At 69.3% G+C, this 57,671-nt stretch carries 39 protein-coding genes, 1 tRNA gene and 2 pseudogenes (1 of these 42 running past the window's edge); 22 read left to right on the forward strand and 20 right to left on the reverse strand.

The features are described 5' to 3' along the window. Both NVS83_RS21395 and pyc read right to left on the reverse strand, forming a co-directional pair. Positions 1-180: pseudogene (locus NVS83_RS21395) on the reverse strand (NAD(P)(+) transhydrogenase (Re/Si-specific) subunit alpha); the annotation flags it as partial. A gap of 56 nt (positions 181-236) precedes the next feature. Next, positions 237-3,704, reverse strand: coding sequence for a pyruvate carboxylase (gene pyc / locus NVS83_RS21400; RefSeq protein WP_258741188.1), 3,468 nt, complete (start codon positions 3,702-3,704; stop codon positions 237-239). 492 nt (positions 3,705-4,196) lie between these two features. On the opposite strand from pyc, the gene pyk reads away from it, so the two are divergent. Beyond that, the gene (gene pyk / locus NVS83_RS21405; RefSeq protein ID WP_258741402.1) at positions 4,197-5,735 is read left to right on the forward strand and encodes a pyruvate kinase; all 1,539 of its coding nucleotides are present in this window, start codon (positions 4,197-4,199) and stop codon (positions 5,733-5,735) included. 116 nt (positions 5,736-5,851) lie between these two features. Here pyk and NVS83_RS21410 read toward each other — a convergent pair whose 3' ends face one another. Both NVS83_RS21410 and NVS83_RS21415 read right to left on the reverse strand, forming a co-directional pair. Then, positions 5,852-6,397: a GNAT family N-acetyltransferase gene (locus NVS83_RS21410; protein ID WP_258741189.1), complete on the reverse strand. Its 546-nt coding sequence runs from the start codon at positions 6,395-6,397 to the stop codon at positions 5,852-5,854. A 100-nt stretch (positions 6,398-6,497) separates the two neighbouring features. Then, positions 6,498-7,523, reverse strand: coding sequence for a L,D-transpeptidase family protein (locus NVS83_RS21415; RefSeq protein ID WP_258741190.1), 1,026 nt, complete (start codon positions 7,521-7,523; stop codon positions 6,498-6,500). A 235-nt stretch (positions 7,524-7,758) separates the two neighbouring features. Between NVS83_RS21415 and NVS83_RS21420 the strand changes: the two genes are divergently transcribed. Continuing rightward, a complete protein-coding gene (locus NVS83_RS21420; RefSeq protein ID WP_258741191.1) occupies positions 7,759-8,925 on the forward strand; it encodes an acyltransferase family protein in 1,167 nt (388 codons plus the stop codon). Between the two features lie 37 nt (positions 8,926-8,962). On the opposite strand, the gene NVS83_RS21425 is transcribed toward NVS83_RS21420, so the two are convergent. Both NVS83_RS21425 and bcsN read right to left on the reverse strand, forming a co-directional pair. After that, entirely contained in the window at positions 8,963-11,443 is a 2,481-nt protein-coding gene (locus NVS83_RS21425; RefSeq protein ID WP_258741192.1) for a thiamine pyrophosphate-binding protein, read from the reverse strand. Positions 11,444-11,523: 80 nt separating this feature from the next. Beyond that, entirely contained in the window at positions 11,524-12,684 is a 1,161-nt protein-coding gene (bcsN, locus tag NVS83_RS21430) for a cellulose biosynthesis protein BcsN (protein WP_258741193.1), read from the reverse strand. A gap of 300 nt (positions 12,685-12,984) precedes the next feature. Between bcsN and bcsA the strand changes: the two genes are divergently transcribed. The 4 genes from bcsA to NVS83_RS21450 are packed head-to-tail and all read left to right on the forward strand — an operon-like array spanning position 12,985 to position 21,258. Continuing rightward, a complete protein-coding gene (gene bcsA / locus NVS83_RS21435; RefSeq protein WP_258741194.1) occupies positions 12,985-15,195 on the forward strand; it encodes a UDP-forming cellulose synthase catalytic subunit in 2,211 nt (736 codons plus the stop codon). Positions 15,196-15,200: 5 nt separating this feature from the next. Beyond that, positions 15,201-18,005, forward strand: coding sequence for a cellulose biosynthesis cyclic di-GMP-binding regulatory protein BcsB (locus NVS83_RS21440; RefSeq protein WP_258741195.1), 2,805 nt, complete (start codon positions 15,201-15,203; stop codon positions 18,003-18,005). Then, positions 18,002-19,054, forward strand: coding sequence for a family 8 glycosyl hydrolase (locus NVS83_RS21445; RefSeq protein WP_374115101.1), 1,053 nt, complete (start codon positions 18,002-18,004; stop codon positions 19,052-19,054). The genes NVS83_RS21440 and NVS83_RS21445 overlap by 4 nt, the downstream gene beginning before the upstream one ends. Positions 19,055-19,074: 20 nt before the next feature. Continuing rightward, positions 19,075-21,258: a tetratricopeptide repeat protein gene (locus NVS83_RS21450; RefSeq protein WP_258741404.1), complete on the forward strand. Its 2,184-nt coding sequence runs from the start codon at positions 19,075-19,077 to the stop codon at positions 21,256-21,258. Between the two features lie 57 nt (positions 21,259-21,315). On the opposite strand, the gene NVS83_RS21455 is transcribed toward NVS83_RS21450, so the two are convergent. The 7 genes and pseudogenes from NVS83_RS21455 to fdnG form a co-directional block, all read right to left on the reverse strand. After that, positions 21,316-21,411 (reverse strand) — tRNA-Sec (locus tag NVS83_RS21455). Between the two features lie 117 nt (positions 21,412-21,528). Beyond that, positions 21,529-23,373 (reverse strand): annotated as a pseudogene (gene selB / locus NVS83_RS21460) (selenocysteine-specific translation elongation factor); the annotation flags it as partial. Then, positions 23,370-24,797, reverse strand: coding sequence for an L-seryl-tRNA(Sec) selenium transferase (selA, locus tag NVS83_RS21465; RefSeq protein WP_258741196.1), 1,428 nt, complete (start codon positions 24,795-24,797; stop codon positions 23,370-23,372). The gene selA and the pseudogene selB, both read right to left, overlap by 4 nt. A gap of 11 nt (positions 24,798-24,808) precedes the next feature. After that, on the reverse strand, positions 24,809-25,720 hold the full coding sequence (gene fdhE / locus NVS83_RS21470) for a formate dehydrogenase accessory protein FdhE (RefSeq protein ID WP_258741197.1): 912 nt from the start codon (positions 25,718-25,720) through the stop codon (positions 24,809-24,811). Positions 25,721-25,927: 207 nt separating this feature from the next. Further along, entirely contained in the window at positions 25,928-26,647 is a 720-nt protein-coding gene (locus NVS83_RS21475) for a formate dehydrogenase subunit gamma (RefSeq protein ID WP_258741198.1), read from the reverse strand. Continuing rightward, the gene (gene fdxH / locus NVS83_RS21480) at positions 26,644-27,639 is read right to left on the reverse strand and encodes a formate dehydrogenase subunit beta (RefSeq protein WP_309486237.1); all 996 of its coding nucleotides are present in this window, start codon (positions 27,637-27,639) and stop codon (positions 26,644-26,646) included. The genes NVS83_RS21475 and fdxH overlap by 4 nt, the downstream gene beginning before the upstream one ends. Positions 27,640-27,652: 13 nt before the next feature. Beyond that, entirely contained in the window at positions 27,653-30,739 is a 3,087-nt protein-coding gene (fdnG, locus tag NVS83_RS21485; protein WP_258741200.1) for a formate dehydrogenase-N subunit alpha, read from the reverse strand. Between the two features lie 320 nt (positions 30,740-31,059). On the opposite strand from fdnG, the gene NVS83_RS21490 reads away from it, so the two are divergent. From NVS83_RS21490 to selD, 3 genes are all read left to right on the forward strand, one after another. Next, a complete protein-coding gene (locus NVS83_RS21490) occupies positions 31,060-31,611 on the forward strand; it encodes a TlpA family protein disulfide reductase (protein ID WP_258741201.1) in 552 nt (183 codons plus the stop codon). Beyond that, positions 31,608-32,738, forward strand: coding sequence for a transglutaminase-like domain-containing protein (locus tag NVS83_RS21495; RefSeq protein WP_258741202.1), 1,131 nt, complete (start codon positions 31,608-31,610; stop codon positions 32,736-32,738). The genes NVS83_RS21490 and NVS83_RS21495 overlap by 4 nt, the downstream gene beginning before the upstream one ends. A gap of 88 nt (positions 32,739-32,826) precedes the next feature. Beyond that, entirely contained in the window at positions 32,827-33,903 is a 1,077-nt protein-coding gene (selD, locus tag NVS83_RS21500) for a selenide, water dikinase SelD (RefSeq protein WP_258741203.1), read from the forward strand. Here selD and NVS83_RS21505 read toward each other — a convergent pair. Continuing rightward, the gene (locus NVS83_RS21505) at positions 33,837-34,244 is read right to left on the reverse strand and encodes a winged helix-turn-helix transcriptional regulator (protein ID WP_258741204.1); all 408 of its coding nucleotides are present in this window, start codon (positions 34,242-34,244) and stop codon (positions 33,837-33,839) included. The two genes, selD and NVS83_RS21505, sit on opposite strands and share 67 nt — an antisense overlap. A gap of 158 nt (positions 34,245-34,402) precedes the next feature. Here NVS83_RS21505 and NVS83_RS21510 point away from each other — a divergent pair, with 158 nt between their 5' ends. The 4 genes from NVS83_RS21510 (at position 34,403) to NVS83_RS21525 (ending at position 38,235) form a co-directional block, all read left to right on the forward strand. Further along, positions 34,403-35,254, forward strand: a complete 852-nt coding sequence (locus NVS83_RS21510; RefSeq protein ID WP_258741205.1) for an SDR family oxidoreductase — start codon at positions 34,403-34,405, stop codon at positions 35,252-35,254. A gap of 382 nt (positions 35,255-35,636) precedes the next feature. Beyond that, a complete protein-coding gene (locus tag NVS83_RS21515; RefSeq protein WP_258741206.1) occupies positions 35,637-36,203 on the forward strand; it encodes a TetR family transcriptional regulator in 567 nt (188 codons plus the stop codon). A 113-nt stretch (positions 36,204-36,316) separates the two neighbouring features. After that, on the forward strand, positions 36,317-36,922 hold the full coding sequence (locus NVS83_RS21520) for an ANTAR domain-containing response regulator (RefSeq protein ID WP_258741207.1): 606 nt from the start codon (positions 36,317-36,319) through the stop codon (positions 36,920-36,922). 275 nt (positions 36,923-37,197) lie between these two features. Continuing rightward, entirely contained in the window at positions 37,198-38,235 is a 1,038-nt protein-coding gene (locus NVS83_RS21525) for an aliphatic amidase (RefSeq protein ID WP_258741208.1), read from the forward strand. Positions 38,236-38,311: 76 nt separating this feature from the next. Here the strand turns inward: NVS83_RS21525 and NVS83_RS21530 are convergent, their stop codons facing one another. From NVS83_RS21530 to adhP, 3 genes are all read right to left on the reverse strand, one after another. Continuing rightward, positions 38,312-40,609, reverse strand: a complete 2,298-nt coding sequence (locus tag NVS83_RS21530; protein WP_258741210.1) for a nitric oxide reductase activation protein NorD — start codon at positions 40,607-40,609, stop codon at positions 38,312-38,314. Further along, on the reverse strand, positions 40,606-41,418 hold the full coding sequence (locus NVS83_RS21535) for a CbbQ/NirQ/NorQ/GpvN family protein (protein ID WP_258741211.1): 813 nt from the start codon (positions 41,416-41,418) through the stop codon (positions 40,606-40,608). Before NVS83_RS21535 ends, NVS83_RS21530 begins: the two co-directional genes overlap by 4 nt. Before the next feature lie 171 nt (positions 41,419-41,589). After that, positions 41,590-42,618, reverse strand: a complete 1,029-nt coding sequence (adhP, locus tag NVS83_RS21540; protein ID WP_258741212.1) for an alcohol dehydrogenase AdhP — start codon at positions 42,616-42,618, stop codon at positions 41,590-41,592. A gap of 228 nt (positions 42,619-42,846) precedes the next feature. Between adhP and NVS83_RS21545 the strand changes: the two genes are divergently transcribed. The 6 genes from NVS83_RS21545 (at position 42,847) to NVS83_RS21570 (ending at position 49,335) form a co-directional block, all read left to right on the forward strand. Then, entirely contained in the window at positions 42,847-43,830 is a 984-nt protein-coding gene (locus NVS83_RS21545; RefSeq protein WP_258741213.1) for a zinc-dependent alcohol dehydrogenase family protein, read from the forward strand. Between the two features lie 57 nt (positions 43,831-43,887). Next, positions 43,888-46,272, forward strand: coding sequence for a phosphoketolase family protein (locus NVS83_RS21550; protein ID WP_258741214.1), 2,385 nt, complete (start codon positions 43,888-43,890; stop codon positions 46,270-46,272). Between the two features lie 136 nt (positions 46,273-46,408). After that, positions 46,409-46,696, forward strand: coding sequence for a PepSY domain-containing protein (locus NVS83_RS21555; RefSeq protein WP_258734304.1), 288 nt, complete (start codon positions 46,409-46,411; stop codon positions 46,694-46,696). Next, positions 46,696-47,259, forward strand: a complete 564-nt coding sequence (locus tag NVS83_RS21560; protein ID WP_258741215.1) for a cytochrome b/b6 domain-containing protein — start codon at positions 46,696-46,698, stop codon at positions 47,257-47,259. The genes NVS83_RS21555 and NVS83_RS21560 overlap by 1 nt, the downstream gene beginning before the upstream one ends. 7 nt (positions 47,260-47,266) lie before the next feature. After that, positions 47,267-47,944, forward strand: a complete 678-nt coding sequence (locus NVS83_RS21565) for a response regulator (RefSeq protein WP_258741216.1) — start codon at positions 47,267-47,269, stop codon at positions 47,942-47,944. After that, positions 47,941-49,335, forward strand: coding sequence for a sensor histidine kinase (locus NVS83_RS21570; RefSeq protein WP_258741217.1), 1,395 nt, complete (start codon positions 47,941-47,943; stop codon positions 49,333-49,335). Before NVS83_RS21565 ends, NVS83_RS21570 begins: the two co-directional genes overlap by 4 nt. On the opposite strand, the gene NVS83_RS21575 is transcribed toward NVS83_RS21570, so the two are convergent. After that, on the reverse strand, positions 49,319-50,122 hold the full coding sequence (locus NVS83_RS21575; RefSeq protein ID WP_258741409.1) for a DUF72 domain-containing protein: 804 nt from the start codon (positions 50,120-50,122) through the stop codon (positions 49,319-49,321). The two genes, NVS83_RS21570 and NVS83_RS21575, sit on opposite strands and share 17 nt — an antisense overlap. 293 nt (positions 50,123-50,415) lie before the next feature. On the opposite strand from NVS83_RS21575, the gene NVS83_RS21580 reads away from it, so the two are divergent. Genes NVS83_RS21580 through NVS83_RS21590 form a run of 3 tightly spaced genes read left to right on the forward strand, consistent with a single transcriptional unit; the run spans position 50,416 to position 55,390 of the window. Continuing rightward, positions 50,416-51,486, forward strand: coding sequence for an HlyD family secretion protein (locus NVS83_RS21580; RefSeq protein WP_258741218.1), 1,071 nt, complete (start codon positions 50,416-50,418; stop codon positions 51,484-51,486). Then, on the forward strand, positions 51,483-54,275 hold the full coding sequence (rbbA, locus tag NVS83_RS21585) for a ribosome-associated ATPase/putative transporter RbbA (protein WP_258741219.1): 2,793 nt from the start codon (positions 51,483-51,485) through the stop codon (positions 54,273-54,275). Before NVS83_RS21580 ends, rbbA begins: the two co-directional genes overlap by 4 nt. Before the next feature lie 2 nt (positions 54,276-54,277). Further along, positions 54,278-55,390, forward strand: coding sequence for an ABC transporter permease (locus NVS83_RS21590; protein WP_258734310.1), 1,113 nt, complete (start codon positions 54,278-54,280; stop codon positions 55,388-55,390). Here NVS83_RS21590 and NVS83_RS21595 read toward each other — a convergent pair. Beyond that, positions 55,387-56,787: an FGGY family carbohydrate kinase gene (locus NVS83_RS21595; RefSeq protein WP_258741220.1), complete on the reverse strand. Its 1,401-nt coding sequence runs from the start codon at positions 56,785-56,787 to the stop codon at positions 55,387-55,389. The two genes, NVS83_RS21590 and NVS83_RS21595, sit on opposite strands and share 4 nt — an antisense overlap. Further along, positions 56,787-57,671: the 3' portion of an NAD(P)/FAD-dependent oxidoreductase gene (locus tag NVS83_RS21600; protein WP_258741221.1), read on the reverse strand. The gene runs 345 nt beyond the window's last position; 885 of the gene's 1,230 nt are visible here — the last part of the coding sequence; its start codon lies beyond the right edge, outside the window; it ends in the stop codon at positions 56,787-56,789. The genes NVS83_RS21595 and NVS83_RS21600 overlap by 1 nt, the downstream gene beginning before the upstream one ends.

Raw genomic sequence — 57,671 nt, forward strand, 5'->3', positions numbered from 1 at the left:
GTCCGCCACCACCGACGCCCCCGCGCCCTCATACTCCCCGTCGCCCACGCCCGACGCCGAACCCGCACCCGACGAAACAACAACGTCGGCCCCAAGGCCCACATAGCGCTTCACCGTGTCCGGGGACCCCGCCACGCGGGGGTCGACCGATGGGTCTTCCTTCACTATCGCCAGCCGCATTCCCTTCCTCCCTTCAGTCGTTTCGTTAGCCGGTTATTGTTCGATCGTTCCGAAGCTCACTCTTCCAGCACCACCAGCAGGTCCTTGGCGTCGATGGCGTTGCCCGGCGCCACCAGGATCTCCTGCACCGTGCCCCCGCGCGGGGCATGGATCGCGGTCTCCATCTTCATCGCCTCGATGGTGAGCAGCACGTCGCCCGCGCCCACCACCTGCCCGCTATGCACGCCGAGCGAGGAGATGGTGCCGGGCATGGGCGCGGCGACGTGGAGGTCGTTGCCCTCCTCCGCCTTGCGCCGCCCGGCGACCTTCGGCACCGCGTCGCGGTCGACGACGACCACCATGCGCGGCTGGCCGTTGAGCTCGAAGAACACCTCGACGAGGCCGTCGTCGCGCGTCTCGCCCACCGCGGTGAGCCGCACCATCAGCGTCTTGCCGCGCTCGATCTCGACCGTCGCCTCCTCGCCCGGCTTCATGCCGTAGAAGAAGACAGGGGTGGGCAGCGCGGAGACCGGCCCGAACTTGGCGACCACCGGCGCGAAGTCGGCGAACACCTTGGGGTACATCAGATAGGAGGCGAGCTCGCGGTCGTCGGCCTCGTGGCCGACCAGCTTCGAGGCTTCCGCGCGCTCGGCGTCGAGATCGGCGTCCTCCAGCAGCGAGCCGTAGCGCACCGTGATCGGCGGCTCGCCCTTCAGCGCCTTGGCCTGCAGCGCCTGCGGCCACCCGCCGAGCGGCTGCCCGTATTCGCCGTGCAGCATCGCCACCGCCGAAGCCGGGAAGGCGACGTCGCGTTTGGGATCGAGCACGTCGGCGGCGGACAGCCCCTGGCTCACCATCATCAGCGCGAGGTCGCCCACTACCTTGGAGGAGGGCGTGACCTTGATGATGTCGCCGAACAGGTCGTTGGCGTCGCGATAGGCTTTCGCCACCTCGTGCCAGCGGCTCTCCAGCCCCATGGAGCGCGCCTGCTCCTTGAGGTTGGTGAACTGCCCGCCGGGCATCTCGTGCAGGTAGACCTCGGAGGCCGGCCCCTTCAGGTCGCTCTCGAAGGCGGCGTACTGGGCGCGCACGCCCTCCCAGTAGAAGCTGATGCGCCGGATCGCCTCCGGGTCGAGCCCGGTGTCGCGCGCCGAGCCGCGCAGCGCCTCGACGATCGAGCCGAGGCAGGGCTGCGAGGTCATGCCCGACATCGCGTCCATGGCGAGGTCGACCGCGTCGACCCCGGCCTCGACCGCGGCCAGCACCGAGGCGCCGGCGATGCCCGACGTGTCGTGGGTGTGGAAGTGGATCGGCAGACCCACCTCCTCCTTCAGCGCCTTGAACAGCACGCGCGCCGCCGCCGGCTTGACGAGGCCGCCCATGTCCTTGAGGCCGAGGATGTGGATGCCGGTCTTCTCCAGCTCCCTGGCCATGGAGACGTAGTATTTCAGGTCGTATTTCGACCGCGCCGGGTCGAGCATGTCGCCGGCATAGCAGATGGCGCCCTCGACCAGCTTGCCGGTCTTCAGCGCCTCGTCGATCGAGACCCGCATGTTCTCGATCCAGTTGAGGCAGTCGAAGACGCGGAAGATGTCCATGCCCGCATCCGCCGCCTGGCGGATGAAGAAGCGCACCACATTGTCGGGGTAGTTGGCGTAGCCGACGCCGTTCGCCCCGCGCACCAGGGTCTGGGTGAGGATGTTGGGCACGCTCTCGCGGATCTTCGCCAGCGTCTCCCACGGGTCCTCGGACAGGAAGCGCATGGCGACGTCGAACGCCGCCCCGCCCCAGCACTCCAGCGAGAGCAGCTCCGGCAGGCCGCGCGCATAGGAATCGGCGACCTGCGCGAGGTCGTAGGAGCGCATGCGGGTGGCGAGCAGCGACTGATGCGCGTCGCGCATCGTGGTGTCGGTGACGAGCACGCGCTCCTGCGCCAGCATCCAGTCGGCGAAACCCTTCGGGCCGAGCCGGTCGAGAAGCTGGCGGGTGCCCGGCGCGGGCTCGTTGAGGAAGGACGGCGCCTCCGGCACACGCGCGGTGGCGGCAGGCTTCGCGCGACCCTTCACCTCCGGGTGCCCGTTCACCGTGACGTCGGCGATCCAGGCGAGCAGTTTGGTCGCACGGTCGCGCCGGCCGCCGAAGTCGAACAGCTCGGGCGTGGTGTCGATGAAGCGCGTGGTGTAGCGGCAGCCGGTGAAGTCGGGATGGGTGAGCACGTTCTCGAGGAACGGCAGGTTGGTCGCCACGCCGCGGATGCGGTACTCGCGCAGCGCCCGGTACATGCGCGCGATCACCTCGTCGCTGGAGGGCGCCCAGGCGGTCACCTTCTCCAGCATCGGGTCGTAGAAGCGCGTGACCACCGCGCCCGAATAGGCGGTGCCGCCGTCGACGCGGATGCCGAAGCCCATGGCGCCGCGATAGGCGGTGATGCGCCCGTAATCGGGAACGAAATTGTTCTCCGGGTCCTCGGTGGTGATGCGGCACTGCATGGCGTGGCCGTTGAGCCGGATCTCTTCCTGCTCGGGAATGCCGGTCTGCGCGACATTGCCGATATGCCCGCCTTCGAGGATGCGGATCTGCGCCTTGATGAGGTCGAGGCCGGTGACGACCTCGGTCACCGTATGCTCGACCTGGATGCGCGGATTGACCTCGATGAAGTAGAAGGCGCCGGTGTCGGCATCCATCAGGAACTCGACCGTGCCGGCGCCGACATAGTCGGTCGCCCGGCCGATGGCGAGCGCGGCGTCGTTCAGGCCCTTGCGGGTCGCCGCGTCGACATAGGGAGCCGGGGCGCGCTCGATCACCTTCTGGTTGCGGCGCTGGATCGAGCAGTCGCGCTCGAACACATGGACGAGGTTGCCATGGGTGTCGCCAAGGATCTGCACCTCGACATGGCGCGCGCGGCGCACCAGCTTTTCGAGATAGACCTCGTCCTTGCCGAAGGCGGCCTTGGCTTCGCGCTTGGCGGTCATCACCGCGTCGAGCAGCTTGTCCTCGCTCTCGATCGGGCGCATGCCGCGCCCGCCGCCACCCCAGCTCGCCTTGAGCATGACCGGGTAGCCGACCTTGCGCGCCGCCTCCAGCACCTGGGCGTCGTCGTCCGGCAGCGGCTCGGTCGCCGGCATCACCGGCACGTCGACCGAGATGGCGAGGTTGCGCGCCGCCACCTTGTTGCCGAGCGTGCGCATGGTCTGCGGCGAGGGGCCGATGAAGATGATGCCCGCGGCCGCGCAGGCCTCGGCGAATTCCGGGCTCTCGGACAGGAATCCGTAGCCGGGATGGATGGCGTCGACCTTCGCTTCCTTCGCGACCCGGATCACCTCGTCGATCGAGAGATAGGCGTCGATCGGCCCGAGCGGCCGCTCCAGCCACGGGCCCCGGCCGACGAGATAGGCCTCGTCCGCCTTGAAGCGGTGCAGCGAAAGCTTGTCTTCCTCGGCATAGATGGCGACGGTCGAGATGCCGAGTTCGGTCGCGGCCCGGAAAACGCGGATCGCGATCTCTGATCTGTTGGCGACGAGCAGCTTCTTGATCGTGCGGGTCATGGCGGGACCGGGCCTGTGGTTGCGGTCGGGGAACGACGTTTCGGGACCTACATCCTGGCTTCGGACAATGATGAACGTGACGCCGCCGCCCTGCCGGTCCGTCCCTCCGGCGATGCATGAGCCATGCCGGAGAATTATCGCACCGACCCGCTTGCGCGGACTTCCTATTGGTATACAGAATTACGGATACCATCAAGTTGATTTCGCGTCCCGGCGGTCGACCTGCTGTCCATTCCCGGCGAAATGCCATGCCGAGAGCCGGCAAGCCGGCCTGACGGCACTGAATTGCTGCAATGCGAAAGGAATTGCGCGGCACAACATCGATTCAAGTCGCGTCCCCGCGAGCGAGCGCGAAGTTGTGAACGGTGTCGTCGCCAAACCGACACGCTGCAGTGCAAGATAACAACTAAGCGACAACTGTCCCGTTTTGGTTCATAGCTGAGATGCTGGCTGCGCGCCGGCACGCTTCACGACGGAGGATTACCCATGGTTATGCGGCGGGAACGCGCGACGAAGATCGTGGCGACGCTCGGGCCGGCATCGTCGAGCCCGGAAATGATCAAGGCGCTGTTCGAGGCCGGGGTCGATGTATTCCGGCTCAACTTCAGCCATGGCACGCAGGAGAACCATGGCCGCGTGCTGGGCGCCGTGCGGGCGCTCGAGAAGGAGGTCGGACGCCCCATAGGCGTGCTCGCCGACCTGCAGGGCCCGAAGCTTCGCCTCGGCAAGTTCGTCGACGGCTTCATCAACATCACCGCCGGCTCGACGCTGCGCTTCGACACCGACCCGGCGCCCGGCGACGAGAAGCGGGTGCCTATCCCGCACCCGGAGATCATCGAGGCCCTGCACGAGGGCTCGACCGTGCTGCTCGACGACGGCAAGGTACGCGTGCGCGTGGTCCGCAAGGGCTCCGGCTACATCGACGCCGAGGTCATCGCCGGCAACAAGCTCTCGAACAACAAGGGCTTCAACGTCCCCGACGTGCTGCTGCCGGTCTCGGCGCTCACCGACAAGGACCGCTCCGACCTGTTCTTCGCCCTCGACCTCGGCGTGGAGTGGATCGCGCTCTCCTTCGTGCAGAGCCCGCAGGACGTGATCGACGCCAAGGAGCTCATCCAGGGCCGCGCCCAGGTGAACCTGAAGCTGGAGAAGCCGCTCGCGGTCGAGCACCTCACCCGCCTGACCGAGCTGTCGGACAGCATCATGGTCGCGCGCGGCGATCTCGGCGTCGAGCTGTCGCTGCCGGAAATCCCGGCGCTGCAGAAGCGCGTCATCCGCGAATCGCGCCGACTCGGCAAGCCGGTGATCGTCGCCACCCAGATGCTGGAATCGATGATCAGCGCCCCGGTGCCGACCCGCGCCGAAGTGTCCGACGTCGCCACCGCGGTCTATGACGGCGCCGACGCGGTCATGCTCTCCGCCGAGAGCGCGGCCGGCCAGTACCCGGTCGAGGCCGTGGCGATGATGGACCGCATCATCAAGCAGGTGGAGCAGGACCCGGGCTACCGCGCGATCATCGAATCGCAGCGCCCCGATTCCGGCCACTCGGTCGCCGATGCGGTGACGCAGGCCGCCTACCAGGCGGCCAACTCGGTCAATGCCGCGGCCATCGTCACCTACACGCTCTCCGGCACCACGACGTTGCACGCCGCGCGCGAGCGCCCGCGCATCCCGATCATCGGCATCGCCAGCCAGCTCTCCACCGCGCGGCGGCTGGTCATGTCCTACGGCGTGCACGTCGTCCACGCTCCGGAGGAGATCCACACCTTCGGCGAGATGGCGACCAAGGCGACCCAGGTGACGCTGGAGCACGGCTTCGCCAAGGAAGGCAACTGCATCGCCATCACCGCGGGCGTGCCCTTCGCCACCCCCGGCACCACCAACGTGCTGCGCCTCATCACCCTCGACAAGGCGATGATGGCGCAGCTTCCGAGCGGCTCGAAGCCGGTCGAGGTCCCGCGCCGCGCCGCGGCGAAGGCCGACGACGCTTCGGTGCTCCGCTCCGCGCCCGTCGCGAACGAGGCCGAGTAAGGCCTGCTGCCACGACGAACGGCTGGACGGAAAGGCCCTCCTTCGGGAGGGCTTTTCTCGTTTCGGGGTCAGGCGCGGAATAGCGATACGCTGGCGAGGATTACGCGGGCGGGGGATCAGGCCGGTGGGGTCGTGTCGCCCGCGCCCAGCGCGCGCTGCATCAGCACCGTGTCCACCCAGCGCCCGTGCTTGAAGCCGATCGAGCGGAACGTGCCGACATCGGCGAAGCCGTGCCGGCGGTGCAGCGCGATCGAGCCCTCATTGGCGCTGTTGCCGATCACCGCGATCATCTGCCGCCACGGCCCCTCTTCGCAGCGCGCGATCAGCGCGCCGAGCAGCCGGCCGCCGATGCCGCGCCCGCCCTGCCCCTCGGCGACATAGACCGAATCCTCCACCGTGAAGCGATAGGCCCGCCGCGGCCGGTAGGCGGTGGCATAGGCATAGCCGGCAATATCCCCGGTCGAGACGGCGACGAGATAGGGCAGCCCGGCCTCGATCACGGCGGCGCGCCGGCGCAGCATCTCCGCGAGCGGGGGCGGCTCCTCCTCGAAGCTCGCCAGCCCGTGGCGCACGTGATGGGCATAGATCGACTGCACACCCGCCATGTCGGCCTCGCACGCGCCGCGCACCACGAGGCCCTCACCGCGAAGACATTCGCTCATCATCCGATCCCGCAGCTGCGGCGCGGGACACTCCCCGCCCGCACGGGCTATAGCCGAGCCGTACGCCGCTGTCCTTCCTTGCGGATTGTGAGCCGCCGGCTCACTGGCTGGCGGTGACGATCTCGCCGCTATAGGGATCGGCCAGCGCCGCGTCGGGGCGGCTGACGGGGATCTTGCTCGAGGTCATCGCGGACAGCTTCTCCGGCCCGGAGCGTCGCAGCACCTCGCGGAAGCTCTCATGCATGCCGCCATCGACATAGGGCGGGGCGATCGCCGGATTGGCGGCGGCGACGGCGACCATCTGCGCCGTCTCGGCGAGCTGGCGCTGCTCGAGCTGCTGCGCGATCTGCTGGCTGCTAGGATCGGCCGGGCAGGCGCCGAGCGGGTCGAGCGCCGCATCCTCCGGCGAGGGCTGGGCGGTGAAGCGGTAGCGCCCGGCGCAGGCGGTGACGACCGGCGGGCGGCGCGTCATGTCGAAATAGTCGACGCCCTCCTCCAGATTACGCCAGAACGGCACGTTCGGGTCGTTGCGGTGGGCAGCGAAATTGGCCGGCGTCATGCGGAACGGCAGCGCCTGCACCTGGAATTCCTCCTGCCCGCCCTTCAGCGCCTCGCGCGCCAGCGCGTAGATCTCCGCCACGCCGCCGTCGGTCATGGCGTAGCAGCCGGCCGAGGTGCAGGCCCCGTGCACCATGAGCGCGCTGCCGGTGTAGCCGAGCGCGCTCTCCAGCTCGTTCGGGTAGCCGAGATTGAACGACAGGTAGAATTGCGAGCGCGGATTAAGCTGGGCGCGGGTGATGGTGTAGAAGCCTTCCGGCGCCTGCCGGTCGCCCTCACTGGTCTTCGGCCCGAGCTTTCCCGACCAGCGGCACATCGGATAGGTCTTGAGCAGGGCGTAGGTGTTGCGATTGGTGCGCTTCCACACCTCGAGCTCGCTCTCCTGCTTGTAGATGCGGATCATGATCGGGTCTTCGGGCGTCATGCCCTTCTCCGACATCTCCGACAGGATCTTGCCGTTCAGCGGCACCGCGCCGCGATCGTCGCTATCGATGGAGGCGCAACCGGCGAGCGCCAGCGACGCCAGCAGAAGCGCGCATATTCCAAATCTGGCCAGCAGCTTACTCACGACCCGGAGCTCCCGACGCCTCACATGGATCGCCCCTCAATGCCGCCCCAACACGGCGGATCGATGGACGGCGAAGGCTTCGGCTCCATAAAGCGCTGAATATGGTTTGCCCTTTATGAACGACGCGCGTGGCAGGGTGGATCGTCGGCGCCGGACGGCGGCTGGAGCATTGATGCGTGCGATGAGGCGATATTAGATCGCCACCCGCTCCCTTCCGCCCGCCAAGGCCCGCACCATGCCCGCCTCGATGCCCGCCACCCTCGCCGGCGCCCCCGCGAAGACGGAGCGCGTGACCTGCCTCGACGGGCTGCGCGGCGTCGCCGCGTGCTCGGTGGTGGCATTCCACTTCTTCTACGCCTTCGCTCCCGGCCGGTTCTCCGACAGGGCGCGCACTGGCTTCACCGCCTTCGACACGCCGCTCGCCGTGCTGTGGAACGGGCATTTCGCGGTCGCCGTGTTCTTCGTGCTGTCCGGTTTCGTGCTCGCCGCCTCGAGCCCGAAAAGCGCGCGCGAGGCGCCGCTGATGATCTTCCTGCGCTATCTGCGCCTCGGCCTGCCCGCCCTCGCCTCATCGGCGCTGGCCTGGGCGTGGCTCAACGGTTTCCCGGACGCCGCGCGCGAGGCGCAGGCGATCAGCACCAGCTCATGGTTCCGCTGGACCTACCAGCCGCCCATCCCGCCGCTGTCGCAGGCGATCTGGGAGGGCGGCGTCGGCGTGTTCCTGAACGGCACGACCCGCTTCAACAACCCGCTCTGGACCATGCAGGCCGAGCTCTTGGGCTCGATCCTGATCTACGGCTCCTACGCGGTGCTGCGCGGGCGGTGGCGGCCGCTCGCCATGGCGCTCGGCATCGTCGGCTTCGGCGCGGCGGGCTTGTTCTATCTCGCCGCCTTCTGCGCGGGGGCGCTGGTGTTCGAGATGCGCGGCCGCCTGCGCGAGTTTCCCGTCGCCGGGCTTCTCATCGGCCTCGTCGGCCTGGTGATCGGCGCGACCTATCCCTACCACGCCGGCGGACCGGGCCTCGTCTCCACCCTCCAGTCGCACCTCGGCATGGACGGGTTCCGGGAGGCCGGCGCGGCGCTGGTGCTGGTCTCGGTGCTGACCACGCCGGCGCTGCGGCGCTTCTTCGAGAGCGGGCCGCTGCAGCGGCTCGGCGAGCTCTCCTTCCCGATCTACCTCGTGCACGTGCCGCTCATCGTCGCGCCGGCGGCGTGGCTGTTCGTCGCCTTCGCCCCGCTCGGCCCGGCGGGGCTGGCCGCGCTGTTTGCCGCGGTGTGCCTCGGCACGCTGGCGCTCGGCACGCTCTTCCTCGTCGCGGTGGAACGGCCCGGGCTGGCGGCGCTCAAGGCGATCCGCACCCGCGCACGTGGGCAGGCGCGCCCGGCAGGGGCGGCGCCCTGAGGAGGCTCCGCCCGATCGACGCCCATCCGCGAGGGTCTTAGGCTTCCAATGCCCGCAGGTGCCGGATCGGCCGGCCGGGCGAGATCGACTGCGCCGCCGCGACGATGGCGTTGGCGTCGATGCCGTAGTGCCGGTAGAGGTCGGCGATGGTGCCGGTCTGGCCGAAATGCTCGACGCCGAGCGCGCGCGTGCGATGGCCCGCCACCGAGCCGAGCCAGCCCAGCGTCGCCGGATGGCCGTCCAGCACCGTCACCAGCCCGCACTGGCGCGGCACCGCGTCGAGCAGCCGCTCGACATGGCTGCGCGCGTTCACGAGGCCGCGCTCGCGCGCCCGGGCGCCGGCGGTCCAGCCGGCATTGAGACGGTCGGCCGAGGTCACGGCCAGCAGGCCGACATCCTTGCGGTCCTCGGCCATCAGCCCGACCGCCTCGATCGCCTCGGGCGCCACCACGCCGGTATAGACCACGACGATCTCGGCGTTCGGTCCCGGCCGGCGCACCCAGTAGCCGCCCTCGATGATGTCGCGCTCCAGCGCCGGGTCGATCACCCGCCCCGGCTGCTCAAGCGTACGGGTGGACAGGCGCAGATAGACCGAGCCGCCAGTCTCGTCGCGCAGCCAGTTCTGCTCCTCGGGCTCGCTCTCGAAATCCGGCGTGCCCTCGCGCTGGAGATGCTCGAACGCCCAGCGCAGCACCACCGCCAGCTCGTCCACATAGGCCGGCTCGAAGGCGGCGAGGCCATCCTGCGCCATGCCGATCAGCGGCGTGGCGATGGACTGGTGCGCCCCGCCTTCCGGCGCCAGCGTCAGGCCGGAAGGGGTGGCGACGAGGATGAAGCGCGCTTCCTGGTAGCAGGCATAGTTCAGCGCATCGAGCCCACGCTCGATGAACGGGTCGTAGAGCGTGCCGACCGGGATCAGCCGCGCGCCGAACAGCGAATGCGACAGGCCGAGCGCCGACAGCAGGCTGAACAGGTTCATCTCGGCGATGCCGAGTTCCATGTGCTGGCCCTTCGGCGAGAAGGTCCAGTCGAATGTGGAGGGAATGCGCTCCTGCCGGAACAGGTCCGCCACCGCCTCTCGCGCGAACAGCCCGCGCCGGTTGACCCAGCCGCCGAGATTGGTCGAGACGGTGACGTCCGGCGAGGTGGTGACGATGCGGTCGGCGAGCGGGCCGCCCATCCGCGCGATCTCCGCCATGATCAGGCCGAAGCCCTGCTGGGTGGAGAGCGCGGTCTGCTTCGGCACCGCGAGCGCGCCCGGCACCTCCAGCTTCGCGTCGGCGAAGCGGCGCGCGCCCAGCGCGTTGAACGGCACCCGGCCGAGGAACGCCTCGACCTCCGCCGGGGCGATGTCGAGCCCCTCGAACCGGTCCCACTCGTGGCCCGGGCGCACCTCCATCGCGGCGCGCAGCGTCTCCATCTGCGCGGGCGTCATCAGCCCGGCATGGTTGTCCTTGTGCCCGGCGAGCGGCAGGCCGTAGCCCTTGATGGTGTAGGTGATGAACAGCACCGGCCGGTCGTGGTCGATGCGCTCGAAGGTGTCGACCAGCGAGGCGAGGTCATGGCCGCCGAGATTGGTCATCAGCGCCGAGAGCTCGTCGTCGGAGCGCCGCTCGATCAGCGCCGTCACGTCGCCCTGGTCGCCGAGATCGTCGAGCAGCCGCTTTCGCCACGCCGCGCCGCCCTGGAAGGTCAGCGCCGAGTAGAGCTGGTTGGGCGCGCGGTCGATCCATTCGCGCAGCCGCTCCCCGCCCGGCTCGGCGAAGGCCTCCATCAGCTTGCGGCCGTATTTCAGCGTCACGACCTCCCAGCCGAAGGCGCGGAACAGCGCCTCCAACCGCGCGGGGAGTCCCTCGCGGATCACCGCGTCGAGGCTCTGGCGGTTGTAGTCGAGGATCCACCAGCAGTTGCGCAGCCCCTGCTTCCAGCCCTCGAGCAGCGCCTCGTAGATGTTGCCCTCGTCCATCTCGGCGTCGCCCACCAGGGCGATCATGCGCCCATCCGGCGTGTCGGCGCCGAACTTGTGGGCCCGCACATAGTCCTGCACCAGGCTGGCGAACAGCGTCTGGGCGACGCCGAGGCCGACCGAGCCGGTGGAGAAGTCGACGTCGTCGATGTCCTTGGTGCGCGAGGGATAGGACTGCGCGCCCTTGTAGCCGCGATAGGCCTCCAGCTTCTCGCGCGTCTGGTGCCCGAGCAGGTACTGGATGGCGTGGAAGATCGGGCTCGCATGCGGCTTCACCGCCACCCGGTCGTGCGGGCGCAGCACGGCGAAATAGAGCGCCGTCATGATGGTCGAGAGCGAGGCCGAGGAGGCCTGATGGCCGCCGACCTTCAGCCCGTCGGCATTGGGCCGCACATGGTTGGCATGGTGGATGGTCCAGGCCGAGAGCCAGGACACCTTCCGCTCCAGCGCGCGCAGCACGGCGAGGTCGCGCGCCGAGGGTACATGCGCACCGGGATCCGCAGTCCGTCCACGAGGTGGGCTGTCATGCCGGCGATCGTCGCTCTTGACCATGTTGTCCTCCCGTCGCGGCTAGAATGACGCGGGCAGGATCGGCGACGCAAGGTCAAGTTGCGGGTGTGACGCGAATGCGATCAGTTCGCCGGCGTCGGATAGGTCGAGGCGCCCGGCACCAGCCGCACGGGCGCGCCGACGCCGGAATCGCCGGACGGCGCGGGAGCCGGCGCGTACTGGCTGGCGCCCGACGAGGACGGCGAGACCTGCCGCATCTGCACCGGAGGCACGCCGGGCAGCACGGGCGGGGCGCTGAAGGGCGAGTTCTGCCCGCTGGACTGCACCGCCCGCGAGGGCGCCTCGTCGACCACCGCGCCGGGCTGGGGCGCGCCGCGGGTGATGTGCGGCTGCGTGCTCGGGGCGAGTTGCTGCGAGGTCGCCGGCCCCGGAACCGAGGGATAGCCCTCCACCGGGTCCACCAGATTGCCCTCGTAATAGCCCGGCTGCACCACCGGCTCGGGCGCGGGCACGGCGCTGCCGTAGCGCCGGCGGCTGGGGGTGGCGGTGCGCGCGGGCGCCGGCTCCGGGCCGAGCCAGCCGTCGAGCACGGTGCCGTCACCGCTAATGCCGGAGGGATAGGCCAGCGGCCCGCCGACGCGGCCGAGCCCTTCCGGCTCGCCCATCGGACGCCCGTAAGGCTGCCAGCCCTGGGGCAGGAAGTAGCCGTTGATCGAGTAGCGGTACATCACCCGCAGCAGGTCCTGCTCGCTGGCGCCGACCTGGCACAAGCGGAGGCGGATGGCGAGGATGCCGCGGTCATGCCAGAACAGATAGACCGGCACCTGCGACTGGATCCTCTGCCAGCCATAGATGCAGAGCTCGCCATTGCCGGCATTGCCGATGGCGTAGTTGAACGGCCCGTAGCGGTTCTGCACGTAGTAGTTCGAGACATGCATGGCGACACCGGGCATGCGCTCGGTCATCTCGTCGTCCAGCACCTCGTCGTTGAGCCAGTCGTCCTTGCGCAGGTTCTCGCGGCCGGTCGAGCCCTTCACCGGCCCGAAAAACACCGCATAGAACGCGTTCTGTCCGCGCGTGCGGGAATTGGTTTCGAGGATGATTTCCTGTTCGACCGCATTGAGATAGTCGGTCTGTAGCACCGCGATCACGGGCGGCGCGGCGCCGGGCTCGGGCAGCACCAGCGCGTCGGAGACGGGCTTCTCTATGGTCGTGGTCGCGACCTGCGGGCCACCGGCGTAATTGTTGCCGAACCATCCATAGGGCGTGCATCCCGCCAGCAAAAGCGCGACGGATACTGCTACACACCTCAGAAGGGGTACGTGCGCACGCCTTCGTCCCATGGACCCTTCGAGCTTTCGACCAATACCAGAGACGAACTTCAGCGCTGACTGAATCGAGGAAACAGCCGCGAAAAGACGCCGAATCACTTGCTTGATGAGACTTTAGCCCGAGCAACCGCGAGGTGGAATCGACCAAATGACCGGTTAGTCCGAATTTGGATAGATTTCTTCAACCTCTCGGCCCTAAGACACGTTTGGATGGCGACCCCGCGGCATGGTGCAAACCGAGCAGGAGGAACGATGCGGAAGGCTTGGGCTGCCGGCGTGTGGGCAATCGCATCACTGATCGTCGTATTCCTCATTACGCTCCCGATCAGCCTGCAGGCTCATCTCATCGCCGGCTCCATCGTTGTTCTGACGATGATCTTGCTGAAGACCTTCGGCCCCCCGGTCGGCGTCTTCCGCATGATCGCGCTCGCGCTCGGCACCGCCATCGTCCTTCGCTACGTCTATTGGCGTACCACCAGCACCATTCCGCCGATCAGCCAGATCGAGGACTTCATCCCCGGCTTCATGCTCTACATCGCCGAGATGTACAGCGTGTTCATGCTGTTCCTCAGCCTGTTCGTCGTCTCCTCGCCGGTTCCCAAGCGCCCCACGCCGCCGATCCCCGCCGACCAGACGCCCACCGTCGACATTTTCGTCCCGTCCTACAATGAGAGCTCCGACCTGCTGGCCTCGACCATCTCGGCCGCGCTCGGCATCGACTATCCGGCCGACAAGTTCACCGTCTGGCTACTCGACGACGGCGGCACCGACCAGAAGTGCGAGCAGGACGATTCGGTCGCGGCGGAGGAAGCAAGATCCCGCCGGGCCGAGCTCCAGCGGCTGTGCGAGGGCCTCGGCGCGCGCTACCTAACCCGTGCCCGCAACGAGCACGCCAAGGCGGGCAACCTCAACAACGGCCTGGAGAACTCGACCGGCGACCTGATCGTCGTGCTCGACGCCGACCACGCGCCCACGCGCGACTTCCTGAAGGAGACGGTCGGCTTCTTTCTGCAGGAGGAGAACCTCTTCCTGGTCCAGACGCCGCACTTCTTCATCAGCCCTGACCCGCTGGAGCGCAACCTCGACACCTTCGACTACATGCCGTCGGAGAACGAGATGTTCTACGGCATCATCCAGCGCGGCCTCGACAAGTGGGACGCGGCGTTCTTCTGCGGCTCGGCCGCGGTGCTGAACCGCCGCGCGCTGAAGGAGACCAACGGCTTCAGCGGCATCACCATCACCGAGGATTGCGAGAGCGCGCTGGAGCTGCATTCGCGCGGCTGGCACTCGATCTATGTCGAGAAGCCGATGATCGCCGGCCTGCAGCCGGACAGCTTCGCCAGCTTCATCACCCAGCGCTCGCGCTGGGCGCAGGGCATGATGCAGATCCTGCGCTTCCACTTTCCCCCGCTGAAGCGCGGCCTGACGTTGGCCCAGCGCCTGGGCTACAGCTCGAGCAGCCTGTTCTGGCTGTTCTCCTACCCGCGGCTGATGTTCCTCATCTCGCCGCTGTTCTACCTGTTCTTCTCGCTGCAGATCTTCACCGCGGCGGGCGCCGAGTTCCTCGCCTACACCACGACCTACATGCTGGTGAACCTGCTGATGCAGAACTACCTCTATGGCCGCTACCGCTGGCCATGGATCTCCGAGCTCTACGAATACATCCAGTCGGTCTACCTGTTCCCCGCCGTGGTGTCGGTCATCGCCAACCCGAGCAAGCCGACCTTCAAGGTCACCGCCAAGGGCGAGACGCTGGAGGAAGGGCACGTCTCCCAGATCGGCCGCCCGTTCTTCATCATCTTCGCCATCCTCGTGGTGGGGCTGTTCGTCACCATCTACCGGCTGCTCACCGAACCGTTCAATGCCGACGTGCTCATCGTCGTCGGCGCCTGGAACGTGCTGAACATCATCATCGCCGGCTGTGCGCTGGGCGTGGTGTCGGAGCGGCGCAACCGCCGGCGCTCGCATCGCGTCGAGCTGATGCGCCGCGGCGAGCTGCTGGTCGGGGGAGCCACCTACCCGGTCTCGATCGAGGACGGCTCGCTCGGCGGCACCCGGCTGCGGCCGAACGCCAATGTCGTGCTGCCGGAGATCAACCGCGGCGACATGGCCCTGCTGCGCTTCAAGACGCTGGCCGACAACATCCCCATCGACACGATCCCGCTGGCCATACGCAACATCGAGAATGACGACGAGGGCGTGCTGCTCGGCTGCCAGTTCATGCCCGACCAGCCGCTGCACCACCGGCTGATCGCGGACCTGATCTTCGCCAATTCCGACGAGTGGCACAAATTCCAGCACTCGCGCCGCAACAATCCGGGCGTCCTCATCGGCACGTTCCGGTTCCTGCGGATGTCGATCTTCCACACCGGCCGGGGCCTGTCCTACCTCGTCCACCTGCACAAGCTCTGGCGGGAACGGCGGCGGCGGCGGCCGACCGGCGCGGCGGCCAAACGGGGATGATGCACATGCGCGCATTCTCCACCCTCGCGGCTGCGAGCCTGATCGCGCTCTTCGCCGCCGGCGCGGCGGCCCAGCAGGCCGGTTCGGCCGGCCAGGGCACGGGCGGGTTCTCGATGACGCCGCCGATCCCGGGCTACAACGGCTCCGCGGCCCCGGCGGCGACGCCCGCTCCCCGCACGGCCGCCTCCAGCACGCCGGCCCCTGCGGCATCGCCCGCTCCCGCGCCGTCGGTTTCGGCGCAGGCCTCCCCGGACAGCGGCTCGGGCGCGACCTCGCGCGTGCCGGCCTTCACCCAGCCGAGCTTCCCCTCGGCCGCGGCGGGGGCGCCTGCCCCGGTCACGCAGAACCGCACGGCGCCGATAGCGCAGGCGCCCCAGACCCCGCAGCCGCCGGCCCCCGCGGCGCCTGCGCCCTCGACCTCCGCGCCCTCCACCTCCGCGCCCAATACCGGGATCGACCTGCCCGGCGAGCCGGGCGCGCCCGCGCCCTCCGCGGCGCCGTTCCAGATGGTTCCCGGCCAGCCGGCCCCGGTGATCACGCCGATCCCGAGCGCCAACACGGCGCCGTCGGCGCCGGCGCGCCCGGACCGCTACATCATTCCGCAGCCGCGCATGATCTTCGCCGGCGAGGTCGCCTCGCGCGCCTGGGTCGTGTTCCTCAATGCCGACGAGGCGTCGCGGGAGGCGACCTTCCTGCTGAGCTTCATCAACTCAGTCGTGGTGATGCCGGAGACCTCGCGCATCCGCGTCACCATCAACGGCCAGGCGATCATCGAGACGCCGATCGCCTCCTCGCAGGAGCCCTCCAGCTTCTCGACGCCGATCCAGCGCGGCATCCTGCGCGCCGGTGCGAACCTGGTCCGCATCGACGTCGTGCAACGCCACCGCACCGACTGCACCGTCACCGCCACCTATGAGCTCTGGACCGAGATCAACAACGAGGGCACCGGCATCTCCTTCAGCGGCGGGCGTCCGCCGCTGACCGGCGGTCTCGACGACCTGCCCTCGGTCGGCTTCGACGAGACCGGCGTCACCTCGATCCGCGTCATCACGCCCGGCCCGATCGAGGGCGGCGGCAGCACCCGCGTGCTGCGCGCGGTGCAGGGGCTCGCCGTGCGCGGGCAGTTCCCCAACCCGTCCGTGACGATGGCGGAAGGCGCGCAGGGGCCGACCCCGCCGGGCGGGCTGACCATCGTCATCGGCACCGCCTCCGAGCTGCCGCGGCTGATGGCGACCCATCTCGCCGAGGCCAGCCAGAGACCGATCACCAGCTTCGTGCAGGATGACCGGCTGGGAGGGCCGACGCTCGTCATCTCCGGGCCGACGCCCGCCGATGTCGACCGCGCCATCGACCGGCTGAACAGCTTCTCGATCGACCAGAGCGAAGCGATCAACACCCAGACCCGCTGGTCGCCCAACGCGCCGATCTTCGACGGCGCGCGCAATGTGCGGCTCGCCGAGCTCGGCGTCACCACCCAGGAGTTCTCGGGCCGCCGCCTGCGGGCCGAGTTCCAGATCGCCCTGCCGCCGGACTTCTTCGCCGAGGCCTATGGCAACGCCACGCTGTTTATCGACGCCGCCTTCACCGCGGCGGTCCGCCCCGGCAGCCACATCGACCTCTATGTGAACCAGCAGATCGCCTCGACCCTGCCGATCACCACGCGCGGCGGCGGGCTGCTCCAGCACCAGGCCATGTTCGTTCCGCTGCGCAACTTCCGCGCCGGCATCAACCGGCTGTGGCTCGAGGTCGTGCTCGACACCGAGTCCGACGCGCGCTGCCTGCCCGGCGCCACCCTGCCGGCCGACAACCGCTTCGTGCTGTTCGATTCCTCGGAATTCTCGATCGGCAATTTCGCCCGCATCGGCCGCATGCCCGACCTCGCCGCCTTCACGGCGAACGCCTTCCCCTACTATCTCGACGGCAGCCCGATCGCGGTCGTGCTGGCGCGCCAGGACGCCTCGACCCTGTCGGCGGCGAGCACGCTGATCGCCCGGCTCGCCCTGTCCAAGGGCACGCCGCTGCCGATCGACGCCTCCCCCGCCTCCGTGACGCTGGGCGAGCGCAACGCGATCTTCGTCGGCGGCATCGACCACATCTCGGCCAGCGTGCTGAACCAGGTCGGCGTCGCCGAATCGACCCGCGCCAACTGGGTGGTCTCGGCCGGCGACGAGGCCGCCGGCGATTCGGCCAGCGAGAGCTACGACAACGTGCTGGAGCGCTTCCGCAGCCGGCGCGCGGGCGAGACCCCGGCCATCCCGACCGAGCAGCCGCGCGAGCACAACACGCCGGAGATCTACGAGCGCTGGCGCGAGAACGTGCAGAGCCGCGGCGGCATCTACGCGATCATCGACAGCTTCGAGAGCTGGCTGCGCAGCACCTTCTCCATCGGCTTCGATTCGCTGCGGATCCAGGAAGGCCCGCGCACCATGTACGAGCCGCCGCCGCGCACCTCGATCCTGATGGCGCAGGGCTCCAGCACCAATGGCAACGGCGCCTGGACGCTGGTCACCGCCCGCACCTCGGACGCGCTGGCGGGCACCATGGCGCGCTTCACCTCGGACCCGGTGTGGAACCGCATCGGCGGCCAGGCGGTCGCGTTCCAGAATTCCACCGGCGAGGTCGAGCGGCGTGACGCGGGCGCGTTCCGGTTCATCGTCACCCAGCCGCTGAGCTTCTCGAACTTCCGCATGATCGCCGCCAACTGGCTTTCGACCAACATCATGCCTTATGCTCTGATGCTGCTGATCGCCGGTACCCTGCTGGGTATCTGTACCGCGTTTCTCCTGCGCAGACTGGGACGCCCTACATGATGCGATACCTGCTAGCTGGCGTCCTTCTGCTTGCGTGCGGGGTTCTTCAGGCAATGGCTCAGTCCCAGACCCTCATCTCGCAGGAGGCCTGGGCGACCTATATGAAGCAGTTCGTCCAGGACAATGGACGGGTCGTCGACGAGGCGAATGGCGGCATCAGCCACAGCGAGGGCCAGGGCTATGGAATGCTTCTGGCGTTTTTGGCTGGTGACAGAAGCAACTTCGAGCGCATATGGAGTTTCACGCGTACCGAGTTGCTGATTCGCGACGACGGACTCGCTGCATGGCGCTGGGACCCGAATTCAAATCCTCACGTGACCGACGTCAACGCGGCGAGCGATGGCGATTTGTTAATTGCCTATGCTCTGGCGAGGGCCGGCCGCACTTGGGGAATTCAGGGATATACGGACAGCGCCACCCGCATTGCACGGGCAATCGGCCACAAGCTTGTGGTTCAGAACGGCAGCCGTCTGGTGCTGCTGCCGGGCGCCACCGGCTTCTCGTCGTCCGACCGCAAGGACGGCCCGATCCTCAATCTATCCTATTGGATCTTCGAGACTTTTCCCGTCATGGCGCAGCTCGCGCCGGAAACCGACTGGGCGGCGCTCGCCAAGAGCGGCCTGGAGCTGTTGACCATTGCGAAGCTCGGTCCGGCCCGGCTCCCGCCGGACTGGATCTCGGCGCCCGACAACGCGCCGGTGACCGTGGCCGACGGGTTCCCGCCGGTCTTCGGTTACAATTCGTTAAGGATATCTCTTTACCTGTTGCGTGCAGGGATAGCGGACGCAGAGTTACAAGAGTCATTCCGCCGGAGCTGGCTGACGGAGAACGGGGGAAGTCCCGCCATCGTCGACATTCCGACCGGACGCGTGCTTACGCGGCTGACCGACCCGGGCTATCGGATGCTCGGCGCGGTTCTGGCATGTGCTCTCAATGCGACCCCTATTCCGCAAGACCTGCGGCGGTTTGAGCCCACGCTCTACTACCCGTCGACACTGTATCTTTTGGGTTGGGCCCTGGTCGCGGAGAAATATCCGAGATGTCTCTAAAGCGAGCTGCCTTGCTGATCGTGCTTGCGGGAGCCATCGTTCCCGCGATCGCCCAGCAAGTCCAGCTCCCTGGAGGCTCCGGCAACTCCACCAATAGCGGCTCCCGCCCCAAGGTCGACGAGACCGCCCTGCGCTACTTCGCCTCCCAGGGCGACACCCGCCGCCTCGAGGCCGAGATCGCCCGCCTGCGCGCGCTCTATCCCGAGTGGTCGCCGCCCGCCGACCTGTTCGGTCCGCAGACCGACACCGAGCTGGAGCGGATGTGGAAGCTCTACGCTGACGGCAAGTATTCGGACGTGCGCAGCGCCATCGCCGCCCGCCAGGCCGCCGACCCGCAATGGGACCCGCCGGCCGACCTGCTCGCCCGCCTCAACGAGGCCGAGGGCCGCCAGCGCCTGATCAACGCTTCCGACGCCCAGCAGTGGAACACGGTGCTGCGCATCGCCACCGAAGCGCCGGGCCTTCTGACCTGCGCCAATGTCGACATACTGTGGCGCGTCGCCGAGGCCTTCGCCAAGACAGACCAGACCCCGCGCGCCCTCGACGCCTACACCTACGTGCTCACCAACTGCAACGACACCAGCGAGCGCGTGGCGACGGTGCAGAAGGCGATCCCGCTGCTGACGGACGACCAGATCCAGAACCTGCTCAAGCTTGAGCGCAAGGACGCGCAGGGCAAGCCGGAATTCGCCGTGCTGCGAGACGACCTGATCCGCCGGCGCATGGGCAAGGCGGCCGAGAACCCCGAATTCACCGTCCCCGAGGACGACATCACGCGGATGGAAGAACTCTCCAAGCAGAGCAGCGCTGCGGGCGACCCGCTGCTGCTCGGCTGGTACCTGTTCCGCCACGACGAGGCCAAGCGCGCGCTCGAATGGTTCAAGCTGGCGCTGGACCGCAAGGGCGGGCCGAAGGCGGCCGAGGGCTACGTGCTGGCGCTCAACTCGCTCGGCCGCGCGCTCGAGGCGGAGCCGATCGCCTATGAGTGGCGCGACAGCGCGCCCGAGAACAACAAGGCCTATCTCGACGTCGTCATCAGCCTGCTGACCGCCGATCCCCCGCCGGTGCTGGACGAGATCGTGCTCACGCGCTTCAGCCCGGTGGTGATGCGCGACAAGTACGTCCCCGGTGCGCAGGCACTCGGCTGGTACGCCTACAATACCGGGCAGATCGTCACCGCCCGCTCCTGGTTCGAGACCGCGCTCAACTGGGACCCGAACGACGAGCCCTCCGCCTACGGACTCGCCCTCGCCTACTGGCGGCTGAAGGACGGCGCGCGGCTCAACGCGCTGGTGCGGGCCTGGGGCACGCGCTCCGAGCGCATCGTCGCCCTGGTTGACCCGGCGGTCCGCGCCCGGCTGGAAGCGCGCAACGCCCAGTCCCAGATCACCACCTATACCGACCCGCTGGTTGCCGCCGCCGCCCGCCTGACCCCGACCCCGACCCTGCAGCCGCCCCCGCTCGGCGCGCCGAGCGCGACGCTGGGCTCGAACACGCAGTTCCAGCCGGTACCGGGTTCCACGGTGACGGCCTATGCGCCCACCAGCCAGTTCCAGCCGGTGCCGCAGTTCCAGGGTTCCTCGGCGCAGCCCGCGGCCCAGCCGGTGAGCTACACCGAGCCCACGACCTACACCGCGCCGCCGACCCCGCCGCGCCGCCGGAGCGTGACGCGCTCGGTCGCCCGCACCGGCAGCAGCGTGTCGGAATCCGGCGGCTCGGCCGGCGCCGCGCTCGCCCGCGCCTGGAAGCTGATGGAGCTCAACCGGCCGATCGAGGCGATCCCGGAGTTCGACTACGCGATCAAGTACGGCCAGGGCCGCACCGCCGAGGACGCCGCCTACGGCAAGTCCCTCGCCTATATGCGCAAAGGCATGACCAACGCCGCCCAGGCCGCCGCGCTCCAGGCACCGCAGAACCCGCGCCGCTCGCTGCAGCTCAGCGCGGACCTGCTGGCCCAGCGCGCTTACGAGTTCTATCGCGACGGGCGCTATGTCGAGGCGATCATCTCGCTCGACGAGCATGCCCGCCTCGCCCCCGAGCAGCAGGACATGATGCTGCTGCGCGCCTGGTGCTACTACCAGCTCCACGACTACCAGTCGGCCAAGCGCATCTTCAGCGCGCTGGCGGCCCAGGGCAACGTGAAGGCCAACGAAGGCATCAACGCGATCGCCGCCTCCACCCGCCAGCTCCGCGACGCCTACTGAGGGCGCGCCACAGGCTCCGCACCCAAGGTGCGGCGCCGGTCAGCGCGGCGCGGAGAGTGGCGGAAGAGAGTGGGAGTCGAACCCACCAGAGACCGGCTCGCGGCCCCTCCCGGATTTGAAGTCCGGACGCCCCACCAGGGACGCCTCTCTTCCAGAAGCTTCCGGCGCAGTCTCCCCGATCGGCCCGAACAGGTCCAGACGGTGCCGATTGATGCGCCTGAGATCTCCCCGGCGCAGCGTGACGCCGTGGCGGTCGAGGAATTCGAGGATCTGGATCGCCACCTTGCGCCCGACCGCATGCTCGCCATGCTCGATCCGGTCGCGGAAGGCGGCGGCCGCGAACTGTCCGCCGGGCGCGGCTTCGGCCAGCTCCCTCGCCATGGCCACCATCGCGGCGACGGTGGCGCGCAGGAAGAAGTGGTCGTGCGCCACCTCGTCGACCCGCCCCATGCGCCCGAGCAGCTTCATCAGCCGGCGGATATCGGCCTCCGGCTCGCCGGTCGCGCCGGCGATGTCGCGCACGCGCGGCGGGCGGAAGCGTTCGACCCCGGCGAGGCGCGGCTCGATCCGCTCCCACAGCAGCTCGTCGTCGCGGGTCAGGCGCACCTCGTGGCCGGGCAGCCGCACCCACGCTCCTTCCAGCACCAGCCACCCCTCGCCGGCCAGCCGCCGCAGCGCCTCGGCGAAGACCGGCCTGTCGAGGCGCGGCATCAGCGCCAGCCGCAGCTTCTCCGCGCCCATGCCCGCAAGGTCCGGATTGGCGTCGTGAAAGCGCGTCAGCTCGTCCAGCAGCGCGGTGCGGAAGCTTTCCCAGCGCCCGGCCGCGAGCACGACGCGCGCCTCGCCGGCGCTCAGCAGCACCAGCCCGGCATCGGCCGCGAGCGCTGCGGCGGCTTCCGCGCCCAGCGCCCGGTCGCGGGCGAAGGCGCCGAGCTCGACATGCCAGGGCTCGACCGCCAGCAGCCCGGCCAGCGCCTGCGCCGGGTCGGCCCGCTCCATCGCCTCGAGCTGGGCGAGGCGCGCGGGCGTGCGGCGGTGGCGCGCCGGGGCGCGCAAGTCGAGGAAGGTGCCCCCGCCAATGGTGCGCCGGGCGGAAGTGTCGCGGATCACGAAGCGGTCGCCGCAAGCCCCCGCGACCGGCCGGTCGAGCACGAGCTGCACCAGCGCCCGCCCTCCCGGCGGCACGGTCTCGGCCGACAGCGGCACCAGCCGCGCGCCGACCTCGGCGGAGGCATGATGCAGGCGCACCGGAAACCATTGCCCGAGCGGCTTGGGCTCTTCCGCCAGCACACGAAGGCGCACGTCGATGCGCGTGGTCGGCGCGTGCAGGGTCGGGTCAAGCACCATGTCGCCGCGCGCGATCGCCTCATGGGTCACGCCCTCGCCGGCAAGGTTCAGCGCGCAGCGGTCGCCGGCGACGCCGCGCTCGGCCTTGCGGTTCTGGGCATGGATGGAGCGCACCCGCGCGCCGAGCCCCGGAGGGCTGACCGTCACCCGGTCCCCCACCGCCACCGCGCCGGAGAGCACCGTGCCCGTCACCACCGTGCCGGCCCCGGCAAGGGTGAAGCAGCGGTCGACGGCGAGGCGGAAGCGGCCCTCCCCGCTGCGGGCGGCGAAATCCTGTGCTACGGCGACAAGCCGGGCGCGCAGCTCGTCGATTCCCTCGCCGGTCGCTGCGGAAACCGGAACGACCGGCGCGCCCTCGAGCACCGTGCCCTCGGCCAGCGCCGCGATCCCGGCCGCGACCGTGGCACGGCGGTCGGCATCTGCGAGGTCCGCCTTGGTCAGCGCGACGATGCCGTTCGCAATGCCCAGCAGGTCCAGCAGGGCGAGATGCTCGCGCGTCTGCGGCATCACCCCGTCGTCGGCGGCGACCACCAGCAGGGCGAAGTCGATCCCGCTCGCCCCGGCCAGCATGGTGTGGATGAAGCGCTCATGACCCGGCACGTCGATGAAGCCGAGCGTGCCGGCGTCGGTCGGCAGATAGGCGAAGCCGAGGTCGATGGAGATGCCGCGCGCCTTCTCCTCCTTCAGCCGGTCGGTATCGACCCCGGTCAGCGCACCGATCAGGGCCGTCTTGCCATGGTCGATATGCCCTGCCGTGCCGATGATCATGGCGCCGTCCCCAGTGCGCCGAGGCTGGCGAGGAAGCCGTCCGGGTCTTCCAGGCAGCGCAGGTCGAGCAGCAGCGCACCCTCGGCGATCCGCCCGATCACCGGCACCGGCAGCGCGCGCAGCGCCGCCGCCAGCCCGTTGAGCAGGCCGCCCGACGCCCCGCCGGCAGGGCGGATGGCGAGCGCGGCGCTCGGCAGCGTCTCCAGCGGCAGCGCGCCCGAGCCGATCTGGCTGGCGCAGTCCGCCACCTCGACCGAGAAATCCGCACCGAGCACCTGCGCGACCGGCCCGGCCAGCGCGGCGCCGAGCGCGGCAAGTTCCTCGCGCGTGCGGGTCAGCAGGCGCAGCGTCGGCAGCCTCTGCGCCAGCCGCTCCGGGTCGCGATAGAGCCGCAGCGTCGCCTCCAGCGCGGCAAGGCGGATCTTGTCGACCCGCAGCGCGCGCTTCATCGGATTCCTGTTGATCCGGGCGATCAGGTCGGCGCGCCCGACGATGAAGCCGGTTTGCGGCCCGCCCAGCAGCTTGTCGCCCGAGAAGGTGACGATGTCCGCCCCCTCCGTCACCGCCTCACGCACTGTCGGCTCATGGGCGAGGCCGAGCCGCGACAGGTCGACCAGCGTGCCCGAGCCGAGATCGTTCACCAGCGGCACGCCGCGCTCCCCGGCGATTTCGGCCAATTCGCGCGCACCAACCTCGCTGGTGAAGCCCTCGATCCGGTAGTTCGACGTGTGCACCTTCAGCACCAGCCCGGTCTCGGACGAAAGCACGCCGGCATAGTCCTTCGGGTGGGTGCGGTTGGTGGTGCCGACCTCGACCAGCTTCACCCCCGCCCGGGCCATGATGTCCGGCATGCGGAAGGCGCCGCCGATCTCGATCAGCTCGCCGCGCGAGACGATCGCCTCGCGGCCGAGGCCGAGCGTGTTGAGCACCAGCAGAACGGCGGCGGCGTTGTTGTTGACGACGGTAGCGTCCTCAGCACCGGTCAGCTCGACCAGCAGGTCGCGCACATGGTCGTCGCGCTCGCCGCGCCGGCCGGTGTCGAGGTCGAATTCCAGCGCCACGGCGGCGCGCATGGCGGCGGTCGCGGCCTCCACCGCCTCCTCCGCCAGCAGCGCCCGGCCGAGATTGGTGTGCAGCACCGTGCCGGTGAGGTTGAAGACCGGGCGCAGCCGGCCGCGCGCCGCCCGCGCCAGCGCGTCACCGGCGGCCAGCGCGACATGGTCGGGCGAGGGAAGGCTCGCGAGCTGGCCGGCCAGCAGGAAGCGGCGCACCTCCTCCAGCGCGGCGCGCACCGCCCCGGTCGCGGCGGCGCGTCCGAAGCGCTCGGCGGCGAGCCGGGCGGCCGGCGTCTTCAGCACGAGGTCGACCGAGGGCAGGTCGCGCAGCGAGGGTCGGTCGAGGGAGCCGTCGGCGGGAGCATCCATGGCGCGGGCCCTCAATAGCCGAGCAGGAAGGGGTTGAACGCGGCGCGCCGGTACGGGCCCTCCCGCATCATCAAGTCGAGCGCGAGCGTGCCGATGTCGTCCGCCATCGGCTCGATGGCGGGGTCCTTGTTCTGGTACATCACCTTCACATAGGTGCGGCACTCGTCGCAGGTCTCGGCCTTGATGGTGCCGGGGCTCTGCTCGATCTCCTGATAGCCGATGCCCTTGGTGGTGCCGCAGGAGCAGCAGCGTATGCGCACATAGTGCCAGAGCGTCGAGCACAGCGAGCAGGCGCAGAAGCGGTTGCCGTGCGCGTTCGGCCACTCGACGATGAGCGAGGCCACCGGCGGGCCGCCGCAGGCCGGACACACGCCGTCGCCGACCGGCTGCAGCGAAGGCGCGTCGAGCGCGGCGGCAAGCCGCGTGAAGTGCACCTGGAGGGCCGCGGCGACATAGATGTGCTCGGCCAGCATTTCCACCGGCATGGCGTGGGCGAGCACGTCGCGCACCATCTGCGCGCGCTGCGCCCCGTCCGCCGCGCTCACCCGGGCGAGCGCCTCGCCCGCCTCGTCCGGCATCGCGACCTGCGTGGCGGCATCGAACAGCGCGTCGAGCGTGGTCTCCAGCGTGTCGTCGAGCGTCGTGCCGGTCCGGTCGAGCGGCGGCATCTGGTGGGAGGCGGCGCGGGCCAGCATCTCCGCGTCCGGCATCTCGACCGGCGGCAGGCCGGCGAGGATCGCATGCTGGGCGTCGACCAGCCCGGCGACGAAGCTGAGATAGGGCTTGAGCGGGCTGACCTCGGCATAGGTCCCCAGCCGCGCGGCGCGCGCCGTGAACACGCTCGCAGGATCGGGCAGAACCGCGAAGGGCGGGGTCGAGACAGTGCCGATCACGCTGGGATCGGGCTGGGGAATGACTGACATGCTGTCCTCACGAACCGTACCGGCCACGTGGATACGCGACGTGGGCCCCTGCCGGGACCCGGAACCCTGCCGGGCGGCGACCGACCGCCGAAGCGGCGGCCGACCGGCCCGACGGGCGATATAGGGCACCGCCGGAGCGCCCGCCAGCCGCCGCCTCACGCGGGAGGCATACCGGCAGGCACGGAGGCCGGACGGCGGTTGTTCCGCCTACTCGGCCGGCGCGCGCGGGCCGCGGGCCCGCCGACCCACCAGCTCGCGCAGCCATTTGCGATGGTGGCGCCAGGCCCAGCCGCCGGTCACGCTGCCGCGCGTCATCGCGCCGATCGTTCCCTTCACCCAGATCGCGGCATAGACGTGGATGATCCACACGCAGATGATCACCACCGCGGTGATCGAATGCACCAGTATCGCGATGCGCTTCTGCTCGATGGTGGTGTAGGGGAAGAAGTACTGGTCCCACATCACCACGCCGGAGAGGATCAGGATCACGATCAGCCCCGACATGGACCAGAACACGCCCTTCTGGCCGGCATTGTACTTGCCGACCTCGGGCATCTTCTCCTCGTGACCCGCGAGCAGGTCCTTCGAATGCGCAACCCAGGTCACATCCTCGCGCGCCGGCAGGTTGGCGCGGAAGAAGCGGATGAACAGGATCATGAAGGAGAAGAACAGGACCACCCCGATCCAGGGATGGATGGCGCGCGTCCACTGCCCACCGCCGAACAGGGCGGTCAGGAAGAACAGCTTCGGCGTGTAGAGCGCCAGTCCCGACAGCGCGAGCAGCACCAGGCTGATCGCCGTGATCCAGTGGTTGATGCGCGCGGCGACGGTGTAGCGATCGACGATCACCGGGCGGCCGGGATGCACCGCGTCGCCCGCTTCGACATCGTCCGGAACCTCCGGAGCCTTCCGGTCGTAGGCCGTCATGGCGTCCTCCCCCGGCTTGGCGGCTCGGAAGGCGGGGATGGCGGCGGGGCGCTCCGGCCTTCGGCGAGCCTCTCGGCGTTCTCCTCATCCTCCTCCGTGACCTTGTTCGGCCCGGCGACGACATAGTGCAGGAGACCCGCGGCGGCGGCGAAACCCATCACGGCGAGGCCGACATATTTGGTCGCGCCCTTCCAGGCCTGCACGATCGGCGAGATGTGCGGATCGTCGGGCAGGTTGGCGTAGATGGACGGCTGGTCCGCGTGCGGCAGCACGTACATGACATGCGTGCCGCCCACGCCCTGCGGGTCATAGAGCCCGGCATTGTCGAAGCCGCGCGTCTTCAGGTCCTTGATGCGGAAATCCGCCCAGTCCTTCATCTCGTCCTTGGTGCCGAAGACGATGGCCTGGGTCGGGCACGCCTTCTGGCAGGCCGGCCCCTGCCCGACCGCGACGCGGTCCGAGCACAGCGTGCACTTGTAGACCGTGTTGTCGGCCTTCGACATGCGCGGGATGTCGAACGGGCATCCCTTGATGCAGTAGCCGCAGCCGATGCAGTTCTCGTGGATGAAGTCCACGATGCCGTTGGAGTACTGCACGATCGCGCCGGGCGAGGGGCAGGCCTTCAGGCAGCCCGGATCCTCGCAATGCATGCAGCCATCCTTGCGGATGAGCCATTCGAGATTGTCGGTCTGCGGGTTCACCCATTCGGTGAAGCGCATCAGCGTGAAGGTGTTCGCCGTCAGGTCCATGGGGTTGGTGTAGACCCCGTGGTTGAAGCCGATCTCCTCGTGCAGTTGGTTCCATTCGAGGCAGGCCGACTGGCACGCCTTGCAACCGATGCACTTGGAGATGTCGATCAGCTTGGCCACCTCGGTGAGCCGCTCGGCGGGCGGCGTCACCTCGGAGGCCGAGCGGCGCATGATATCCTTCTCGCCGAAGCGCGGCTTGGCCGCGGCCGGGTCGACGGACGGGTTGGGAATAGGTGGGAACATCGCGCCGCCTCCCTTACGCCACCGGCCCGGTCGAGGGCTCGATATTGACCATGAACGCCTTGTATTCCGGGGTCTGGATGTTGGCGTCGCCCACGAAGGGGGTCAGCACGTTGGCCGGGAAGCCCTTGCGGGCCGCGCCGACGAAGCCCCAGTGAATCGGCACGCCGACGACGTGGACGGTCTTGCCGTCGATCGTCATCGGCTTGATCCGCTTGGTCACCACCGCCTTGGCGAAGAGCGAGCCGCGCTTCGACCACACCCGGACCCAGCCGCCGAGCTCGATGCCCTTCTCCTTCGCCAGTTCCTCGGAAATCTCGACGAACTGCTCGGGCTGAAGGACCGAGTTCACGTGGTTGTTCTTGGTCCAGTAGTGGAAGTGCTCGGTGAGGCGGTAGGTCGTCCCCGCATAGGGGAAGGCCGGGTCGCCGATGTCGGCGAACTGCTTCCAGTCGTCCGCGAACACGCGCGCCGCCGGGTTGCCGCGCACCTTGGGTGCGATGACGTTGGCGACCGCGCTCTCGAACGGCTCGTAATGCACCGGGAACGGCCCCTCGCGCATCATAGTGCGAGCGAACAGGCGCCCGGTGCCCTCCGGGTTCATGATGAACGGCCCGACCTCGCGCGGATTGGCGGTCGGCGCGATGTCCGGCACGTCGTAGCCGGTCCATTTCTGGCCGTTCCACTCGATCAGCTTCCGCGAAGGGTCCCACGGCTTGCCGTCGAGGTCGCAGGAGGCGCGGTTGTAGAGGATGCGCCGGTTGGCCGGCCAGGCGAACGCCCAGTTGAGATAGGCGCCGGTATCGTCGGGATCGGAATTGTCCCGCCGCGCCATCATGTTGCCGGCCTCGGTGAAGCTGCCGGTGAACAGCCAGCAGCCGGACGCCGTGGTGCCGTCGTCGCGCAGCTGGCCGAAGCCGGAGAGCTGCTTGCCGCCCTCGAGCAGCCGCTTGGTCGGGTCGTTCGGATCGAACACGTCGACCAGAGCCGAGCCGTTCATCTCCCTGGCGAGCTCGGCGGGGGTAGGCTCGCCGGGGTCCTGATAGGCCCAGTTGAGGTTGACGATCGGATCCGGGAAGGCGCCGCCCTCCTTGCGGTAGAGATCGCGCAGGCGCAGGAAGATCTGCGCCATGATCCAGCTGTCGTGCTGGGCTTCGCCCGGAGGCGAGCCGCCCGCCCAGTGCCATTGCAGCCAGCGGCCGGAATTCACCAGCGCGCCCTCGTCCTCCGCGAAGCAGGTCGTGGGAAGCTGGATCACCTCGGTCTGGATGCTCGCCGGGTCCGCCTGGTTGAAATCGCCATGGTTCTCCCAGAACCGCGCGGTCTCGGTCTCGAGCGGGTCCATGATCACGAGCAGCTTCAGCTTGGCGAGCCCCTCGGCGAGCTTGGCCTTGTTGGGGAAGGCCTGCAGCGGATTGAACCCCTGGCAGAAATAGAGGTTCATCTTGCCCTGCTTCATCCGCTCGAAGGCGAGCAGGATGTCGTATTGCGGCACGTCGAGCTTGGGCAGGTAGTTGTAGGCCCACTCGTTCTCCGCCGTCGCGGCGTTGCCGAACATCGACTTCATGAAGCTGACGAAGAACTTGCGGTAGTTCTGCCAGTAGCTCATCTGGTTCGGCCGCAACGGCTTGAAGCCGCGGGTCGACATGTAGGTCGCGAAGTCCGGCTCGCTGTCCCTGGGGATGTTCAGATAGCCCGGGATGAGGTTGCTCAGCAGCCCGAGATCGGTCAGCCCCTGGATGTTGGAGTGGCCGCGAAGCGCGTTCACCCCGCCGCCGCGCATCCCGATATTGCCGAGGATGAGCTGCAGCATCGCCATGCAGCGGATGTTCTGCGCGCCCTTGGAGTGCTGGGTCCAGCCGAGCGCGTACATCGAGGTCATGATCTTGTTCGGCGCCGAGCACTCGCCGATCATCTCCGCCACCTTCAGGAACTTGTCCTTCGGCGTGCCGCAGATGCGCTCGACCACTTCCGGCGTGTAGGCGGCGACGTGCTCCTTCAGCAGGTTCCAGACGCAGCGCGGATTGGCCAGCGTCTCGTCGACCACCGCATAGCCGTCGTCGCCGATCTGGTAGTCCCAGGTGGAGCGGTCGTAGTCGCGCTTCTCCTCGTCATAGCCGGTGAACAGGCCGTCATGGTACTCGAAGCCCTCCTTCACCACGAAGGTCGCGTTGGTGAAGGGCTTCACATAGTCCCAGAGCACCTTGTCGTTGATGATGCACTGGTTGATGACGCCCAGCAGGAAGGCGATGTCGGTGCCCTGCCGGATCGGCGCGTAATAGTCCGCCACCGCCGCCGAGCGGTTGTAGCGCGGGTCGACGACGATCAGCTTGGCGCCACGGTTGGCCTTCGCCTCCGTGACCCATTTGAAGCCGCACGGATGCGCCTCGGCGGCGTTGCCGCCCATGATGATGGCGAGGTCGGTATTCTTGATGTCCGTCCAGGAGTTGGTCATTGCTCCACGGCCGAAAGTTGGGGCGAGACTCGCCACCGTCGGGCCGTGTCAGACGCGTGCCTGGTTGTCGAACGCCAGAATGCCGGTCGCGCGCACCACCTTGTAGGTGGCGAACGCGGTTTCGTTGGTGGTCGCCGAGGCGGCCAGGAAGCCGGCGGTCAGCCAGCGGTTCACCGTGACGCCCGCCTCGTTGGTCGGGATGAAGTTCGCGTCGCGGTCGTCCTTCATGGCGCGGGCGATCTTGTCGAGCGCCGCGTCCCAGGAGATCGGCTCGAACCGGTCGGACCCGGCCTTGCGCAGCATCGGCCGCGTCAGGCGCGTCTCCGACTTCACGATGTCGAGGAGCGCCGCGCCCTTGGGGCACAGCGTGCCGCGATTGGTGGGATGGTCCGCATCGCCCTCGATATGGACGATGTTGGCCTTCTCGCCCTTCCTGAGGTCGCCCTTCGAATAGAGGATGATGCCGCAGGCGACCGAGCAGTAGGTGCAGGTGTTTCGCGTTTCCGTGGTGTTCACCAGGCGGAACGGCTTGACCGCCGCGGCCACCGCCGCCTCCGCCTCGCTGAAGCCGAAGGCTCCGAGCGTCGTCCCCGCGATCCCCGCCCCGGACGTTTTCAGGAACGTCCTGCGCGAGAGCTCCATGTTCATGTGAGCCTCCCGAGTTGCCGTTGCGAAACCCATCACGCGATAGGCATCGCTGATCAACGACGCTAACTTTTTCACTGTTCCAATGTCAAACCGTCTAAAGACGTAGCCGGCCGGAAAAACGCTTTCATTCCAATAACCTCTCTGCCCCTGCCGTGCGTTCTGACAATATTGCGATGCGGGAGGGCCGGCTTTGGCCCGCCGGCCGATTGACGAGGTGCCGGCAGCGGCGCAGCATCGCCCGCGTGCTCACGAAGCAGGCTCCCGCGTGCCGGGGCTCCCTCAACTGGCTTGCCGCGCTGACTTTTGCTTCCCTTGCGTCAATGCCGCCGGGGGAAACGGCGCTCGCCGCGCCCGAGACCCTCTCGGCCGAGCCGACATCGCCTCTGCCCTATGGCCAGCCCGCCCCGCCGCTCGCGCGTCCCTCGCTCGATCACGGGCCGATCGACCGCGCCGCGCTGCACAATCGGATCGTCATCGTTCACTTCTTCGCGACATGGTGCGAGCCGTGCCGCGAGGAGATGGCCGCGCTCACCCGCTTCGTCGAGCGCCACCGCGACCAGCCGGTCACGGTGCTCGCGGTAGATGTCGGCGAGGTCGAGGTACGGGTGCGCCGCTTCTTCGAGAGCCAGCCGGTGCCGTTCGCGATCCTGCTGGACGAAGACCGCTCCGCCACCAAGCAATGGGGCATCGAGTTCCTGCCGACCAGCTATGTGGTCGACCCGGCCGGCAATCTCGGCCTCTTCGTCGCCGGTCCGGTCGACTGGGACGACCCTGCCACCGACAGCATCATCCAGAGCCTGACGACCCCTGCGACCTCGCCCGCGCAAGGCGAGCTGCCGCCCTCTCAACCGATGATCGGGAGCAAGCCATGACCAGCCGTCGCGATTTCCTGAAAGCCGGTGCCGCCCTCACGGCCGTCGCCGCCCTTCCCCCGTCGGCCTTCGCGCAGGCCGCGAGCCCCGCCGCCGCCGCGACCTTCGCGCCCAAGCCCGGCGCCTGGCGCCAGTTCGAGGTCGTCACCACGCTCGACGTCGGCCCGGTCGAGGGCAAGGCCGGTCCGGCGCAGGCCTGGGTGCCGCTGCCCTCCTACACTGCCGAGGACTGGTTCAAGCCCGCCAGCAACAGCTGGAAGACCAACGCCAGGACCGCCGAGATGGTGAAGGACCCCCATTACGGCGCCGGGATGCTGCATCTCGTCTGGGCCGAGGACGAGGCCAAGCCGACGGTCGAGATCACCTCGAAATTCGCCACCCGCGACCGCGCCACCGACTTCTCCGCGCCCAGCAACGTGCCCGCGCTGGCGGCCGAGCAGCGCGCGCTGTTCCTCGCCGCCACTGACCTGATCCCGACTGACGGCATCGTCAAGGAAACGGCGGACGGGATCGTCGCCGGCAAGACCAGCGATCTCGACAAGTCCCGCGCCATCTATGAGTGGGTGGTCGAGAACACCTATCGCAACGCCGCCACGCCCGGCTGCGGCACCGGCGACATCGCCTCGCTGCTCAAGAGCGGCAATCTCGGCGGCAAGTGCGCCGACCTCAACGCGCTGTTCGTCGGGCTCAACCGCGCCGCCGGCGTTCCCGCGCGCGACCTCTACGGCATCCGCGTCGCCCCCTCCGCCTTCGGCTACAAGAGCCTCGGCGCCAATTCGCCGGTCATCTCCAAGGCCCAGCACTGCCGCGCCGAGGTGTGGCTCGACGGCTATGGCTGGGTGGCGACCGACCCCGCCGACGTGCGCAAGGTCGTGCTGGAGGAGCCGCCGGGCAAGAACGCCATGGACGATGCCAAGGTCCTCGCCGCCCGCAAGGCGCTGTTCGGCGCCTGGGAGGGCAACTGGCTGGCCTATAATGACGGCCACGACATCGCCCTGCCCGGCTCCAGCGGCCCGAAGCTCGGCTTCCTGATGTACCCGCAGGCGGAAGTCGCGAGCCTGCGCCACGATTGCCTCGACCCCGGCGCCTTCGCCTACAAGATCACCGCGAGCGAGCTCTCGGCCTGATCCGGCGCACTTTCGGCGCCCGTGCGCCGCTCTCGACACGTTCCCTCCCGCGCCATCCCCGCGCGGGGGGGCAAGCATGGAGCCCATCATGCTCGACAAGCCTGCCGCGGGCGCGCCGTCCGGCGCCCCGCTCCGCCTTACCAGCCTCGCCCATGGCGGGGGGTGCGGCTGCAAGCTCGCGCCCTCGGTGCTGCGCGAGCTCCTCGCCGAGCAGCCGGCCGGCGGTCCGTTCGAGCGGCTGCTGGTCGGCACCGAAACCGGCGACGACGCGGCCGTCTACCAGCTCGACGACGAGACCTGCCTGATCGCCACCACCGACTTCTTCATGCCGATGGTGGACGACCCCTACGAGTTCGGCCGCATCGCCGCCACCAACGCCATCTCCGACGTTTACGCCATGGGCGGCAAGCCGCTGATGGCACTCGCCATTCTCGGCATGCCGCTCGGCAAGCTGCCCACCGCCATGGTGCGCGAGATCCTGAAGGGCGGGCAGGCGATCGCGGCGGAGGCCGGCATTCCCGTCGCCGGCGGCCATTCCATCGACGCGCCCGAGCCGATCTACGGCCTCGCCGTCATCGGCACCGCCTCGCCGGCGATGATCCGCAAGAACAGCACCGCCCGGGCCGGCGACGCGCTCATCCTCACCAAGGCGCTCGGCGTCGGCCTCTATTCGGCGGCGTTCAAGAAGGAGGCGCTGCCGCCCGCCGCCTATGCCGAGATGATCGGCTCCATGACCACGCTCAACCGCATCGGCGCCGAGCTCGGCCGCCGCGCCGAGGTGCATGCGGTGACCGACGTCACCGGCTTCGGCATTCTCGGCCACGGCCTCGAGGTCGCGCGCGGCTCCTCGCTGACGCTCCATCTCGACGCCGAAGCGCTACCGGTGCTGGCCGAGGCGGAAAGGCTGGCGCGCGAGGGCTTCGTCACCGGTGCCTCGCACCGCAACTGGGCGAGCTATGGCGAGGCGGTGGCGCTGCCGGACGACTTCCCGGACTGGCGCCGCCACCTGCTCACCGACCCGCAGACCTCCGGCGGGCTGCTCGTCGCCTGCGAACCGGGAGCGGCGAGCACCCTGCTCGCCGAGATCCGCGCGGCGGGCTACCCCTCGGCCGCCGTCATCGGCCGCATGGCCGAGGGCGCGCCGGGCGTCGTCGTCTCCGGCTGACGGCGGGCCGCGCGCACCCGCGCGTGGTTCGCGTCCGCCCAGGCGATCAGCCCGCCCAGCGGCACCATGAGCGAGCGGCCGAGCTCGGTCAGCTCGTAATCGACGCGCGGCGGCACGGTGGCGAACACCGTGCGCGAGATCAGCCCGTCATTTTCCAGCGAGCGCAGCGTCTGGGTCAGCATGCGCTGGGAAATGTCGGGGATCGCCCGGCGCAGCTCCGAGAAGCGCCGCACGCGAAGGGCGAGCTCCATCAGCACCAGCACGCTCCAGCGATCGCCGATGCGATCGAGCAGCGAGCGTGTGGGGCATGCCTCGGCCACCGCCGCCCTGTCCGGCTTCATCCTCGTCTCCCGTGCCTTCGCGCCTGCGAGAGGCGCCATGGTTACGCGGCGCATACCGAGGCACTTCAAAAACCCTTCTTGCGCCTTGGATACGTTTTAGCATCTTAGTCTCAATTCGTAACCATGGGCAGCAGACTGTCCGTCAGAAGGGACCGACCATGATCGCCATCACCGCTGCCAGCGGAAAGCTGGGCGCCGCCATCGCCGACGCGCTTCTCGAAAAGGGCCGGGCCGCCGGCACCCGCCTCGTCGCCCGTTCGCCGGAAAAGCTCGCCGCGCGCAAGGCGCAGGGCTTCGACGTCGCCGCCGGCGACTATGAGGATCCCGAAAGCCTGAAGGCCGCCTTCGCCGGCGTCGACACGCTCGTGCTCATTTCCGGCATGGGGCCGAACGAGGTGCGCATCGCCCAGCACCGCAACGCCATCGAGGCGGCGAAGGCCGCGGGCGTCGCGCGCATCCTCTACACCAGCGCCACCAACCCGAACGACGCCAGCCTGTTCGACTGGGCCAAGGCGCATGTAGCGACCGAAGCCGAGCTGAAGGCCAGCGGGCTCGCCTGGACCATCCTGCGCGACAATTCCTATTTCTCGAACAACGACGCGCTCTTCGCCCAGGCGAAGGAGAGCGGCGTGCTGCCCTTCACCGGCATCGACGCCAAGGTCGCCTATGTCACCCATAAGGACGTGGCGGAATCGGTCGTCGGCGCGCTGGCGCCCGGCCATGAGAACAAGGTCTACGAGATTGCCGGCGGCGAAGCGTGGAGCGCGGCCGATCTCGCCGCCATCCTCTCCGAGCTGACCGGCAAGGAGATCCGCGCCATCGACGTGCCGGTGGCGGCCTTCGAGCAGCAGTTCCGCTCCATGGGCCTGCCGGACTGGGTCGCCTCCGGCGTCGCGAGCTTCTACGCCGCGCTCGGCGCGGGCGAATATGCCGCGACTTCGGCCGATGTCGAGCGCCTGGCCGGTCGCCCGTCGACCAGTGCCCGCGACTACCTCGCCTCTGTGGTCTAGCGCCGAACTAAAGGCGGCGCCGTCTTCGACGAAAGGAGCGCCCCATGCTGCAAATCCGCCGAAATCTTGCCGCCAGCCGAGGCTAGATCGCGTCCCATGGCAAGCTTGTACGGCGATCTCATCAGCCTCATCACCATGGTCGGTCACCTGATCATCGAGGCCTTCCGGTTTCTTGGCAGATAGCCGGGCGCACGCGCGGCGCCCGGTTCTGCGGGCCGCGACATCGCGCCCTCGCTGATCAGGCTCGTCATACGGTAACCAGATGTGGGACTATGGCGGTGCGGGACATCGTTACCCGGCTTAGTCCCAATAGGAATGGCGTGAACTTTGTGGCTGATAGAACGTCAACGATGAAGCGGCTCACGAAGGACGGAGGAACGGCGTGCGGGTCACAAGGGAAAAGGTTCTGGAGCATCGCCACGCCATACTCGACGCGGCGTCGCAGCTTTTCCGCGAGCGCGGCTTCAGCGATGTCGGCGTCGCCGAGATCATGCAGGCGAGCGGGCTGACCCACGGAGCCTTCTACGGTCATTTCGACTCCAAGGCCGACCTCGCCCACCAGGCGTGCCGCAACGCCTGCGCCGAGGGCCTCGCCCGCATGGCCGAGACCGGCAGCCTCGGCGCCATCATCGAGCGCTACCTCTCCCCCGCCCACCGCGACAATGCCGCCCATGGCTGCGCCCTCTCGGCTCTCGGCGGCGAGGTCGCCCGCCAGTCGCCGAGCCTGCAGGGCGATTATGCGGCGGGGCTGGCGGACTTCATCGGCGAGATCGAGCGCCGGCTCGATGAGCCCGATCCGGACGCCCGGCGCCGCGAGGCGATCGGCATCCTCTCCACCATGGTCGGGGCGCTGACCATGGCCCGCGCCGTCGCCGGCGGCGATGCGGAACTGTCGGACGAGATCCTCGCCGCCGCCCGCGCCCGCCTCGGCGAAGACGCGGGCGAGTGACGCCCGCACGTGAGGCCCGGCGGGCCGACCCCCGCTGAACGACGTATTGCCCGCGCGGGACCGGCCGGGGACAAACGGGGGGACGCCATTCCGGCGCAGGGTGCCGCCTCCGCATGTCGATCCGGATCCTCCACGAATTTCGCGGCCAGCGGGTCGGGGTGATCCACCCGCCGGGCGAGCCGTGCACGAGCCTCGTCGGGCACCTGCGCGGCATAGGCTGCACGGTCGAGACGATCTGGCCGGTGCCGGAGGCGTGGCCGGAAGCGGAAATCGTGTTCCTCGCCATGCCGCCCGACGCCAAGGCGGCGATCCTCGCCCTGCTCGGCGCCCCGGCCGAGCGGCGTCCGATGCTGGTCGCCGTCGTCGGCCACGAGGACGCCGCGGCGCTGCCGCTGGTGCTGGAATCGAACGCGGCGGCGGTGATCGAACAGCCGATCGAGCCCGTCGGCCTGCTCGCCAATCTCGCGGTCGCGCGGGGTCTCTGGCTGGAGCGGGAGGAAGCCCGCCGGACCATCGCCCGGCTCGAGCGCAAGCTCGGCGGCGTGCAGAAGATCCAGCGGGCGAAGAACATCCTGATGGCGTTCCAGGGGATTTCCGAGGAGGACGCCTATCAGAGTATCCGCCGCCAGGCGATGGCCAAGCGCATGCCGATGGAGGATATGGCGCTGACCATCATCCATGCCAGCGAGCACTTGAACTACAGGCCCAAGGATGCTTAAGTCAGTAATTGGATGAATAGCGTTCTTTATATGCGCTACACCTTCCGTCGGGCCATCAATGACGCTGGCCCCGCCTAGCTATGCAGCCCGTGACGTTCGCAAGGACCTGACGGGCTTTTTTGTTGCTTGCCTCTGGCGGGACAATGACGTCGCCGCCGCGCAGTCCACTGACCCTCCGGCAGGTCCCGACGCCGGCGGGCCTTCAGTCCATGTCCCGGAACGCAGGGCCGCACCGCCGAGGTCGGCGGCACAGGCTTTCACGCGAGGAGAAGACCATGTTGCACGGCGATGTATCCAGCAGCAAAGACACCGTCGGTGTCGCGGTGGTGAACTACAAGATGCCGCGGCTGCACACCAAGGCCGAGGTGCTCGCCAACGCGAAGAAGATCGCCGACATGGTCCTCGGCATGAAGGTCGGCCTGCCGGGCATGGACCTCGTGATCTTCCCCGAATACTCGACCCACGGGATCATGTACGATTCCAAGGAGATGTACGAGACCGCCTCGACGGTGCCGGGCGACGAGACCGAGATCTTCGCCGAGGCGTGCCGCAAGGCCAAGGTGTGGGGCGTGTTCTCGCTCACCGGCGAGCAGCATGAGGAGCACCCCAACAAGGCGCCCTACAACACGCTGATCCTGATGAACGAAAAGGGCGAGATCGTCCAGAAGTACCGCAAGATCATGCCGTGGGTGCCGATCGAGGGCTGGTATCCGGGCAACTGCACCTATGTCTCGGAAGGCCCGAAGGGGCTGAAGATCTCGCTCATCATCTGCGACGACGGCAACTATCCCGAGATCTGGCGCGACTGCGCGATGAAGGGCGCCGAGCTGATCGTGCGCTGCCAGGGCTACATGTACCCGGCCAAGGATCAGCAGGTCATCATGGCCAAGGCGATGGCCTGGGCCAACAACTGCTATGTGGCGGTCGCCAACGCGGCGGGCTTCGACGGGGTCTATTCCTATTTCGGCCACTCGGCGATCGTCGGCTTCGACGGGCGCACGCTCGGCGAGTGTGGCGAGGAGGAGTACGGCATCCAGTACGCCGCGCTCTCCACCTCGCTGATCCGCGACGCGCGCAAGAACATGCAGTCGGAGAACCACCTCTTCAAGCTGGTCCATCGCGGCTATACCGGCATGATCAATTCCGGCGACGGCGACAAGGGCGTGGCCGAGTGCCCCTACGACTTCTACAAGAAGTGGGTCGCCGACCCGGAGGGCACGCGCGAGATGGTGGAATCCTTCACCCGCCCGATGGTCGGCACCGAGGAAGCTCCGATCGAGGGCATCCCCAACCCCGAGACCGCGCATCGCTGACGCGCCGTCCGCCTCCGGCCACGGGGCGGCGGCAGCGCCGCCCCTCTCCCGCCGCCGTCCCTCCCGGCGCTACCCCTCAGCGCCGGGCCAGGCGAAAATAGAGCTCGGACAGGCGCATCGGCAGGCCCTCTGCGCGCCGCACCGGCATGGCGTTGGCCTTGCCGAAGATGCGCGCACCCGAGCCGACGCCGGCCGGGTCGAGCATGACGCCGAACGTGTCGATGCCGGCCGCGCGCAGCGCCATGACGGCGCGGCGGGCGTCGACCACGAGGTCCGCGGACGCCACGTCGATGTCGGACGGCTCGCCGTCGCTCAGCACCAGCACCAGCTTGCGGAAGCTGCGCACCCGGGAGATCGCCGCCCCCGCATGGCGCAGCGCCGCGCCGAGCCGCGTCGAGAGCCCCGATTCCAGCCCCGCAAGGCGCGAGAGCGCTTCCCCGCCATAGGGCTCGGCGAAGTCCTTCACCGTGGTCACCCGCACATCACCCCGCCCGGCCGAGGCGAAGGCTAGCAGCGCGAAATCGTCGCCGAGTTGGTCCAGCGCCCCGGCCAGCATGGCGACCGCCAGCTTCTCGATGTCGAGCACCGTCGCGCCGTCCGCCAGCCGCTCACGGGTGGACTGCGAGACGTCGACCAGAACCAGCACGGCGAGGTCGCGCTGGTTGAGCACGGTGGAGCGGAACACCCGCATGTCCGGCACCTCGCCGGCCTTGCGGGCGATGGCGGTCTCGATTGCGGCGTCGAGGTCGAGATCGTGGCCCTCCGCCTGCCGCTTCAGCCGCGCCGCCCGCCCGACCTTGGCCGCCCGCACCAGCCGGGCGATGCGCGCGCGCAGCGGCGCGGCGCGGTCGAGCGCGCGTTGCAGGGCGCGAGTGTCGCCCCAAACCGGGGCGATGGCGCGCACGCTGGTCCAGTCCGCCCGCTCGATGCCGGCCGCCGCGTCCCATTCGGGATAGGTCGCGATCACCCGGCCTTCGCTCGCGGGCGGGGACGGCCGCGCCCGCCCCGTGGGCTCGCTCGCCGGCGGCTCGCCGGCCTTGCCGTCCTCGGTCTCGCGGCGCTCGATGCGGGCGGCGTCGACGGCGAGCTCGACCTCGTCCGTCATTTCGGGATCGATGTCGGAGAAGTCCCACAACCCCAGCCCGTCGTCACGATAGGCCGGTTCGACCACATGGCCGCGCGCATCGAAGCGCAGGCGCCGCTGGCCGACATCATTGGCGAGGCGGGTGCCGATATCGAGGCTGATGGCGGGCTCGCCGATCCGCTCCTGCGCCTCGCGGAACAGGCGCTGGGCCTTGCCCACCAGCTCGTCGGGATCGCGATAGGAGGGGTCGAACAGACCGCGCGCCACCCGCGCCAGCAGCGCGGCGGTGGTTGGCCCGTCCTCTGGCGTGGCGAGATGGTAGGGCGCCCACAGCCGGCGCAGCCCCGGATAGCGGCGCATCGCCAGATATTCGATCCGCGCATCCTCCACCAGCGTCGCCAGCGCCATCTGCACCGGCTTGAACCGGGCGATCGGAAAGCGCGGATTGCCGAAGGCGAGATGCGCGCCGGCATGGATGGCGGCGGCGAGATAGAGCCGGCGCGCGCCCGCCTCGTCCACCCCGGGGAACACCGCCGGCATGCGGATCACCGGCCCGGCGACATTTACGCGCCGCGGCGCGTCGCGCGGGCCGGGCGGCAGAGGCTGGAGCAACGGGAGCTGGAACGGCGGGGCGGCGCCCCACAGCGCGGCGAGCACCATCTTCAGCTCGCCCTCGAGCGCGTCGAAGCCCGGCCCGGCGCCGATGCGCTCCACCATCGCCCGCGCTAGCGCGTCGTCGAGCGCGAAGAACGCCAAGCGGCGCGCGCGGTCGCGCCCGGCCGCCTTCAGCCCGGCATCGACGAACGCTTCGAACCCCGCCACATGGCCGGCGACCAGAACGTCCGTGGCACGCAGGCCGAGCGGCTCGACGCCCTCCGGCGCCGCCCGCGCCAGCTTAACCAGCGAGCGCCACCAGACGGCGTGCTCGCCCGCGTCGGCGAGCCGCGTGTCGATGCGGGCGAAGGCGTCGAGCGCCGCCGCGGCCGGCTTCGCGCCAGCCTCGCGGCAGATGGCGGCGGCCTGACGCCCCGCCTCGGCGAGGCTTTCCACGTCGAGCCGTCCGCAGAGCCCGACGCTGGCCTGCCAGAAGGCGAGCAGGCAGCCCGCGCCGGCATTGGCCTCGACCAGCGCGAGTGCGCCCTCGGCCCAGGGCTCCATCGCGCCGGCGCCGAACCGGCCCTCGAGCCGCCGCCATGTCGTCTCGAAGGGGCCGCGCAGCGTCTGCCGGCCACGCATCAGCCGGGCGAGGCGCGCGCCGGCCGGCGCCTCGACAGCCGGCAGAACGCTCATGCGAGACAGGCGGCGATTGCCGCGCCGAGCGCCTCGCGCACCTCCGCGTCGTCGGTGATCGGCAGCACGATCCCCGCATGCACCGCTGCCTCCAGCGACACGCCGCCGGCCGCGAGGCGTCCGGCATGGATGAGCATGCGGGTCGAGGCACCCTCGTCCAGCCCCTGCCCGCGCAGGTTCCGCGAGCAGGCGGCGATGGCGACCAGACTGCGCGCCAGATCCGGGTCCACGCAGGCTTCGCGCATGACGATCTCCGCCTCCAGCTCAGGGACCGGATAGTCGAAATCGATGGCGACGAAGCGCTGCTTGGTGGACTCCTTCAGGTCCTTCACCGCGCTCTGGTAGCCGGGATTGTAGGAGATCACGAGCTGGAAGTCGGGATGGGCGGAGACCAGCTCGCCGCGCTTCTCCAGCGGCAGGATGCGCCGCGCGTCGGTCAGCGGATGAATGACGACGGTGGTGTCCTGCCGCGCCTCCACGATCTCATCGAGATAGCAGATGCCGCCATGGCGCACCGCCTGCGTCAGCGGCCCGTCGTGCCACACCGTGCCCTCCGGGGTGAGCAGGAAGCGCCCGGCGAGGTCGGCGGCCGTCATGTCCTCATGGGCGGCGACGGTGATGAGCGGCTGGTGCAGGCGCCAGGCCATGTATTCGACGAAGCGCGTCTTGCCGCAGCCGGTCGGCCCCTTCAGCATCACCGGCAGGCGGTGGCGCCAGGCCGCCTCGAACACCGCCACCTCGTCGCCGACGGGCCGGTAATAGGGTTCGGCGGCGATGCGGTAGGCGGAAAGGTCGGTGTCGACGAGCATGCGGGGTCTCCGTGAGGGCTCCACGGGCACTCCCCGGCATGCAGGGACCACCCCGGAAAGGGCTGCCGGCCGTCCCTGCCGCCAAGGCCGCGACGACGCTGTCGCGGCCCTTCGCAATTAGAAGTCCGATTTGCCGCGCCGCACAAGAGGGCGAATGCCCCCGGGCGACGCTCAGGTGAAGTCGAGCACCATGCGCCCGTCGATCCGGCCGTCCTTCAGGTCGGCGAAGATGTCGTTGATCTTCTCCAGCGGCGCCTTGTGGATCTCCGCCTTCACCTTGCCCTCCACGGCGAAGGCGACCGATTCATCGAGGTCGCGCCGCGTGCCGACGATCGAGCCCCGCACCGTGATGCGCTTCAGCACGACGTCGAAGATCGGGGTCGCGAACTCGCCGGGCGGCAGGCCGACGAGGCTCACCGTGCCCTTGCGCCGCACATAGGACAGCGCCTGGCTGAAGGCCGGCGGCGAGACCGCCGTCACCAGCACGCCATGCGCCCCGCCGCCCGTCGCCTTGACGATCTCGGCGACCGCGTCGGGTGAGCGCGCGTCGACGGCGAGGTCGGCGCCGGTCTCGCGCGCGAGCTCCAGCTTGTCGGGCGAGACGTCGAGCGCGGCGACGTGGAAGCCCATCGCCTTGGCGTACTGGATGGCGATGTGGCCGAGCCCGCCGACGCCGGAGATGGCGACCCATTCGCCCGGCCGCGCCTCGGTCTCCTTCAGCCCCTTGTAGGTCGTCACCCCCGCGCACAGGATCGGCGCGAGCTGGGCGAAGTCGCCCTTCGGCGGCAGGCGCGTGACGAAGGGTGCGGCGGCGATGACATATTCGGCGAACCCGCCGTCGCAGCTATAGCCGGTGTTGTGCTGGTGCTCGCACAGCGTCTCCCAGCCGGTCTCGCAATATTCGCAGGCGCGGCAGGCATCGTGCAGCCAGGCGACGCCGACCGCGTCGCCCTCCTTCAGGCCGGTCACGCCCGGGCCGAGCGCGACGACATGGCCGGCCGCCTCGTGGCCGGGGATAAAGGGCGGGGAAGGCTTCACCGGCCAGTCGCCGTCGGCCGCGTGCAGGTCGGTGTGGCACACGCCGCAGGCGACGACCTTGACCAGCACCTCGCCCGGGCCGGGCACCGGCACCGGCACCTCCTCGATCGTGAGCGGCTTGCCGAACGCCCGCACCACCGCCGCCTTCATCATGTTCGCCATGTCAGATCCTCCGATGTCGGGCGGACCTTAGCGGCCGACGGGCCAGCGGCGTTGACAGCGGTCAAGTCGGGGCGCGGCGAAAAGGGGCATGATGGGCAAATCACGTCGCCCGGGGCGTCCGTCCCGCCAAATCCCTTCCGCCTGCACAGTGGCGCCCCATTCCCGTCGAATGGTGATGGCGCGCCCGGCCGGCCTATACTACCGAACCGCTGCTTCGAGGTCGTCACGATGAAGGCTATGGTCCTTTCCGCCTGCCGCACGCCGCTGCGGATGGAGGAACGCCCGACGCCCGTTCCCGGGCCAGGCGAGATCCGCATGCGGGTGGAAGCCTGCGCCGTCTGCCGGACCGATCTCCACGTCGTCGATGGCGAGCTGCCGCCCGGCAAGCTGCCGGTCGTGCCGGGCCACGAGATCGTCGGCATCGTCGAGGCGCATGGCGAGGGCGTCGCGGCGCCCGCCATCGGCCAGCGCGTCGGCATACCCTGGCTCGGCCATACCTGCGGGACCTGCCCCTACTGCACATCGCACCGCGAGAACCTGTGCGACGACCCGCTGTTCACCGGCTACACAAGAGACGGCGGCTTCGCGACCCACGTGGTGGCGGACGCCAGCTATGCCTTCGCGCTGGACGGCTTCGACGACCCCGTCGCCACCGCGCCGCTGATGTGCGCCGGGCTGATCGGCTGGCGCTCGCTCAAGATGGCGGGCGAGGCGCGCCGGGTCGGCCTCTATGGGTTCGGCGCCGCCGCCCATCTCATCGCCCAGGTGTGCCGCTGGCAGGGGCGCGAGTTCTTCGCCTTCACCAGCCCCGGCGACCAGGCGGCGCAGCAGCATGCGCTGTCGCTCGGTGCCTCGTGGGCCGGTGGATCGGACGAGCCGCCCCCGGTCCTGCTCGACGCCGCCATCATCTTCGCCCCGGTCGGCGCGCTGGTGCCGGCGGCGCTGCGCGCGGTGCGCAAGGGCGGGCGCGTGGTGTGCGGCGGCATCCATATGAGCGACATCCCGCAATTTCCCTACTCGATCCTTTGGGAGGAGCGGCAGGTGCTCTCGGTGGCGAACCTCACGCGCGACGACGCGCGCGAATTTCTCGCCCTGGCGCCCGAGGCTGTCGCAAAGGTGACAACAACGACCTATCCGCTGGAGCGTGCGAACGACGCTCTCGCGGATCTGCGCGCGGGCCGCTTCCAGGGCGCCGCCGTGCTGGTGCCGTGACCGGCGCCGCCGGTCGCTCGACTTCACGTGATGATGGATCTGACAGGAGGACAACGGATGGCGGTTGAGCAGAGCGCGACGACAGGCCCGCTGACGCCCGAACTGATGTCGCGCATGAATGCGTGGTGGCGGGCGGCGAACTTTCTCTCGGTCGGACAGATCTATCTTCTCGACAACCCGCTGCTGCGCGAGAAGCTCGCCATCGAGCACGTGAAGCCCCGGCTGCTGGGCCATTGGGGCACCACGCCCGGGCTCAACTTCCTCTATCTCCACCTCAACCGCGTGATCAACGACACCGGCTCGAACGTGCTGTTCATCGCCGGGCCGGGGCACGGTGCGCCGGGGGTGGTCGCCTCCACCTATCTGGAAGGCACCTATAGCGAGCTCTACCCGGACGTCTCGCGGGACGAGGAAGGCATCCGCCGGCTGTTCCGCCAGTTCTCCTTCCCGGGCGGCATACCGAGCCATGCGGCACCGGAGACGCCCGGCTCGATCCACGAGGGCGGCGAGCTCGGCTATTCGCTCTCGCACGCCTACGGCGCCGCGCTCGACAATCCCGACCTCGTGGTCGCCTGCGTGATTGGCGACGGCGAGGCCGAGACCGGCCCGCTCGCCACCTCCTGGCACGGCAACAAGTTCCTCAACCCGGCCTCGGACGGGGCGGTGCTGCCGATCCTGCACCTCAACGGCTACAAGATCGCCAACCCCACCGTGCTCGCCCGCATCACGCCGGAGGAGCTGAAGTCGCTGATGGAGGGCTTCGGCTACGCCCCGGTGTTCGTCGAGGGCGACGATCCCGAGCTGATGCACCAGGCGATGGCGAGCGCCTTCGACAAGGCGTTCGCCGACATCCGCGCGATCCAGAAGGCCGCCCGCGAGGACGGCTCGACGGAGCGGCCGCGCTGGCCGATGATCGTGCTCAAGAGCCCCAAGGGCTGGACCGGCCCGAAATTCGTCGACGGCAAGAAGACCGAGGGCTTCTGGCGCTCGCACCAGGTGCCGTTCTCCGACATGTCGAAGCCCGAGCACCTCGCTCTGCTCGAGGAATGGATGAGGGGCTACAAGCCCGAGGAGCTGTTCGACGCGAACGGCAGCCTGAAGCCGGAGATCGCCTCGCTGGCGCCGGACGGCGCGCTGCGCATGAGCGCGAACCCGCACGCCAATGGCGGCGCGCTGCGCCGGCCGCTGCGGCTGCCGGACTTCACCGACTACGCGGTCGACGTGCCCCAGCCCGGCGCCAAGGACGGCGAGTCGACCTACATCATGGGCACCTTCCTGCGCGACGTGATGAAGGCGAATCTCGAGAGCCGGAACTTCCGCGTGTTCGGCCCGGACGAGACCGCCTCCAACCGGCTGCAGGCGCTGTTCGAGGTGACCGAGCGTGCGTGGGACGCTTCCACCATTCCCGAGGACGAGCATCTCGCCCATGACGGGCGGGTGATGGAGATGCTGAGCGAGCACATGTGCCAGGGCTGGCTGGAGGGCTACCTCCTGACCGGCCGGCACGGCCTGTTCTCCTGCTACGAGGCGTTCATCCACATCGTCGATTCAATGTTCAACCAGCACGCCAAATGGGTGAAGTCGGCCAACGCCGTGGAATGGCGCCGGCCCATCGCCTCGCTGAACTACCTGCTCACCTCCCATGTCTGGCGGCAGGACCACAACGGCTTCAGCCACCAGGACCCCGGCTTCATCGACCATGTGGTGAACAAGAAGGCGGACATCGTGCGGGTCTACCTGCCGCCGGACGCCAACACCCTGCTCTTCGTCACCGACCACTGCCTGAAGAGCTGGAACCGGGTGAACGTGATCGTCGCCGGCAAGCAGCCCGAGCCGCAATGGCTCGACATGGACGCGGCCATCAACCACTGCACCAAGGGCATCGGCATCTGGGAGTGGGCGAGCAGCGACGCGGAGGGCGAGCCGGACGTGGTGATGGCCTGCGCCGGCGACGTGCCGACGCTGGAGACGCTGGCGGCGGTCGACCTGCTGCGCGGCTATTTCCCGGAGCTGAAGATCCGCGTCATCAACGTCGTCGACCTGATGACGCTGCAGTCGAGCACCGAGCACCCGCACGGCCTGAACGACCGCGACTTCGACGCGCTGTTCACCACGAACAAGCCGGTGATCTTCGGCTATCACGGCTATCCGTGGCTGATCCACCGCCTGACCTACAAGCGCACCAACCACCACAACATCCATGTGCGCGGCTATGTGGAGGAAGGCTCCACCACCACGCCCTTCGACATGGTGGTGCGCAACCGGCTGGACCGCTTCCATCTCGCCATGGACGCGATCGAGCGCATCAGCTCGCTGGGCAGCGTCGGCGTGCATGCCCGCGAGGAGCTGCGCGACAAGCTGACCGAGCATGCGCGCTACATCCGCGCCCACGGCGTCGACATGCCCGAGGTGCGCGACTGGCGCTGGCCGACCGAGGCCTGACGCCCCGCCGGCGGAAAAGCGCGATGGCGGGGGAGCCCGCCGCCATCGCGCACGCCCGACAGCTTCCTGACAGGTGGCCGGCCCTAGCGTGCCGGTGCTCGCCGAGCGAGCCCAACGCCCGAAAGGAAGAACACCCATGCGCAGAATCGTTGCCGGCCTCGGCGCCCTCGCCGTGATCGCTCCCGCCCTGCTTGCCCCCGTCGCCGCGTTCGCCGGCCCCACCTGCACCACCGAAGCCAAGGACAAGTGGATGAGCCAGGACGCCATGAAGGCGAAGGTGGCGGAGATGGGCTACCAGAAGATCAAGACCTTCAAGGTCTCCGGCAGCTGCTACGAGATCTACGGCTACACCAAGGACAACAAGAAGGCCGAGGTCTACTTCAACCCGGTCACCGGCGCGGTCGTCAAATCCGAGATCGACTGATGCGCGAGCGCATCGCTCCGGCTGGAGACGCCACGTCTCCGGCCAACGGCGCCGCCGTCCGGGTGTGGGACCCTGTCGTGCGTCTGTTCCACTGGACGGTGGTCGCCGCCTGCATCCTGAACCTGTTCATCCTCGACGACGGGGACCCGCCCCACAGAATCGTCGGCTATGTCGTGGCCGGAGCGCTGGCGGTCCGGCTCGTCTGGGGCTTCATCGGCACGCGCTACGCCCGGTTCTCCGATTTCGTGCCGACGCCCTCCCGCCTCGCGCGCTATATCGCCGCGCTGGCGAAGGGCCGCGAGCCGCGCGTGCTCGGGCACAATCCGGCCGGCGCGGTGATGATGCTCGCGCTCATGGTCCTGCTGGCGGGCGTCTGCCTGACCGGCTGGATGATGGGGCTCGACGCCTTCTGGGGCGAGGACTGGCTCGAGAAGCTGCACGAGACGCTCGCCAACGCCATACTGGTGCTGGCCCTGCTGCATGCCAGCGCCGCCCTCTTCGAAAGCTGGCGCCACCGCGAAAACCTCGTATGGTCGATGGTGACGGGACGCAAGCGCGCATGAGGGAGCGGTGAGGCTGCTTCTGGTCGAGGACAGCGCACGCCTGCGCCAGCTGATCGCCGAAACGGTCCAGGGTGCGGGCTGGCGCCTCGACATGGCCGGCGGCCTCGACGAGGCGGAAGCCGCGCTCGCCGCCGCGAGCTATGATCTCGTGCTTCTCGACCTCGGCCTGCCGGACGGCGACGGGCTCGACCTGCTGCGCGCCCTGCGCCGCCGCAAGGACCCCACGCCCGCCCTCGTGCTCACCGCGCGCGGCGCGGTCGACGAGCGCATCGCCGGCCTCGACGCCGGCGCCGACGACTATCTCACCAAGCCGTTCAACAATGGCGAACTTCTCGCCCGCGCCCGCGCGCTGCTGCGCCGCGCGCCGCTCTCGACCGCGCCGGTGCTGGAGGCGGGCGCGCTGCGCTACGATCCCGCCACGCACGAGGTGAGCTGCAACGGCACCGCGATCGTCCTCGGGCCGCGCGAGCGCGCTGCGCTGGAAATCCTGATGCGCCATGCCGGCCGCGTCACGCCCAAGCGCGTGCTGGAGACCATGCTCTCCCATTTCGAGGGCGAGACCAGCGCCAACGCGATCGAGCTGCTGCTCTCGCGCCTGCGCCGCAAGCTCGCCACGCATCCCACCGGCACGGCGATCGTGACGGTGCGCGGCGTCGGCTACATGCTGCGCGAGACCGGCGCGTGAACGCCGAGCCGCCCGCCCGGCGCCGCTCCCAGCCGCTGGTGCGCATCGTCGCCGGCCGCATCGTTCTGTTCGCCGCCATCGCCATGCTGGCCCAGCTCGTCGCGGTGCTGGTCGAATATGGCCGCGACCCGCAGAATCTTGCCCGGCTCCTGCTCGAGCGGGAGACCGCGGAACTCGCCGGCGGCCTGTCGCTTCATGACGGCCGCCTCGCCTTCGACCTGCCCTCCGATCTCGCCTCGCGCTACGGCGTGCCCGCCTCCGGCTATTTCGGACGCATCCGCACGGCGAGCGGCGTGGTGCTGTTCTCCCATTGCGACGAGGAATGCACCGAGCATTTCCTGCCGCTCGAATTCAACCCGCCCTCCTTCTGGATGCGCACCATCCGCCCCGGCTACCCGCTCACCTTCGCCGGCGGGCGCGAGGTGGACATCGGCGAGCGCAGCGTGCTGGTGGAGATCGCGGTGTTGGGCGACCGCCAGCACGCGGTCTGGAGCGTGCTGGCGAACGAGGCGCTCGACCACATGCTGCTGCCGATGAGCCTCACGCTCATCTTCGTGCTCGGCGCCACGCTGGCCTCGATACGCACCGCCCTGCGCCCGGTCGCCGCCGCCGCCGGGCAGGCCGAGAGGTTCGATCCGCTCGTTCCCGACAGCCGGCTGGACGAGGCCGGCATGCCGCTGGAGATCGCCCGCCTCGCCGGGGCGGTGAACCGGTCCTATGCGCGCACACGCGAGCTGATGGCGGCGCAGAAGCTCTTCACCTCCGCCATCGCCCACGAGATCCGCACGCCGCTCGCCATCATCCGCATGGAGCTGGAGCGCATCGATCATCCCGCCGCCCGGCAGGCGATCGGCGAGCTCGACGAGCTCGACCATTTCGTCGGCCAGCTCGTCATGCTCGCCCGGCTGGAGGCGGCCGACCGCTCCGGCTTCGAGCGGGTGGATCTCGACGAGCTCGGGCGCGACATCGTCGGCGCGCTCGCCCCCTATGTCTACGATCACGGCGCAATCATCGCCTTCGACGCCTCGTCCAGCCCCTCGGTGCTCGCCCATCCGCCCCTGCTCAAGGACGCGGTGCGCAACCTCATCGAGAACGCGGTGCGCCATGGCGGCCCGTCAGTGCACATCCGCGTCGGCACCGATAACGGTCCCGGCCTGTTCGTGGAGGATGACGGCGTCGGCTTCGCGCCCGCCTCCCGCGAAGTGGCCGCCAGCGACGCGCCGGGGCATTACCGGCGCGCGGGCGGGCTCGGCATCGGGCTCGAGATCGTGCGCCGCATCATGGCGCTGCATGGCGGTCATCTGGAGACCAGAGAGGCGACGCCCTGCGGCGCCCGCGCGCGCCTCGTCTTCCCGCCGGCCGGGGAAGCGCCGGTCACACCCGCTCGATGAGCTCCATCGCCGCCGCGGGATTGCGGACCTTGAAGCCCGAGATCACGAACAGGAACACCTCGCGCGGCGTCTTTTCCGCCGGCGCGGCGACGAGCTTGTCCTTCAGCGCCGCTGGCGTCTCGCCCTTCGCCCATGCCTTGGCGCAATCCGCCCAGCGGTCCAGCGCGGCCGGCGCATAGCCGAGCGGATGGTCCTCGCTCGTGCCCATGATCCGCGCATAGACGAAGGGCGCCGTCACATCGGCGATCTCCGGGAACTCGGAATCCCCGGCATAGATCACCGCCACGCCATGGGCGCGGGCGAGCGCGATGAACTCCGGGTCCCTGAAGCTGTCATGGCGCACCTCCACCGCATGGCGGATGGCGTGCCCGCCGACGGATTTCGGCAACAGCTTGAGGAAGCCCTCGAAATCGGCGGGATCGAACTTCTTGGTCGCCATGAACTGCCAGTTCACCGGGCCGAGCTTCTCCTTGAGCTCGGTGACGCCGCTGTTGAAGAAGCGCTCAATCGACTCGCCCGCCTCGGCGAGCACGCGCCGGTTGGTGGCGAAACGCGGCCCCTTCAGCGCGAACACGAAGCCTTCCGGCGTCTCGGCGTGCCATTTGGCGAAGCTTTCCGGCTTCTGCGAGCCGTAATAGGTGCCGTTGATCTCGATCGCCGTGAGCTTGCCGCTGGCGAATTCGAGTTCGCGCTTCTGCGCCAGCCCGTCGGGATAGAAGGCGCCGCGCCACGGCTCGTAGGTCCAGCCTCCCACGCCGATGCGGATCGGTGCCGCGTTCTTCGCCATCATGGATCTCCGGGTTCGCGCAAGGCGAGGCACGATAGGCGCCTGTTGATCGGAATCAATGCCCGCCCGCCGCCGCCGGGGCATTTCCCACACAGGGGAAAATCATCTCCCCGATCTTCAGAAGCATGCGGAACCGCTGGAAGCGAGCCTTGTCCGAAAGGCCGGCTCGCCGCTGTCACCGGCTCCCGCTAGGCTGGTTCGCGCTGCGGAAGATCAATCCGGGCGCAGGGACGGTTTGGGGGAGCCGGCCTGGTGCCGTTCACGGTCCGAACGATCAGGAATCGGTTTGAGGCATGACGAAATCCCCCAGGAAGCTGATCCTCGCCATCGTCGCACTCGCCGTGCTCGGCGCCGCCTATTACGGCTGGCGCTTCTATCAGGGGAACGGGCTGCCCGACGGCATAGCGGGCGGCAATGGGCGTATCGAGGCCACCGAGATCGACGTCTCGACCAAAACCGCCGGCCGCATCCGGCAGATCCTCGTCGACGAGGGCGACTTCGTCACCGCCGGCGAAGTGCTCGCCCGCATGGACACGGTGCAGCTCGAGGCGAAGCTGCGCCAGGCGCAGGCCGAGCTCAAGCGCGCGATGATCAGCGTCGACACGGCGAACAGCCTCGTCACCCAGCGCGAGGCGGAGCGCAACGCCGCCGAGGCGACTATCGCCCAGCGCCAGGCCGAGCTCGACGCCGCCGAGAAGCGGCTCGCCCGCTCCTCGCAGCTCGTGACGACCAACGCCGTATCGCAGCAGACGGTCGATGACGACCGGGCGAGCGAGCAGGGCGCGAAGGCGGCGGTGGAGGCGGCGAAGGCGCAACTCGCGGCCGGCGAGGCGGCGATCGGCTCGGCCAAGGCCTCGGTGGTCGACGCCGAGGCCGCCGTCGATGCCGCCAAGGCCGCGATCGAGAGCATCCAGGCCGACATCGACGACAGCGTGCTCACCTCGCCGCGCGACGGGCGCGTGCAGTACCGGGTCGCCGAGCCGGGCGAGGTGCTCTCGGCCGGCGGGCGGGTGCTGAACCTCGTCGACCTCGAGGACGTCTACATGACCTTCTTCCTGCCCACCGCGCAGGCCGGGCGGGTGGCGCTCGGCACAGAGGCGCGCATCGTCCTCGATGCCGCCCCGCAATATGTCATCCCCGCCAGCGTCAGCTTCGTCTCCGACGTCGCCCAGTTCACGCCCAAGACGGTGGAGACCGAGGAGGAGCGGCTGAAGCTGATGTTCCGGGTCAAGGCACGCATCCCGCCGGGCCTGCTGCGCAAGCACATCCACCAGGTGAAGACCGGCCTGCCCGGCATGGCCTATGTCCGGCTCGATCCCGATGCGGCCTGGCCCGCCGACCTGACAGAGAACCTTGTGAAATGACCGAGGCGCCCGGCGAAGGGGGCGGCGCCCCGCCCGCGGGGGCGTCGCGGGCGGAGAACGTCGCGCGCCTCCAAGCTGTCGGCCTGTCCTACGGCAAGACGCGCGCGCTCGACGCCATCACGCTCGACCTCCCGTCGGGGCGGATGGTCGGGCTGATCGGTCCGGACGGGGTCGGCAAGTCGAGCCTGCTCTCGCTCGTCGCCGGCGCGCGCAAGGTGCAGCAAGGCCGCATCGAGGTGCTCGGCGGCGACATCGCCGACGCCACCCACCGCCGCCTCACCTGCCCGCGCATCGCCTACATGCCGCAGGGGCTGGGCCGGAACCTCTACCCCACGCTGTCCGTGTTCGAGAACATCGACTTCTTCGCCCGCCTGTTCGGCCAGGGGCGGGAGGAGCGCGAGCGGCGCATCGGCGAACTGCTGAAGGCGACCGGGCTCGACCCGTTCCCGGACCGTCCGGCCGGCAACCTTTCGGGCGGCATGAAGCAGAAGCTCGGCCTGTGCTGCGCGCTGATCCACGACCCGGACCTGCTCATCCTCGACGAGCCGACCACCGGCGTCGACCCGCTCTCGCGCCGCCAGTTCTGGGAGCTGATTGGCGAGATCAGGCGCGAGCGCCCGGGCATGAGCGTGGTCGTGGCGACCGCCTATATGGAGGAGGCGCAGGGCTTCGACTGGCTGGTCGCGATGGATGGCGGGCATGTGCTCGCCACCGGCACGCCGGCGCAGCTGCTCGCGAGCACCGGCGCGGCCAATCTCGACGCCGCCTTCATAGCCCTGCTGCCGGAGGAGAAGCGGCGTGGCCACGAGGCGGTCGTCATCCCGCCGCGCCCGGCCGACGGCAAGGAGGAGTTCGCCATCGAGGCGGAGCACCTCACCATGCGCTTCGGCGACTTCACCGCCGTCGACGATGTCAGCTTCCGCATCCCGCGCGGCGAGATCTTCGGCTTCCTCGGCTCGAATGGCTGCGGCAAGACCACGACCATGAAGATGCTCACCGGCCTGCTGCCGGCGAGCGAGGGCACGGCCCGCCTGTTCGGCCGCGAGGTCGACCCCAACGACATCGAGGTGCGCAGGCGCGTCGGCTATATGAGCCAAGCCTTCTCGCTCTATACTGAGCTCACGGTCCGGCAGAATCTCGACCTGCACGCGCGCCTGTTCCGCATGGCGCCTGAGGCGATCCCCGCGCGCATCGAGGAGATGGCGCACCGCTTCGGCCTCACCCACATCATGGACACGCTGCCGGACGCGCTGCCGCTCGGCATCCGCCAGCGCCTATCGCTCGCGGTGGCGATGATCCACGCGCCCGACATCCTGATCCTCGACGAGCCGACTTCGGGCGTCGACCCGGTGGCGCGCGACGGCTTCTGGCAGATGCTGTCCGACCTGTCGCGCAAGGACAATGTGACGATCTTCGTCTCCACCCACTTCATGAACGAGGCGGAGCTGTGCGACCGCATCTCGCTCATGCATGCGGGCCGCGTGCTGGTGAGCGACACGCCGAAGGCCATCGTCGGCAAACGCGCAGCGGCGACGCTGGAGGAAGCCTTCATCGGCTATCTCCAGGAGGCGATCGGCGCCAGCGCCGCCCCGCCCGCCCCCGAAACCGCGCCGGCCGGCGAGCTGGCCTCGGCACCGGCGCCCGCCGCGGCGGGCCGCACGCGCTTCAACCTGCGCCGCATGCTCGCCTATTCCCGCCGTGAGGCGCTGGAGCTCCAGCGCGACCCGATCCGCGCCACCCTCGCCCTGCTCGGCACGGTGATCCTGATGTTCGTCGTCGGCTACGGCATCAATCTCGACGTCGAGAACCTGACTTTCGCCGTGCTCGACCGCGACGACACCACGCTCAGCCACGACTACACCCAGCAGATCGCCGGCTCGCGCTACTTCATCGAGAAGCCGCCGCTGCGCGATTATGGCGACCTCGACAAGCGCATGCGCGAGGGCGACATCAGCCTCGCCATCGAGATCCCGCCCAACTTCGCGCGCGACGTCTCGCGCGGGCGCACGGTCGAGGTCGGCGCCTGGATCGACGGCGCCATGCCCACGCGCGGCGAGACCGTGCGCGGCTATGTCGAGGGCATGCACGCGCAGTGGCTGACGCAGAAGGCGCGCGAGCTCTATGGCGACGCGGCGACCATCGGCGATTTCACCATCGCCCTGCGCTACCGCTACAACCCGGGCATCGAGAGCCTGATCGCCATGGTGCCGGCGGTGATCCCGCTGCTGCTGATGATGATCCCGGCCATGCTCGCCGTGCTCAGCGTGGTGCGCGAGAAGGAGCTCGGCTCCATCATCAATTTCTACGTCACGCCGGTGACGCGGATGGAGTTCCTGCTCGGCAAGCAGCTTCCCTATGTGGCGCTGGCGAGCCTCAACTTCCTGATGCTGGTCGCCTTCGCGGTCTACGTCTTCAAGGTCCCGCTCACCGGCAGCTTCGCCGCGCTCAGCGCCGCCGCGCTGCTCTACGTGTTCGCCGCGACCGCGCTCGGCCTGCTGCTCTCGACCTTCATGCGCAGCCAGATCGCCGCCATCTTCGGCACCGCGCTGATCACGCTGATCCCCACCGTGCAGTTCTCGGGCATGATCGACCCGGTCTCCTCGCTGCAGGGGGCGGGCGCCTTCATCGGCCACATCTATCCCGCCAGCTACTTCGTCACCATCGCGCGCGGCACGTTCTCCAAGGGGCTCGGCTTCCAGGAGCTCGGCTCCGCCTTCATCCCGCTGCTGCTTGCCGGGCCGATCCTTCTGGCGCTCAGCGCCGCCCTTCTCAGGAAACAGGCGGACTGACCATGCGCGCGGCCAATGTGCTCCAGCTCGGGATCAAGGAACTGCGCGGCCTGCTGCGCGACCCGATGCTGCTGATCCTGATCGTCTATTCCTTCACCGTCTCGATCTACACCGCCTCGACTGCCATGCCCGAGACGCTGAACCGGGCCTCGATCAGCATCGTCGACGAGGACCGCTCGCCGGTCGCCTCGCGCATCGTCACCGCGTTCTACCCGCCCTATTTCACCGTACCGAAGCTCATCACCGCCTCGCAGATGGACCGGCGGATGGATTCCGGGCTCGACACCTTCGCGCTCGACATCCCGCCGAACTTCCAGCGCGATCTGCTCGCCGGGCGGGCGCCGACCATCCAGCTCAACGTCGACGCCACCCGCATGTCGCAGGCCTTCTCGGGCGGGGGCTACGTGCAGTCCATCGTCTCGGGCGAGGTCAACGAGTTCCTGAACCGCTACCGCGGCGAGACCGAGGTCCCGGTCGAGCTCACGCTGCGCACGCGCTTCAACCAGGAGCTCAACAAGAGCTGGTTCGGCGCCGTGACCAACGTGATCTCCTCGATCACCATGCTCTCGATCATCCTCACCGGGGCCGCGCTGATCCGCGAGCGCGAGCACGGCACCATCGAGCACCTCCTCGTCATGCCGGTCACGCCGGTCGAGATCATGCTCGGCAAGATCTGGTCGATGGGGCTCGTCGTGTTCATCGCCACCACCGTGTCGCTGATCCTCATCGTGCAGGGCGCGCTCAAGGTGCCGATCAACGGCTCGCTGACATTGTTCCTTATGGGCACGGCGCTGCACCTCTTCGCCACCACCTCGATGGGCATCTTCCTCGCCACCGTGGCCGGCTCGATGCCGCAATTCGGGCTGCTACTGATGCTGGTGCTGCTGCCGCTGCAGGTGCTTTCCGGCGCCACCACGCCGCGCGAGAGCATGCCGCAGATCATCCAGGACATCATGGCGTTCGCTCCGAACACCCATTTCGTCATCCTTGCCCAGTCGATCCTGTTCCGCGGCGCCGGACTGACGGTGGTGTGGCCGCAATTCCTGGCGCTGCTCGCCATCGGCGGGGCGCTGTTCTTCCTGTCGCTGCGCCGGTTCAGGCGCTTCCTGCGCTAGAAGCGGCGCCAGCCGCGGCTCTTGCCGACAGCCTCCGCAAAGCGGGCGTAATCCTCGCCCGTCACCGACCCGTCCGGCTCGAAGCGCCGGGCGGGCACGCGCAGGGAGGCGACATCGGCACCGCAAAGTTCGGCGAGGCCGAGCGAGGTCATCTCGTGATGGGCGGGCACGAGGACCGCCCGTCCGCTCGCCGCGGCGAGGAAGCGGCCGAAATAGGCGCTCTGCGACAGGCCGCCATCGATCGACACGGTAGCGATCGACCCGACCGATAGGGCCGCCGCCTCGATCAGACCGACGGTGAGCATGGCGATGCCTTCCAGCACTGCGCGCACCATGTCGGCGCGCCCGGTCGCGGCGTCCATGCCGATGAAGAGCGGCGCCGCCTGCCGGTCCCAATAGGGCGCGGCGAGGCCCGACAGCGCCGGAACGAAGACGAGGCCGCGGCCGAGCGCGGAAGGCCCTTCGAAGCCGTCGAGCTCGGACGGTTCCGCATAGAGCCCTATCCGCCGCGCCCAGTCGAGCGCCGCGCCCGCATCATAGACCCCGCCCTCGATCGCGAACACCGTCCCCTCGCCCGTCCGCCGCCACGCCACCGTCGGCAGCAGGTCGGACGGCGCGGGTCGCTCGTCGCCGGTGACCGCGAGCAGGAAGGCGCCGGTGCCGAAGGTGATCTTGGCGTCGCCCGGCCGGCGGCAGCCATGCCCGTAGAGCGCCGCCTGCTGGTCGACGATCGACACCTTCACCGGTGTGCCATCGAGGCTGCCGAACCCGGCATCGACGGCGGCGATCTCCGGCAGGCACTCGATCGGCACGCCGTGGAGCGCGCACAGCTCCGGGCTCCAGCGCCCGGTCGCGATATCCAGCAGGCCGGTGCGGGAGGCGGTCGCGATGTCGGTAACGAAGCTGCCGCACAGCCGGTCGAGGAAAAAGGCGTCGGTGGTACCGAGCCGCAGGCGCCCCGCCTCGTACGCGGCCGCGACTTCGGTAAGCTCCGCCAGCAGCCAGGCGAACTTGCCGGCCGAGAAATAGGCATCGAGCGGCAGGCCGCAGATCGCCTTCGAGCGCACCTCGGCCGCAGCGCCGAGCGCCGCCAGCGCGCCGGCCGTGCGCGCGTCCTGCCAGACGATGACGGGCGACAGCGGCGCGCCGCTCACCCTGTCCCAGGCGAGGCAGCTCTCGCCCTGATTGGCGATGGCGATCGCGTCCACCGGCCCCGCCGCCTGCAGTACGGCGCGGATGTTGCGCAGCAATTCCTCGCCATCCTGCTCGACCCGGCCCGGCGCTGGATGGTGCTGGCTATGGCGCTGGCTCGCGACGACGCGCGCCTCGCCGGCCGCCTCGTCCACCAGCAGGCAGCGCGTCGAGGTGGTGCCCTGGTCGATCGCCGCCACCCGCATCAGCCGGCCTCCCGGAACCGGACATGCACCGCGCCCGCCTCGGCGGCGCCGGGCGGGATCGGCACAAGGATGCGCCGCTCCGGCAGGAAGGTGCCCTCCCCCGACCAGACCTCCGATCCGTCGAGCGCCAAGGACAGCCGGCCGCGCGCGCGGCGCAGGAAGCGGAGCTGGAAGTCGCGGAAGGCGGGCTCGGTGCCCGCATCGCGGCGCAGCAGGCCCGGCACCACCAGCTTGACCGGCGGGTCGAACGTCACCGGCACGGGTGGGGCGACCTGCGCGTCGCGCGCCAGGTCCGCCGCGATCGCCCGCCCGACGGCACGCCCCTCGCGAAAGGCCCAGCCGCCGGTCTCGACCGCGCGCAATATGTTGCCGCTGGCGAAGACCACCGGATCGGCGGTACGCCCGTCCTGGTCGATGGCCGGTCCCGCACTGCCGGCCTCGACCCCGATCGGCGACTGCCGGAACAGCGCCGATTCCGGGGTGAAGCGCCCCGTCAGCAGCACCCCGTCGCAGGCGAGCGTCTCTACCGCGCCGTCGCTCCGGCGGAAGGCGACCGCCTCGACCCTGTCCACGCCACGAATGTCGATCACCTCGGCCCCGCAATGGAACGGCACGCCGGCGATGCGCGGGAACCATGCGAAGGGGGCCCGGGCCAGCGGATGCGGCGCGCTCTCCAGCAGCGCGAGCGGGCGCGCGCCATGGGTGAGGCAGGTGAGGACGGCGGAAAGGCTCACCAGTTCGGAGCCGAGGATCACCGGCCGCCGGAACGGCATCAGCCCGTGAAACGCGACATAGGCCTGCAGCGTGCCGGTGGTGACGACGCCGATCGGCCGGTCGCCGGGCAGCAGCCGGTCCGCGCGCGGGCGCTCGCGGGCACCGGTGGC

This window comes from Ancylobacter mangrovi (assembly GCF_024752335.1).
Taxonomy (GTDB): Bacteria; Pseudomonadota; Alphaproteobacteria; order Rhizobiales; family Xanthobacteraceae; genus Ancylobacter; species Ancylobacter mangrovi.

Bases quoted from the DNA above. Each gene is read 5' to 3' on its own strand.
- pyc (WP_258741188.1), bottom strand. From the start codon at position 3,704: ATGACCCGCACGATCAAGAAGCTGCTCGTCGCCAACAGATCAGAGATC.
- pyk (WP_258741402.1), top strand. From the start codon at position 4,197: ATGCGGCGGGAACGCGCGACGAAGATCGTGGCGACGCTCGGGCCGGCA.
- NVS83_RS21410 (WP_258741189.1), bottom strand. From the start codon at position 6,397: ATGAGCGAATGTCTTCGCGGTGAGGGCCTCGTGGTGCGCGGCGCGTGC.
- NVS83_RS21420 (WP_258741191.1), top strand. From the start codon at position 7,759: ATGCCCGCCTCGATGCCCGCCACCCTCGCCGGCGCCCCCGCGAAGACG.
- NVS83_RS21425 (WP_258741192.1), bottom strand. From the start codon at position 11,443: ATGGTCAAGAGCGACGATCGCCGGCATGACAGCCCACCTCGTGGACGG.
- bcsA (WP_258741194.1), top strand. From the start codon at position 12,985: ATGCGGAAGGCTTGGGCTGCCGGCGTGTGGGCAATCGCATCACTGATC.
- NVS83_RS21440 (WP_258741195.1), top strand. From the start codon at position 15,201: ATGCGCGCATTCTCCACCCTCGCGGCTGCGAGCCTGATCGCGCTCTTC.
- NVS83_RS21445 (WP_374115101.1), top strand. From the start codon at position 18,002: ATGATGCGATACCTGCTAGCTGGCGTCCTTCTGCTTGCGTGCGGGGTT.
- selA (WP_258741196.1), bottom strand. From the start codon at position 24,797: ATGGATGCTCCCGCCGACGGCTCCCTCGACCGACCCTCGCTGCGCGAC.
- fdhE (WP_258741197.1), bottom strand. From the start codon at position 25,720: ATGTCAGTCATTCCCCAGCCCGATCCCAGCGTGATCGGCACTGTCTCG.
- NVS83_RS21475 (WP_258741198.1), bottom strand. From the start codon at position 26,647: ATGACGGCCTACGACCGGAAGGCTCCGGAGGTTCCGGACGATGTCGAA.
- fdxH (WP_309486237.1), bottom strand. From the start codon at position 27,639: ATGTTCCCACCTATTCCCAACCCGTCCGTCGACCCGGCCGCGGCCAAG.
- NVS83_RS21490 (WP_258741201.1), top strand. From the start codon at position 31,060: ATGCCGCCGGGGGAAACGGCGCTCGCCGCGCCCGAGACCCTCTCGGCC.
- NVS83_RS21495 (WP_258741202.1), top strand. From the start codon at position 31,608: ATGACCAGCCGTCGCGATTTCCTGAAAGCCGGTGCCGCCCTCACGGCC.
- selD (WP_258741203.1), top strand. From the start codon at position 32,827: ATGCTCGACAAGCCTGCCGCGGGCGCGCCGTCCGGCGCCCCGCTCCGC.
- NVS83_RS21505 (WP_258741204.1), bottom strand. From the start codon at position 34,244: ATGAAGCCGGACAGGGCGGCGGTGGCCGAGGCATGCCCCACACGCTCG.
- NVS83_RS21510 (WP_258741205.1), top strand. From the start codon at position 34,403: ATGATCGCCATCACCGCTGCCAGCGGAAAGCTGGGCGCCGCCATCGCC.
- NVS83_RS21520 (WP_258741207.1), top strand. From the start codon at position 36,317: ATGTCGATCCGGATCCTCCACGAATTTCGCGGCCAGCGGGTCGGGGTG.
- NVS83_RS21525 (WP_258741208.1), top strand. From the start codon at position 37,198: ATGTTGCACGGCGATGTATCCAGCAGCAAAGACACCGTCGGTGTCGCG.
- NVS83_RS21530 (WP_258741210.1), bottom strand. From the start codon at position 40,609: ATGAGCGTTCTGCCGGCTGTCGAGGCGCCGGCCGGCGCGCGCCTCGCC.
- NVS83_RS21535 (WP_258741211.1), bottom strand. From the start codon at position 41,418: ATGCTCGTCGACACCGACCTTTCCGCCTACCGCATCGCCGCCGAACCC.
- adhP (WP_258741212.1), bottom strand. From the start codon at position 42,618: ATGGCGAACATGATGAAGGCGGCGGTGGTGCGGGCGTTCGGCAAGCCG.
- NVS83_RS21545 (WP_258741213.1), top strand. From the start codon at position 42,847: ATGAAGGCTATGGTCCTTTCCGCCTGCCGCACGCCGCTGCGGATGGAG.
- NVS83_RS21550 (WP_258741214.1), top strand. From the start codon at position 43,888: ATGGCGGTTGAGCAGAGCGCGACGACAGGCCCGCTGACGCCCGAACTG.
- NVS83_RS21555 (WP_258734304.1), top strand. From the start codon at position 46,409: ATGCGCAGAATCGTTGCCGGCCTCGGCGCCCTCGCCGTGATCGCTCCC.
- NVS83_RS21560 (WP_258741215.1), top strand. From the start codon at position 46,696: ATGCGCGAGCGCATCGCTCCGGCTGGAGACGCCACGTCTCCGGCCAAC.
- NVS83_RS21575 (WP_258741409.1), bottom strand. From the start codon at position 50,122: ATGGCGAAGAACGCGGCACCGATCCGCATCGGCGTGGGAGGCTGGACC.
- NVS83_RS21580 (WP_258741218.1), top strand. From the start codon at position 50,416: ATGACGAAATCCCCCAGGAAGCTGATCCTCGCCATCGTCGCACTCGCC.
- rbbA (WP_258741219.1), top strand. From the start codon at position 51,483: ATGACCGAGGCGCCCGGCGAAGGGGGCGGCGCCCCGCCCGCGGGGGCG.
- NVS83_RS21590 (WP_258734310.1), top strand. From the start codon at position 54,278: ATGCGCGCGGCCAATGTGCTCCAGCTCGGGATCAAGGAACTGCGCGGC.
- NVS83_RS21595 (WP_258741220.1), bottom strand. From the start codon at position 56,787: ATGCGGGTGGCGGCGATCGACCAGGGCACCACCTCGACGCGCTGCCTG.